This is a genomic window from Bacteroidota bacterium, from assembly GCA_005882315.1.
Taxonomy (GTDB): Bacteria; Bacteroidota; Bacteroidia; order Chitinophagales; family Chitinophagaceae; genus VBAR01.
The window spans coordinates 2,306,857-2,364,527 of record VBAR01000001.1 but is presented as its reverse complement, the minus strand read 5'-3'; the positions used below and the strand labels follow the sequence as shown (position 1 = coordinate 2,364,527).

Sequence of the window (57,671 nt, the reverse complement as noted above, 5' to 3'; positions counted from 1 at the left end):
TATCTTTTTCTGTACAACGTCCCAAAGTATACGAAACAATGTATTGCTGTGTTGTAACAGGATTAGCAACCGGATTAGCAGAATTTGGATTACTTAATCCAATTGCAGGACTCCAACTATAATTAGTTGCGTTTGAAGTAAAATTAAGTTGCGTTGAACTTCCTTCACAGATCGTTGGATCTGTTAATGGGGTATGTGTAAGATTGGATGTAAGACCCACTATAAAACTTTGGGTATCTACACAATTCAGGTTATCTCTTACAGTGATCATATAATTTCCCGGAGCAACAAGGAACGAATCAGATGATTGATAAGTAGTGGCATCAATTGAATACTGATAGCTTGAATTACCGCCGGCAGCATTTACTACTATCAAACCATCATTACCTCCATCACAGCTTGCAGTCGCTGTATTTCCTGATAACGATAAAACAGCAGGTTCGTTTATAGGAATATTTACAGTACGAATGCAGCTGTTTGCATCCCGTATTGTAACAATATGGTTATTGGCATTAGCATTATTGAAAGTTCCTGATGACTGGTATGCGCCGCCATCTAATGAAAACTCATATGGTGCCATACCGCCGGAAGCTGTTACGTTTATTATACCATTGCTTTGCCCATTGCAAACAACAGGTGTTGATGTAAATGAGGAAACAAGTGTCGTTGGCTCGGCGATAGTAGCAGTTGTAGTGTTACCGCATCCACTGCCTTCTTCAAAATAAATTGTATAGGTACCTGCAGGTAAATTAGGAAACACATTTGATGTTTGCCAGTTTATGCCATCCAAAGAATAACGAAATGGTGGATTGCCAGGTGTTGGGGTACTGACAGTGATAGTGCCTGTTGAACTACCATTACAAACAGCATCAGTTGTAGTAGCTGTTGCGGATACGGTTGCCGGTGCCCTGTTTATCCTGATAGTATCTGTACCAAATATCTCAACTGTCGGATCATCTATTTTTTCATAAACAGATCTTACAATATAAGTTGTAGTTGGTCCGGGCGGAGGACAAATATTTGGAAAGCTTGCTATTAATGTACCTGTAGCACCAGGAGAAGTAGTGCCTGTTGCTACTAACACTCCTGTAACAGTATAAAGTTCGACTCTCTTAAATAATGAAGGGCCTCCATCTGGCACAAACCGCCAGCTTTCATTCATACCCATGCTTCCCCATGAGGGATCACTCATTCTTCTGCCGGGTGCCATTAAAGCTTGTGTCCGGGTAAAATCCTGGATGCCCACCATTGCTTTACCCTGAATCCATCCCGGACATATCTGCATGTCAAAAATTTTTACTTCAATTATTCCTGTTGATTCATATAAAATGATCTGGTGAGTATTTTCAATCAAACTCGTACAACTAAACAATGGCACTTTGAAAAAACTCAACACCCATTTACGTGTTGGCGCTGAACCGATCGTTTGGTATTGTACTCTTTGAAATGGAGAAGTAGCCTGTCCGGGAAAAAGATCATGATATGGCCCCATTATCAAAGCCCTGTCATATAAAGCATTCGGAAGGTCACCGTTATTTTGCCAATGTGCAAAAAGACCTGCTCTTGTAATATCAAAACTTATATACCCGTTTGTACTTGCCACTAATGAACTATAAGTTGTGCCATAAAAAGGAAAATTAAATCCCATATTAATTACAGAACTGTATGTGTCATCAACAGCAAGATTAGTAGGTGCACCACCTGGATCATTAGCAGGAACATAAGTAGGAGAACATGCCGGCACACCTAATATAGGTAGAGGATTTAGAGTATATGTATTTGTTTGACGATGAATATCCGGGATCAAAGCTTGTATATTCAAACAACCTGTAGGGCCGCAACCAACCATGGTTATATCCCTTGAACAGTTAAATGTAAACCCCTGCCCGTTGCTGAAAAAAGAAAATAAAATGAATAGCAGTAAAAGTACGATTAGTCTTAAACCTCTCATGAGCGATTGCAGTTGGTAGTGATAAAATGGAAAGGTTACAAGTTAATAAAATCCTTCTCAAAATTCAGAGAAAATTTGCCTAGTTTTTAACATCAGAATGTGGATTTACGATGGCAGATTATTTAAATCTTCAGTATCAAATCGTTCTACTTTTTCAATGCCACCAAGATCAATTAAGCGTTGAACAAGATTATCCAGTTCTTCCTTATCATGCACAAATAATTTGATATTTCCTTCAAACAATCCTTCTTTGGCTTCTACAGTGAGTGCGGCAATATTTATTTTCAACTCACCCGATATCAGGTTTGTAAGTTTATGAATGACACCAACATCATCCAATCCCACTATGCGAACACCGGTGAGGAAGGATATCTCTTTATTCTTGGCCCATTTTGTTTTTACTACGCGATGGCCATAGTTGGCTAATAGTTTAGCCGCATTGGGGCAATTGGTTCGGTGAATTGTTAATCCCTTTCCTGTTGTTACAAACCCAAATACGTCATCACCCGGAATAGGCTTGCAGCAATTAGCAAGATTATAAACGATCCTATCACTGCTTTCACCAAAAATGATCAGCTCGGTTTCTTTTGCATTCTTGTTGGGAACATAAGATTCATGTTTCAACTCTGGTTGTTTAACCGGTTTCGGTGCTTCCAGTTTATCGCCATAAACTTTGAACTCTTTTAGTTCTTTCAAATCAATATTCTTAATAGAAATATTGTAATAGAGATCAAGTGCCGAACTGAATTTATAAAAATGAACTACTTCATCAATGTTATGTTGATTAAACGCAGCTCCCATTCCTTCTACCTTTCGCTGCATAGTGTACTTGCCATCATCAGCTATTTTTCTTTTCTCTTCTTTAAGGGCATCTCTTATTCTTCCTTTTGCTTTTGATGTTACAACAAAACCCAGCCAGTCTTCATTTGGTTTTTGTTTATTACTCGTAATTATTTCCACCTGGTCGCCACTTCGTAGTTTATGGCTAATCGGAACGAGTTTGTGATTTACTTTGGCACCAATTGTTTTTATACCAATAGCACTGTGAATTGAAAATGCAAAATCAAGTGCAGTAGAACCGACGGGTAACATCTTTACATCACCCTTTGGTGTGTACACATAAATTTCTTCTGTAAGAAAACTTGTTTTGAAATCCTGTAAAAAGTCAACACTGTCTGTATCCTGGTTGGCCAGCACTTCACGTATCTGGTGAAACCATTTATCAAAACGGCTTTCATCACCACTATCTTCTTTATACTTCCAATGTGCGGCAAGTCCTTTTTCCGCAATTTCATTCATACGTCGTGTACGTATCTGCACTTCTACCCAGCGGCCTTGCGGCCCCATCACTGTTGTGTGCAATGCTTCATAGCCGTTACTTTTTGGATTACTCAACCAGTCACGCAATCGTTCCGGTGATGGTGTATACTCATCTGTAATGATCGAATACACTTTCCAGCATTCTTCTTTTTCTTTTTCTGGTGATGAATCGAGAATGATGCGGATAGCAAAAAGATCATACACTTCTTCAAAGGCCACTCCTTTCTTTTTCATTTTATTCCAGATAGAGTGTATGCTTTTGGGGCGGCCTTGTATTTCAAATTTAAAATCTGATTTTTCCAGTTGCTCTACCAATGGTTTTACAAACTCATTGATATAACGGGTACGTTCACGTTTTGTTTCTGCCAGTTTCTGTGCAATGTCTTTGTAAATATCCGGCTCCATGTATTTCATGGCCAGGTCTTCCATCTCCGTTTTGATAGTATACAAACCCATCCTGTGTGCAAGTGGCGCATAGATATAAACTGTCTCGGAAGAGATCTTCAATTGCTTTTCCCGCTTCATACTATCCAGCGTACGCATATTATGTAAGCGATCGGATAGTTTGATCAAAATCACACGGGGATCATCTGTAAGCGTAAGTAATATCTTTTTAAAATTCTCAGCCTGCTGCGATGCATTTACATCCACAATGTTTGCGATCTTGGTAAGACCATCAACAATTTTTGCGATCTCACTGCCAAACTCACGTTGAACATCTTCCATCGTCACATCGGTATCTTCAACTGTATCGTGTAACAAAGAACAAATAGTTGAACGTACACCCAAGCCAATTTCTTCAACACAAATTTTTGCAACTGCTAAAGGATGCAGAATATAGGGTTCACCACTTTTGCGGCGCATGGTCTTATGGGCCTCCGCAGCCATTTCAAATGCAATGCGGATCAGGTCACGGTCTCCCGGCTTCAGTTTTGTTTTTAATGAACGTAAAAGGGAACGGTATTCCCGCAGGATCAATTTCTTTTCCTGCTCCTGAGTGAGGTTATATTTTGAGGGCCGTTCAAGCGTTTCCATTAGTCTACGAATTTACTGAAAATAGCTAAGAGTGTAAAAGAGTAAAAAGAGTTTAAGGAGTTAAGATTTCGGGAATAAAAAAGGAGGAAAAGAGCAAACTACTTTACTCTTTTCCTCCTTTTCTCTTTAATCTCTTAGTCCTACTTCAAAAAATCATATCGCAGCATCACTTCATGTGCATTGCCACCTTTATCATAAGTACTAAGTGGTGTAGTGAAAATATCGAATGAATAACCAACTGTAAATTTCTTTTTGATATGTACTCCTGCGGAAAGCATCCAGCTCTGATGTGCCCGGAATCCTACTCCCCAAAAGAATTGCTCTTTATGTTCAACTCTTACACCACCCTGGAATTCCAATGGCGAATTGGGTAAATAGATAAAAAGAAAATTGGGGATGACCTCAGTGTTTGCATCGGTTCTCCATTTGTAATTAGCATGTAAATAATAATGCCTGTACAACTTTCCTTCTTCAGTTCGATTATAGCTGCCACTGTAAAAATCGAGCTTTGACTGAACAAGCTGACTTACCGATGCACCAACCTGAAGTTTTTTTGCAGTGTAGTTAATACCAAATCCTGCATCTGCTTTAAATTGGGTATCTGTGCTTCCCAATACCGGGTCATTTGAACCCAAAGCCTGTTGCAATTTTGCCTGGTCAAAAGAAAACTGCTGTAGTCTTGCTTCGATCCCCAATGAAAATGATGCTTCATTCTTCAATTGAATTTGATAAGCATAGGCCAGTTGGGCGCCTATACGTTTTGTAGGACCCGTTACATCATTGTATAAGTAAGCCCCCAAACCGGAATTTATGTTTGGCAAATAAAATGAACCAAATAAAAACTGTGTTTCAGGTCCACCGGGTACTCCGCTCCACATGCTCCGAAAAGAGCCGCCGACCATTCCATGTTTGTTTACACCGGCCATAGAAGGATTGTGCAAAGAGCCTTGCATATCATAAAAAGAAGATGATGTTAATTGCTGACCAGAAACATTCGCTGAAATCAGTAATATCAAACCAATGTTTACAATGTGTTTCATAATAATTTTTTTGCAGGTTAACGGAGAATTGTCACATTGCCCTTTTCAAAAACTGTTTTGCCATTTACCAGTTTATAACTGATAACATAATAATAGGTGCCATCGGCTAAAGGCTTACCATCCCATGTTCCGTTCCAATTATTCTTATAATCTTTCGATTCAAACACTTTAGCTCCATAGCGATTAAAGACCTGTGCTACTGCACTGATCAAACAGTTACCATTTGTGATCAGCCACAAATCATTTATACCATCTCCATTGGGTGTAAAGGCAATCATTGGTTTTACACAATACGGAACAACGGTAATGCGCATATCATCACTAGCCGTACATCCTTGTGGGGAAGTAACCGTTAATGTATACGTTGTCGACACAGTAGGAGCTGCGTTCGTAATAAGTGTATTTGCAGAACTCAATCCTGTTGTTGGTGACCAATTGTAAGTGCCTGTTGTTGCAGTACCCGAAATAGTATATACATCACCTGCAATAATTGATGCATCCGGGCCTGCATTGGCAGATGCACCGGGTACAACTGTTACGACAAGATTATCCGTTGCAGTACAATTACCCAATGTTGCAGTCACTGTATAGGTAATAGAATTTTGCGGAGACAGAACAGGATTAGCAATAGCAGGATTACTTACACCAGTCTGCGACGTCCATACAAAAGATGTTCCTGCACTTACTGTATTAGGAGTGAATGATGCACCGCGACAAATTGTAGTATCATTATTTGTTCTTACAGTAAGCGTATTTAAGAGTCCAACTGTTACAGGCTGATTCACGATACAGTTTGCCGCATCTTTTACGTAAATAGTATAGTTACCGGATGCAACGTTTGTAAAGCTTCCTGAAGGTTGATAAGTAGTACCATTGGTGCTGTATTGTAATGGCGCAATGCCCCCGGAAGCAGTTACTGTTATAGTTCCGCCTGCAGAACAGGTAGCATCAGTTTTATTAAATGCGAAAGCTGGTGTAACTTTTTTTACAAACACAGTGTCTTCAAAAAAAACATCCTGTGCCGGGTCGTTACAGGTACTATAAGTAACACGAACTACATAAGCAGTACTGTCTGCTGTCGGGCAAACATTATTAAAATTAAGATTCAACATTCCCGAACTGCCAGAAGTAGTGTCGCCTGTAGCAACAACACTTCCATTTACACGAAGCTGTGCACTTTTAAATCTTGAAACACCACCGCTGGGTGTAAAACGAAAACAGGAGTCCATTGCATTGGCACCCCAAACTGTAGCATTCTTACCGGATGCTGCAACGGCACGGGTCATTGTTTCATCCTGCACGCCGAGAATAGTTCGTCCACCATTCCAGTCGGTACAAAAAGGTTTGTCTTTAATATATACTTCGATAATTCCGGTACTTTCATACAACACCATCTGGTGAGTGGCTCTTGGTAGTGAACATGATCCACTGAAATAAGGAATATCATTATAGCTTGCAACAAATCTTCTTTTTGGCGCAACACCTTCTACACGATATTCAATTTTTTTGTTGGTTGATGCCAGGCCCGGATGAATATCATGATAAGGTCCGAATATCATTTTAGGGGCATAATCTGTACTGGGGATTGCACCAGTCGCGGAAATAACATAGCCACTTCCTGTACCTGCCCTCACCGTATCAAATGTTATTGCGGAATTAGATCCCATTATTAATGTTGGGTAAGTGATGTTGTAAAAACAGAATGGGAAACTGATCGGGATCTTCGGACTCCAGGTGTCATCAATATAAACAGATGTAACTACCGTACCGCCGGGTGTTGTGTACGCAAAAGGTGAATAAGCCGGGTTAGTAATTACATAATCTGATGATTGTTTAATGTGCGGAACTGAAACAGAAAAGTTGGTACAACTTGTTCCGCAGGAAAGATTGATGTTTCGGTTTGGAATTGTAAAGGTGGTAGCGGGATTTTGGGACTGTATTGAAATGGAAAATAATACAGCACCGATAAGTAAAAGTTTTCTCATCGACGGTTAGTTTTAGTTGCCAAAGGCAGTGTTGGTAAAAGCAGTCTAAGTTCTATGGTTAATAGCCTGAATCAGTCTGTCGCAGGAAATTGGGGATTTTAATCAGGCAAGCGGGTTAGGGTTCCAAACGTACAATTTTATCAGGAAAATTGGAAATCGGTTTTCATTCTTTTCGGAAAGAGAAAATGCCCTACATTTGCAGCCCCAAAACAAAAATTCAGGAAATCAAATAACAAAGCTGAAAGAAGCTAAATTGGAGTTTGATCATTGAGTCTAGTAACCGGATGTGGTGAAATTGGTAGACACGTCAGACTTAGGATCTGATGCCGTAAGGTATGGGGGTTCGAGTCCCTCCATCCGGACTTTTTAAGGTTTAAGGTTGAATGGTTTAATGTTTAAGGTTTCCCATTCAACCTTCTCTTTTTTAAAATTGTAAACTGTTTACAACATTAAACCTTAAACATTAAACTTGAGACGCATATGGCAACAATAACAAGAGAGAGTATAGGCTTGCTGAATGACAAGCTGACTTTGAAATTGGAGAAAAAAGATTACCTCCCTGCTTTTGAAAAAGCTCTAAAAGAATACAGCAAGAAAGCAAACATCCCCGGTTTCAGAAAAGGAATGGTACCTGCAGGATTGATCAAAAAAATGTATGGTGCATCTGTTTATACAGATGAAGTATTGCGTACCGTTGACAAGGAGTTGATTAATTTCCTTGAAACAGAGAAGCTGGACATTTTTGCACAACCACTGCCGATGGAATCAGATTTTCGTCAGTTGGATATGAATAACCCCATCGATTACAGTTTCGATTTCGAAGTTGGTTTGAAACCTGAATTCAACCTTGCTGATCTGAAAAAAATTAAAGCAACACGATACAAAGTTTCTATCACCGAAGAAATGATAGATAATGAAGTGACTCGCTTGCAGAACCGTTACGGGAATATGAAGGATTGCGAAACAGCAACTACAGAAGAAAATGTGCTGAATGTGAATTTTGTTGAAACAGATGCAGCCGGAAATGAAATTGAAGGCGGCGCTAAAAAAGATAATTCGCTTTTGCTGAAATATTTTTCAGAAAGCTTCCGCAAAAATTTATTAGATAAAAAAGCAGGTGATACAGTAACCCTGCAATTGAAATCAGCATTTGATGAAAAAGAAAGGGAATGGGTAATGGATGATCTAGGTTTGGATAAAACAAATGCTGCTGACGCTGAAAAATATTTCAAACTTACTATTACCAAAGTTGGATTGCTTGAGAAAAGAGAGATGAATGAAGAATTCTTTAATCAACTTCACCCCGGTGCTGAAATAAAAACAGAAGCTGAATTCAGAAATAAGATCAAAGAAGAAATCCAGGCTTACTGGGATGGCCAGGCAAGAAATCAATTGCAGCATCAAACCTATCATGAGTTACTCGATCATACGACGATTGAGTTTCCTCAATCTTTCCTGAAAAAATGGGTAAAAACACAAGGCGAAAAACCAAAAACTGAAGAAGAAGTGGAAACAGAATTTCCTACTTTCCTCAACCAGTTGAAATGGACTTTGATCACTGATAAAATTGTATCGGAAAATGGAATCCAGGTTCAGCCGGACGAAATAAAAGGTTTTGCCAAACAACAACTGATGGGATATATGGGCGGCACTATCAATGATGAAGAGCAGCCCTGGATAAAAGATTATGTTGAAAAAATGATGAAGGATCGCAAATTTGTTGAAGATTCTTATAACAGGATACAAACTCAGAAAGTATTTGAATGGGCCGAAGGACAGGTAAACGCTACTGAGAAACCTATCGCTATGGATGAGTTTAGCAAAATGGTGGAAGAACATCAACATCAACACCATTAATAGAAAAGTATAAAAAGTATATAATGTAAAAGGTTGGCAGTCGCTAACCTTTTTACTTTTTATACCCTATATACCTAGAAATGTCAATTCGTCTTAATTCTGGTAATTCATGACACCAATTTTGCAGTTTTACCATTTGGACGGATATTTGATGAATCCTTACAAACCCCGGATTAAAAAATTAACTATGAGCTTTAATTCTGAATTTGAAAAATATGCCGTGAAGCATCGCGGTATTTCCAGTAATACATTGAACAGTTATGCAAGCCATTTGGTAACTGGTCTTACACCTAACATTATTGAAGAACGCCCCATGAATGTGGCAGTGATGGACGTTTACAGCCGTTTGATGATGGACCGCATCATCTTTCTAGGCTATCCCATCAATGATGAGGTGGCGAATATTGTAACCGCACAGTTATTGTTCCTTGACTCTACAGACAGGACCCGTGACATCAATATGTACATCAACAGCCCCGGTGGCAGTGTGTACAGCGGGCTTGGTGTGTATGACACTATTCAATATGTAACACCTGATGTGGCAACGATCTGTATCGGTGTAGCTGCATCTATGGCATGTGTACTGTTGGGTGCAGGCACAAAAGGAAAAAGGGCGGCGCTAAAACATTCACGCATCATGATGCACCAGCCGAGCGGCGCTATCGGCGGACAGGCAAGTGATATTGAAATAACAGTAACAGAGATCAAAAAACTAAAGAAAGAGTTGTACGATGTGATCAGTCAGCACAGCGGACAGTCAGTTGAAAAAATTGAAGCCGACTTTGATCGTGACCACTGGATGACAGCGATTGAAGCAAAAGAGTATGGATTGGTAGATGAAGTGCTGGCAACAAATCCGAAAAAGGAGAAGAAATGATTTGATGAGTAGCGATCAGAACGTACAAGAGTCCCGCTTAGCGGGAACAAAGTTTAATAGTAGTAATAAAGTTGATTTCAAAAAAAATAAACCATGAACACAAAACATTTTTTATTTAACGATTGGAGAAGTGATGATGATGAAAAAGAAAGTACCGACAAACGGGATGAGCTGAATATGCTTAATAAAAAGCTGGAAAGATATTTTTTTGAAAAACGTTCTGTTTATCTCTGGGGCGTGGTGGATGATAAGAGTGCAAGAGAAGTTGTTTCAAAATTTCTGTTGCTAGAAGCAGATAAACCCGGTGAAGAAATAAAATTTTATATCAATAGCCCAGGCGGTGTGGTAACAAGCGGTATGGTAATGTATGATACTATGAATATGATGAAGAGCCCGGTAAGTACGATCTGTATGGGTCTTGCAGCTTCTATGGGAAGTATTTTGCTGAGTGGTGGTGTAAAAGGCAAACGTTTTATTTATCCTAATGGACAGGTAATGATTCACCAACCATCATTGGGTGGTTATATACAGGGTGTGAGCAAGGATCTTGAAATTCAGGCAGAGCAAACACGCAGAGTAAAAGAAATCGGCGCTAAAATACTCGCTGAAAACTGCGGTAAAACGGTTGAACAAATTATGAAAGACTTTGACCGCGACTACTGGATGGATGCTAAGGAAGCAATAAAATATGGTATCGTTGACAAGCTCATTGACAAGCTCTAAAACCCTATTTCTAAGCTTTTTATACCGTCTGCTAAATTTCCCTGAACCTTTCGGGAGCTATTGTCTACTTTTACAGTTACAAACTCGTTTTTAAATCGTTATACAACTATAAATGGCTAAGCAACAACTACATTGTTCATTTTGCGGCCGCAACCGTGATGAGGTGAAAATTCTCATTGCAGGACAGGAAGGACATATCTGTGAAAACTGCGTTGAACATGCCCGTGAAATTATAGAACAGGAGCTGGTGATATCCAATGATAAGCCTTCCTCTTCATTCAAACTCACCGTTAAGAAACCTATTGAAATAAAAAAATTCCTGGATGAATATGTAATTGGCCAGGATGAAGCAAAGAAAGTTCTTTCTGTTGCTGTTTATAATCATTTTAAAAGATTACAACAAAAGCTCGGCGAGAATGATGTTGAAATTGAAAAGAGCAATATTGTAATGGTAGGTGAAACCGGTACCGGTAAAACCTTGCTTGCAAAAACAATTGCAAGATTACTGAACGTTCCATTTGCAATAGTTGATGCGACTGTATTCACTGAAGCTGGTTATGTAGGTGAAGATGTTGAAAGCATATTAACAAGACTGCTTCAGGTATGCAACTATGATGTAGGCGCTGCCGAACGTGGTATTGTTTATATTGATGAAATAGATAAGATAGCCCGTAAAGGAGATAATCCTTCTATAACTCGTGATGTAAGTGGCGAAGGTGTGCAGCAGGGTTTATTAAAATTACTGGAAGGAACGGATGTACTCGTACCACCACAGGGCGGAAGAAAACATCCGGAACAAAAGCTGATAAAATTGAACACGCAAAATATTCTATTTATCTGCGGAGGCGCATTTGATGGAATTGATAAAGTGATTGCCCGCAGAGTAAAAACTAATATGATCGGCTTTAACGTAGACAAAGAGCAGCAGGAAAGTATGAGGAAAAACCTGTTGGGCTATGTGAATGCAACCGACTTGAAATCTTTTGGTTTGATTCCGGAGTTATTGGGCCGTTTGCCTGTTGTTACCCATCTTGAACCGCTGGATGCAACAACACTACGTTCAATATTGACAGAACCGAAGAATGCATTGATACGCCAGTATAAAAAATTATTTGAACTGGAAGGCATCAAACTTAATATCGAAGATCCTGTGCTTGATTTTATGGTACAAAAAGCAATGGAGTATAAATTAGGTGCAAGAGGTTTGAGAAGTATTTGCGAAAATATTCTTACCGATGCCATGTTTGAACTGCCATCGCTGAATGAAAAAGAATTCAATCTTGACCTGGAATATGCTACTCGTAAGTTTGATAAGAGTAAACTGAGTCTGTTGAAAGTAGCGTAAAAAAAAGTCAATAAGCAAAATATTTAAAACCGGTTAGTGCCGGTTTTTTTTATTTCCCTAACTTCAAATATTAAACAAACAATATGCAGGATCTAATAGATAAACTGAAAGCCGAAGCTGGTATTACTGATGAACAGGCAGTAAAAGTGGTCGCAACACTTAAAGCTTATATCATAGAAAAATATCCCATGCTGGAGGGAATGGTAGGTACTTTTTTTGGTGGAGACTCTAATGATTAATTAACGAATAGCCCTGCACTTTCGGCTCTTGCCGGGATTATTGGCTGCCTGGTAAGGTGTCATTGCACTCCGGCATGATGACTCAATGATCATGATTGCAATCAGCAGGATTAGTAGCAAACGTGTTTTCATAAGGTTGACTTTTGTACTGTAAAATTAAATGCAGTCTATCAATAAAGCCATAGGTATTCACCAATGAAATATGCCTGTTTTTTTTCTACTTTCCGCAAATATGACTTAGAAGATATACTCATTGAAACTACGACCGGACAAGGATAACCCGCTTATTTGTTGATTTATCGATCTGCAGAATGAAAGTCTCCTTCCGGTAAGCATTTACTGGGCGGCCGCATTGATTGGCAGGATTCCAATGCGGTGATTTTTTATACACTTCGATGCAGGATTGCTGGAAAGCTGAATTTGTTTTACTGAGAATTTTTATTTCATTGATGATCCCATTTTTATCTACGATAAACTGAGCTTTTGCAGTATCAGTAAAAGTTGTTACAGAATCCGGTAAACTGTTTTCAATTCTGATGAAGTTGAAATTCTTTTTTACAAACTCATTCCATTTAACAATACCACCTTTAAAGCCTGCTTCAATTTCTATCTTTTCAAAAACCTTATTCTCATCATCCTTTGAAGACTGGGCAACCTGTGCGCATAAGATAACGGGTAAACTCACAAGTAACACCAGCAGCAATTTTTTCATAAAAATTGTTTTGATTCAAAACTTAAAGATCCAGCTAAACTATAATTCCATAAAATCATCCATATCCCTTCTTTGTTTTTTTGTAGGTCTGCCAACTTTACTCTGCCTTTTGCCCGTATGAAAACTGGCAGCCTGGAACTGCAGCCTTTCTATTTCTTCTGCCGGGGTAATGTCTATATAATACTTAATCGCTTCGCTGTATGCAACACGTTTAAACAGTAACTCAGTCACCTTTACCCGCCAACGTTTGGCCTCTGTTTTTACTTCGTACTCCTCTCCTATATGTACCTGCTTTGCAGCTTTTGCCTGCACATCGTTATGCTTTACTTTTCCCTTATCGCAGGCGGTAGTTGCTTCAGTCCTTGTTTTAAAAAGTCGGATGGACCAGAGGTATTTATCGAGCCTGAGTTTCTCTTTTTCTGCCATTGATATAATTAAATAACCGGGATTAAGAATTTTCAATACTTTCCTGTTTCAAAATAACTAAATAATGAAGACAGCCTTTGTAAAAATTATTGTAATTGTAATTATTTATTGTTTGCCGCTGATCGTTCTGGCACAAGGTGGTGTAAACTGGAGCACTGATGGTAACTCTTATTTCAGGAATGAAGGTGGCGATATAACAAAGTATACATTGCCACAAAACACAAAGACCGTGTTTGTGAGCAAAGACAAACTGAAACCGGTCGGCGCTGAAAAGCCATTGGCACTAAGAGGCTTTAAATTCTCTAATGATTACAATAAAGTCCTGATCTATACTAATACAAAAAAAGTGTGGCGGCTTGATACAAGAGGTGATTACTGGTTGTATGAAATCAGTTCAAATAAATTAAAACAATTAGGTAAAGGCAGACCTGCCTCTTCGCTCATGTTTGCAAAATTTTCTCCTGATGGAAAAAAAGTGGCTTATGTAAGTGAGTATAATTTATATGTTGAGGACCTGGCAACCGGTATAGTGAAGCCTTTAACCAAAAATGGCAACCGTAAACTCATCAATGGCACATTCGATTGGGCTTATGAAGAAGAATTTTTCTGTCGTGATGGTTTTCGCTGGAGTCCGGATAGCAAACAGATCGCTTTTTGGCAGATAGATGCACAAGGAACTAAAGATTATTTAATGATCAATAATACCGACTCCATTTATCCCGTTGCTGTACCGGTAGAGTACCCCATTGCTGGCGAACCGCCATCGAAATATAAAATAGGTTCGGTTGATATAGCCACTGGCAAAACAGCATGGATGAAAATACCTGATGATGAAAAATGGAGAACCTATGTTCCCAGAATGGAATGGGCCGCTAACAGCAATGAACTCATCATTCAGCACCTGAACAGAAAGCAGAATGAAAGCAACCTGATGCTCTGTGATGTGAAAACAGGCAATACAAAAACGATTTATAATGAGAAAGATGAAGCATGGATCGATATACTTCCGCTGTGGGATACGGATTATGGTAATGGTGGCTGGGATTGGCTGAATAATGGTCAGGAATTTCTCTGGGCAAGTGAAAAAGATGGTTGGCGTCATTTATACCGCATCAGCAGGGATGGAAAAAAAGAAACATTGGTCACCAACGGTAAGTATGATGTGATGGACATCAGCACCATTGATCAGAAAGAAGGCTATGTGTATTTTCATGCATCACCTGAGAATGCAACCCAGAAATATTTATGCCGCACCAAACTCGATGGCAGTGGCCAACTCGAAATGGTTTCACCGGCTAATCAAAAAGGAACACATAACTATCGTGTTTCTCTTAATGCAAAATTTGCCCAGCATAATTTTTCAAACTACTACACCAGCCCCGTTAGTGAATGGATAACGCTACCCGATCATAAAGGCATTAATGGTGAAAACAAAGTGAATGATGCTGTTGCTAAAGCCGATAAATCAAAATCGAATATAGAATTCTTCAAAGTAAAAACAGAAGAAGGCGTAGAGATGGATGCATGGATGGTAAAGCCTGCCAATTTTGATGCAACAAAAAAATACCCGGTTATTTTTTATGTGTACACTGAACCATGGGGACAAAATGTAACTGATGCCTATGGTTCCACCAATAATTTTTTATACAAAGGTGATATGAGCAAGGATGGTTATATCTATATTTCAATAGATAACCGCGGCACTCCTGTCCCTAAAGGAAGGGAATGGAGAAAATGTGTGTATCGTAAAATTGGTTTGGTAAATATTAGAGACCAGGCAATGGCAGCTAAAGAAATTATGAAATGGCCTTATGTGGATACAAGTCGTATTGGAGTTTGGGGCTGGAGCGGCGGCGGTTCTGCTACATTGAATTTAATGTTCCAGTATCCTGAAATTTATAAAACAGGTATTGCTGTTGCTCCAGTAGCTAACCAACTCACTTATGATAATATTTACCAGGAAAGATATATGGGATTGCCGCAGGAGAACAAGCAGGATTTTGTAAACGGCTCACCAATGACCTATGCAAAAAACCTGAAAGGAAATTTATTATATGTGCATGGTACAGGTGATGATAATGTGCATTACAATAATGCCGATATGTTGTTCAATGAATTAATTAAATATGGTAAACAGTTCCAGATGATGAGTTACCCTAACAGGACACATGGAATTTTTGAAGGTGAGGGAACATCTGAGCATTTATCAAACCTGTATACAAAATTTATGAGGGAACATTTACCACCAGGCCCTGTATCTGGTGATTCAAAAGCTTTGGGAGTTCCGGCAAAGCCGTTTTAAAATAGTTTGTTACTCAGAAGTAGCAATAAAAGTAATCAGCTGGGTATGAAAAGATTTCACATTCTTACCCTCATGTACTGCGGGTACCCATTTGCCTGACCGGGATATTACTCTCCTTGCCTCATCCTGAACAGGTTTGAAACCTTCATTTTTATTTGCGACCTCCACATTGCACACAGTACCATCTTCGCATACAATAAACCTGACTTGTACTGTTTGTTTATAATTTTTGATGGATGCAGGTAATGAGTTTGTTAATATATCTGCCTTTAAGTTTTGCTCCAAAAATTTTCTCCATGCAAGATATCCTCCCGGAAATGCAGCTTCTATTTCGACATTAGTCATTGCACCAATTGTATCCCTTGTATTGCCATATGTTGGGTTATAAGAAGGAAATAATTTTCTGTTATTAAGTATGATATCAACGTTCCCTGATTCGCTTACAGCAAACGTTTCGGTATTATTAATTTTTTTAAAACTCATGAAAGTTGCAGCAACTTTTGGTTTATCATAATCTCTGTAAAACTCTTCTCCGGAAGAAGATTCTCCCCGTTTAAACTTTCCTTCATTATATACTTCTTTGTGTTTTATTTGGGTATTATTTTCATTAACTAAACCGGTATACTCCCATGCTCCTTCTCTTTCTCCATTAATAATTTCCCCTTTAAGTAAATAGTTCACATCACCATACAAATCGGTAACCGGTATTAAAAATTTCCCAGTTCCATCCTTGACCAAATAATTTCCTTCTTCATCAATATATTCTACAATCGTAAATGCAATAGCATCTCCGGAATAATATACCCTAGCTTTTCTTTTTCCCTCAGGGTAGTAAAACTGCCAGTTACCATAAAACCTGTCCTTTACAAACCTTCCTTGTGCTTCAAGATTTCCGTCAGGATAATAAAAACTAAATAGTCCATCCCTAAATCCATCCTTAGAATAAAAGCCTTCCATCTGGATACGGTTGCTTATATAATAATCTCGTACGCTATCTGTAAAGTGCCATTCCTTTCCAACTGCAACAGAGCCTATTCTGTAAAATGATGCAATCCCTTTTCCACATATCTGCCATTGGGAGTTGTAATAAATAGTATCCTGTTGTGAAAAAGCTAGTTCATTTATAACTATAAAGAAAATAAAAAATGAAACAGACTTCATAGCAATTGTTTTATCTTTTTCAAAAGCATTTAAAATAAACGCCCATTTAAAGATATTCAAAAAAATAAAAAAAACCTCACCGGTTAAAGTGAGGTTGACAAAAAAATAGTACACCTTTTTTACATCCCTGCAAAATGCTTGTGAAAATGTGGAATTGTTTCTATCCCCTTATAATAGTTTTCAAGATTGAACTTTTCATTGGGACTATGCAGGTTGTCACTATCCAACCCGAAACCCATGAACACAATTTTAATTCCCAGTTCTTTTTCAAATAATGCACAGATAGGAATACTACCTCCACCTCGAACCGGGATCGGATCTTTGCCAAAAGTATCTTTCATTGCGGCTGATGCAGCTTTATATGCTTTGCTGTCAAGCGGGGTCATGTACGGTTCACCACCATGATGTGGCTTTGCATTAACTATAACATTCGCAGGGGCTATTTTCTTTAAATGATTGATCAGTACTTCCGTCATCTTTTCACTATTCTGGTTGGGAACAAGCCGTGCAGAAATTTTTGCAAATGCTTTGGATGGCAAAACAGTTTTAGACCCTTCTCCAATATAACCGCCCCAGATACCATTTAACTCGATGGTTGGGCGAATACCTGTTCTTTCATTTGTTGTAAATCCCTTTTCTCCCCACAATTCTTTTACACCCAGGTCTTCTTTGTATTCTTTTTCATCAAACGGAGCGGCCGCCATTTTCTTTCTTTCTTCCGGTGTAGCGTTTACCACATCATCATAAAATCCGGGAATGGTAATATGATTATTTTCATCATGCAGCGATGCGATCATCTTTGCAAGAATAGTAATAGGGTTTGCTACAGCGCCTCCGTATACGCCACTGTGCAAATCACGATTAGGCCCTGTTACTTCCACTTCAATATAGCTGAGACCACGAACACCAATATCAATAGAAGGATTTTCCATGCTTAGCATCGCTGTGTCGCTAATCAGTATCACATCGGCTTTTAATAACTCTTTATGGCTTTTTACAAAATCTCCAAGATTGGATGAACCTACTTCTTCTTCACCTTCAATACAGAATTTAATATTTGTAGGTAGCGTGTTTGTCTTTACCATTATCTCCAGCGCCTTTACATGCATATAGAACTGGCCCTTGTCATCGGCAGAACCGCGGGCAAAGATCTTTCCGTCTTTTATCACCGGATCAAAAGGTCCGCTATGCCAAAGTTCCAATGGCTCAACAGGCTGTACATCGTAGTGACCATATACCAGTACTGTAGGTTTTGAAGGGTCAATTATTTTTTCTCCATACACGATCGGGTGACCGGGTGTAGTAAAAATTTCTGCTTTATCAGCGCCAGCTTCCAGCATCCGCTGTTTAACCATCTCCCCACATTTTACCATATCAGCTTTATGCTCACTTCTTGCACTGATGGATGGGATACGAAGCATTTCCAGTAATTCATTAAGGAAACGATCTTTATTTTTTTCCTGGTAGTCTTTCCAAACTTGTGACATGAGTAATTAATTTGTTGATTGGATATCCCGATAGCTATCGGGAGGGATTAAGGAAGGCGAAGATAGGGTTTCAGAACAGAATTTGAATTTACAATTCGCTCAATGCTTCGAGGCATTTTCACATTTTTTAGTTTGTCGATTTCCCTTTTTTACGTTTTTCTATAAAAGGGTTAGGGGTTTCATCAGATTCTGTATTGACCGCTTTCTTTACAATCTTACTTCCAAATCTGTCTTTAATATCATCCACTGCTTTGTAGAGTTGAAGTTTCTCAATTTTATTATCAAACAAACTCATCTGCATTGTAAAAGATATCAACTGGCTAAAACGAACCCCTATTAATCTTACCGGTCTTCCTTTCTGGTATGATTTATTGAAAATATCTTTTGCTTTTGCGATCAGTTCATCATCCAATGCGGTGTAATCGATGACTTCCTGTTTGCTGAAGGTCTCAAAATCATTGTAGCGGATCTTAACCGTAACACACCCGGTAAGTTTTTCATCTTCACGTAAACCATAACAGGTTTTTTCTGTAAGTCTCACAAGTTCTTTATGTAAAAAATCGACATCGGTATAATCTTTATCAAAAGTATTTTCATGACTCATACTTTTCTGTTCCCAATCCGTAACAATTTCTGCACTACCAATGCCCTGGGATTTATTCCAAAGACTCAAACCCCATTTTCCCAAATGTTTTTCTAAATATTCTGGAGTTGATTTGGCGAGATCTTCAATTTTATAAAAGCCGAGGTTCTTGAGTTTTATTTCAGTCTCCTTCCCTACCCCATTTATTTTCTCCACTGCCATCGGCCAGAGAAAATCTTTTTCTTTTCCATGTGGTATTTCTAAAAAGCCGTTGGGTTTAGCCTCATTGGTTGCCATCTTGCTGATGAACCGGGCTGATGATAATCCACAGGAGATGGGCAAACCCGTTCTGTCAATAATTTCCTTTCGGAGTTCCTGTGCATATTTGCTGGAACCAAAAAATTTATCCATCCCGCTAAGGTCAATATAGAATTCATCAATACTTGCTTTTTCAAACAGAGGTGCTTTTTCAGCAATAATATCTGTTACCCATCTTGAATATTTACTGTACTGGTCCCTACTGGCACTGGTGATGATTGCCTGCGGGCATAACTGCATTGCCTTTTTCATCGGCATAGCGGAATGGATACCGAATTTCCTTGCTTCGTAGCTACAGGCTGCCACTACTCCCCTTTCATAGCCACCAACCAGTACTGGTTTGCCTTTCAGTGAGGGGTCATTAAGAATCTCTACTGAAACAAAAAATGAATCAAGATCGAAATGGGCGATATAAGGAATTTTGTTTTCCAAGATTTAGTCTCCAAATTTACAGTTATGGAATGGGAATGGCTAAAAACGGCAATGGGTCCTTTAAAGGATATTCTTGTTTTCCTGAACAAGGAAGGCAAAACTAATGATGTGCTTAAAAAGCAGATTATCCGGGAACTTAGGAATAACCTGAATATTTTCAGTAATGCTTTTCGCAATGAGGTATCAGCAGATGTGATCATTGATTTGCTTTCCAACGATTCTTACAAAGAAGCTATTAAAAGCAATTTTAGTTTTAAAAAACTAAAAGCAGGAAATATCGAACCTTATCACATATTCGATGAACGTAACCGCCGCTACCAGGGATGGAATGCAGAAAAGCTCGCCGATAAAATTGATGAGAAAATAGAAGAGTTGAAAAACATCAAAAAGATGAATGGAGGCAGTGTTGAAAAAGCAAAAAATGATGTATCTAAAATGCTCAGCAATCTTTTTTACAGGATGAAACTACTGGCGGATTTTATTAAAGGACCGAAATAGTATCAAAGATAAATATCCAGCAAGCCTTCAGGCAATTCAACGATCACTTCCTTTTTTCTATGATCAATTTTTTTAAGAAAGCTTTCATTAAGAGGTATCAATACTTCTTTTTCATTTAATTCCATGCGGCAGAGTAATTGATGAGGTTGTTCGATCACTTCCAGTATTTCACTTAATCTTTCCTTGTTATTAATAATTGTATAGCCCAGCAGGTTAGCTGGAGCTGATTTTGCGGATAGCCGCTTGAAATCATCCTCGATAAGCCATACTTCTTTAGGGGTAAGTTTTGAAGCGGTCTCTCTTGTCTCTAATCCTTCAAGTTTAATATATATCTCGTTCTCCGATTTTATTTTAGTGCTCTCCACGAACCATGGAAGAAACGAATCTTTCCTGTCCTCAATAAAAACAGCCTTCACATCTTTTAATGAAGATTTTTTTCCCAGTTCATGTTTCAGAACGAGTTCTCCTTTGAGACCATGAACAGCTACTAATTTTCCTGCTTTAAAATACTGCATAATGATTGATGCGAATGTACGGCATTGCTGAATAGAATTGATTCAGTACAAGAGTGCGACGCAAGGGACGATGAATAAAGCCATCAATGCCGGTAACATAAAATCCCTTCCTCTATCTTTGCTACTATGCGGATAGATATTATCAGTGTTTTACCCGAATTGCTTGACAGCCCTCTACAACACAGCATCATGAAAAGGGCGCAGGAAAAAGGGTTTCTTGAGGTGCATGTGCATGCTCTAAGAAAATGGGCGGTGAATGAATATGGCCAGGTAGACGACTATCAATATGGTGGTGGCGCCGGTATGGTAATGATGTGTGAACCGCTGACAAAAGCAATCGAGGAATTATCAGCTGAAAGAAAATATGATGATATTATTTACCTGACACCCGATGGAATTACATTAAATCAAAAAATCGCCAACCAATTTTCATTAAAAGAAAACCTGCTGATGATCTGCGGGCACTACAAAGGCATTGATGAAAGAATAAGAGAACATTTTGTTACGAAAGAAATTTCCATCGGTGATTATGTATTAAGCGGCGGTGAACTGGCTGCTGCAGTTTTAGTAGACTCAATCGGAAGATTGATCCCCGGCGTACTGAATGATGAAACATCTGCACTCACCGATTCATTCCAGGATAATTTATTAGCTCCGCCTGTTTATACAAGACCTGAATATTTCCGCGGTTGGAAAGTGCCGGATGTGCTCATGAGCGGCAATCATAAGTTAATTGAAGAATGGCGACATGAACAATCGCTAAAAAGAACAGGCGATAAGAGACCTGATCTCTTGTAATATCAGTGTTATTGGTGTTCTGTTGGAAATGAGCCGCTCTTTTCAAAAAATCAATAAGAACAATACATAATACAACAGGAGCATGAGCATGTTATATGCAATTGTCTTTTTCATAGGATAAGAATTTAATACCTTATGTAATCAAATCTACTGCCAAAGCAGGATTCTGCATATAGGATTTACTCCTGCGATTTCTTTTTATTGACTGATAAAAATACTGTCAAGAAGTACAAAAAGTCACAAAAAATGGCCCTTTATATGTAGAAGTTAATGGCTCTTTAAAAAAGCTGTTTTTTACTATTTTATGAATTTCTGAATTATAGAATAATTCAAAAGGATTTCGTTTGTTCCTCGATTGATGTACTCAATTTTTACCTCCATCATTTGTTTACATCTTCTTATATCAATTAACAACAAAGGATTCATTCTTTAAGGAGTTATTATATACAATGGCTTTGGAAAATAACAGGCAGAAATACGGGTTTGTTTTTATCATTTTCAACTGAATTCTCTCACTTATCTTTGCCCGCATGGGTTTATTACAGGTAAAAATCATCAATCAATCCGGTAACCCGTTGCCACATTATGCAACTATAGGATCATCCGGCATGGATATCCGGGCTCACTTACCTGCACCATTGATGGTGAAACCGATGGAAAGAGTATTGGTTCCAACTGGTTTGTTTATTGAATTACCTGAGGCCCATGAAGCGCAAATAAGGCCTCGTAGTGGTTTGGCAATTAAACAAGGTATTACTTGTTTGAACACTCCCGGCACCATTGATGCAGATTACCGCGGAGAAATTAAGATTATCTTAATCAACCTTTCTGTTGAAGAACAAATCATTCAACCAGGAGACCGCATAGCACAAATGATAATTCAGAAAGTGGAAAAGATAGAATGGAAAGAATCAGGTGAATTGCAGGAAACAATAAGAGGGGAAGGCGGATTTGGTTCAACCGGTAAATAAAATCATAAACAATACTTAATGATCAATGTTCAGTTTTTAATAAAGAAAGCATCCGGCCAATTCCATTTTTTATTGATCGTTGTTTTAACGGCTTTGATCGTATCCTCTTGTCGCGGCCCTAAAAAAATCCAGACGGCTATCACAAAAAAGGATTCTACTGAAGTGGTGACGATTATTAATTCAAATACAGGTCACGATGATTCAATGCGATTTATCCAGGGTATCCGGGATACAATTATCCGGCAAAAAATAAATTATACCACCTTTAATGCAAAAGTAGATGTGGGATATACCGGCGGTGATGGAAAAAAATATGATGTGAATGCGAATATCCGGATGTATAAGGACAGCATGATCTGGGTTTCCGTAAATGCCATACTTGGAATTGAAGCAATGCGTTTACTCATAACCAAAGATTCGGTAAAGCTTATTAATAAATTGGATAAGTTTTATTCTGTTCGCAGTATTACCTATCTGCAGGAAGTAACGGCTCTGCCGCTTGATCTCTCCACTTTACAGGACCTGATAATTGGAAACCCTGTTTATCTTGACAGTAATATTGTTTCCTATTCCAAAAATGGTGCAGAGGTCTCATTACTGAGCCTTGGTTCCGTGTTCCGTCATTTTATTACCATACATGCAAATGACAAATTAGTACAGCATAGCAAAATGGATGATGTAGATGTATTGCGTAACCGCACCTGTGACCTCATCTATGAAAAATATGAAGATAAAAAAGGTCCCCTATTTTCCACCCGTCGCCAGATCACGGTCTCTGAAAAATCGAAACTTGACGTAAAGCTGGATTTCAAGAATTATGATTTTAATGAAACGTTAAGTTTTCCCTTTAACATACCTAAAAACTATGAAAGAAAGTAAGCAATAAAATTTATCTTGCATGTTGTCGTTATTTATTTCGATACCCTGTGTATTAATTAACCCCCAATTCCTGAAATGATGAGAAAACTTATTGTAACAGCCACAATTTTATTTTCAGCTTTCTGCCTGCAGGCCCAGCCCCCGCAGGATAAAACCCAAATGGAAAAAGAAAGGGCCGATCTGCAAAAAGAAATACAGGAGATAGAAAAAGATTATAAACAGGTAAAAGGAAAAACAAAAGCTTCTATTGGTGAACTGAGTGTAATAAACCGTAAAATAAATGCACAGGAACGTTATATCAATAATATCAATAAAGAACTCCGGTATATAGATGATGATCTTTACCGGAGCAATCTTGAAATTTACCGGCTCAAAAACCAGCTGGATACACTGAAAGTACAATATGCAAAAAGTGTGGTGTATGCTTATAAAAACAGGAGCAATTACGACTACCTGAATTTTCTTTTTTCCTCAAGCAGTTTCAATGATGCCATGAAACGCATTTCATACCTGAAACAGTACAGGAGCTACCGTGAACGCCAGGTACAAACGATAACCGAAACGCAAACATTGATTGCACAACGGCAAAAACAACAACTGACAAAAAAAGAAACTAAAAACACAGCACTGGTAAACCAGAAAAGCCAGTATGGTGAATTGGCAAAGCAGAAGAATGAAAAGGCCGCCGTTGTTACCCAATTAAAATCTCAGGAAAAAGAATTAAGTAAACAGCTCACTGCAAAAAAGAAAAGAGCTGATGATCTGAGAAAAGCAATTGCATCGGCTGTGAGAAGAGAAATTGAAGCCGCAAAAAAGGAAGCAAAAAAAGAAGCTGATCGGTTGGCAGAAATCGAGAAAAAGAATAATGCCGCAAACCCTGTGGCTACAAAACCGGTAACAAGTAATCCGACTACAAGTACTCCTAAACCATCAAATACTAATGCAGCTCCGGCTAAAGAAAAAAACTATCTGACCTTTAATGCAAACGAAGCGGCTTTAGCTGAAAAATTCGAACTCAATAAAGGAAAGTTGCCCTGGCCTGTTGATAACGGTGTTGTAAGCATCCATTTTGGAAGATACACAGTGGAGGATACAAAAATTGTAGGTGACAATCCTGGTATCACCATTTCAACACCTTCTGCAGGGCAATCTGTAAAATCAGTGTTTGATGGAGATGTAGTAGCCGTGCATAATCTTGGTGATGTGCAGGCTGTCATTATCCGGCATGGTAAATTTTTTACATCCTACAGCACATTGTCTTCAGCTTCTGTTTCAAAAGGAACACATGTAACAAAAGGGCAGGTAATTGGTAAAACAGGAAATGCGGATGATGGTAATGGCGGTCAGCTTGATTTTATGTTACTGATTGAAAACCATGAGCAAAATCCGGAGACCTGGCTCAAACGCGGCGGATAAAAATTTTAAACACAATAAAAAATCCCTCAATATGTTGAGGGATTTTTTATTTATAAGAATTTCTCGTAGAGCTTCTCGTACTCCGGAATAATATTACTGATATCATATTTTTTTGCGTGGGCAGCCGCTCTATTTTTAAATTGTTTCAATACATCATTATCACGTAATATTTTTATTGCCTGCTGTCCCATTGTTTTTACATCACCCACATCACCCATATAGCCAGTTACACCAGGAATATTTATTTCAGTTAAACCGCCAGCATTAGTAGTAACAACTGGCACACCGGCTGCCATTGCTTCTAAAGCCGCCAAACCAAAACTTTCATATTCAGATGGCAATAAAAATAAATCCGCAATAGCGAGAATATCTTCCATCTGTTCCTGCTTGCCTACAAAACGTATTTCATCACATAAGTTCAGCTCACGGCAAAGATCTTCAGCAGCAGGCCTTTCAGGACCATCCCCTACCAGCATAAGGCGACTGGGAATCTTATCATTTACTTCTTTAAAAATTTTTATAACATCCGGTATGCGTTTCAATTTTCTGAAATTGGAAGCATGCATCAGTACTCTTTCGCCGTTGGGCGCAATCATTTTTTTAAATGCATCAATTGGTTTGCGGTTAAAGCGGCTTACATCTACAAAGTTTACAATTACCTCAATTTCCTTTTCAATTTTGAAATGCTTATACGTTTCATCCCGCAGGTTATTAGATACTGCTGTAATTGCATCGCTTTCATTGATGGAGAAAGTAACAACCGGGGCATATGTTTTATCGCGACCAACAAGAGTAATATCAGTACCGTGTAATGTTGTAATGACTGGAATATTTTTTCCTTCTTTCTTTAATATCTGTTTTGCCATAAAAGCGGCCGAAGCATGTGGAATAGCATAATGCACATGCAACAGGTCAAGATTATTATTTTTTATTACATCCACCATTGAGCTTGCAAGCGCAGTTTCATAAGGCGGGTAATCAAATAAAGGATATGTGGGTACCTGTACTTCGTGGTAAAAAATATTGGGTGTAAATGCACCTAGCCTTACGGGCTGCTGGTAAGTAATAAAATGTACCATATGGCCTTTTTGTGCAAGAGCCTTGCCTAATTCTGTTGCCAAAACGCCGGAGCCTCCGAAAGTTGGATAGCAAACAATTCCTATCCTCATGGTTCTGTTGATCGTCATAGTCCCCGAAGGTAAATAACTTTATATGAACCGCATTTGCCGTTCGTGTTAAATCCGTATTTTCATTTTTTCAATTCTACATAAACTGCTCACACATGAAAAGACTTATTTTTTCTTTTGGTTTATTACTCGCTGGCTTATCAGCCATCAGCCAGGATAATGATTCATTGATCATCCGCAACATTGCTGATGATATTTTAAAAAATGGCAAGGCCTATGAAGACCTTCGTTATTTATGTAAAAAGATCGGCGCAAGACTTAGCGGCTCCGCAAATGCTGCAAAATCGGTAGAAGCTACAGCAAGAATGTTGAGAGAAGCCGGAGCCGATACAGTGTACCTGCAACCGTGCATGGTGCCACATTGGGTACGTGGGGCAAAGGAACAAGGGGTTATTCAATGGGGAACGAATAAGAAATCATTAAATGTTTGTGCCCTCGGTATGAGTGTAGGAACGCCTTCTGCAGGACTGAAAGCCGAAGTAATCGAAGTAGCAAATTTTGATGAACTCAAAAGTCTAGGCGCTGAAAAAGTAAAAGGTAAAATAGTTTTCTTTAATTATCCGATGCGACCTGAACTGATATTCGGTGGTTATGGTGATGCTGTTCGTTATCGTGGCAGTGGCCCGGTAGAAGCTGCAAAATTGGGAGCTGTAGGTGTAATGATCCGTTCTGTAACACATGCTTTGGATAATAATCCGCATACAGGTGCCACCCGTTATGATAGTGCGGTAAATAAAATTCCCGCCATGGCCTGCAGCACCCTAGATGCTGAGTGGTTGCATGAATTATTTAAAAAACAAAAGAAGGTGGAATTGTTTATGAAGATGAGTTGTGAAAAACTGCCTGATGTTTTAAGTTATAATGTAGTCGGTGAAATAAAAGGAACAGAAAAGCCTGAAGAAATTATTTCTGCGGGTGGACACCTTGATAGTTGGGACCTGGCAGAAGGTGCACATGATGATGGTGCAGGTGTTGTACAAAGTATTCAAATCATCAGAACAATAAAAACATTAGGTATAAAACCCAAACGTACTATTCGCTGCGTTTTATTTATGAATGAAGAAAACGGATTAGCTGGTGGTAATAAATATGCTGAGCTGGCTGGATTAAATAAAGAGAATCATCTTTTCGCTATTGAAAGTGATGCTGGTGGTTTCGGCGTAGAGACTTTAGGACTCACAGGTAAACCCGAGCAGGTTGCTAAAGTAAGAAGCTGGCTTCCTTTGTTCCGTCCATATGGTATTTATGATATGCCTGATGGCGGTGGCGGTGCAGATATTGGTCCATTGAGAAAATATGGAACGTTTATGTGTGGCGTTAATCCAGGTACGCAACGCTATTTCGATTTTCATCATGCACCAAATGATAAGTTTGAAGGAGTGCATAAAAGAGAACTGGAAATGGGTGCCATTGGAATGACAGCAATCGTATATATGGTTGCACAGTATGGCTTGTAAGACTTAATACTATTTAAGAAGATTGGCTATCGCAATATTTACAGATGCGAAAGGAAATGAATCAATAACCTTTTGCATCTGTTTTTTTATTTCTGCTGTGCAAAGATTGCCGATAGAGCCTTCATGTGTATGTTGAACACCAGTATCATATTTAAAATTACCGGCCTCAATATCTAATCCTATTTTTTTGTAAGCATCACGGAAAGGCATGCCGGCGTTGACAAGCTTGTTTACTTCTTCAACACTAAACAGGTATTTATACTTTTCATCCGCTAGGATATCTTTTTTGATTTCAATATTACTCAACATTAGCCCCGTCATTTCAATACAATCTTTCAATATTTTGAAGGTTGGAAATAAATGCTCCTTCAACAATTGCAGATCCCGGTGGTAACCTGAAGGCAGGTTCGTGGTCATCATCATGATCTCATTCGGCAATGCTTTGATACGGTTACAATGACTGCGTATCAATTCAAACACATCTGGATTTTTTTTATGTGGCATGATGCTGCTTCCCGTAGTTAGTTCAGCAGGAAAAAATATAAATCCGAAATTCTGATTCAGATACAAACATGCATCCATACAGAGTTTACTAAGTGTGTCGGCAACATTTGCTAATGATTGTGCAACTACCCTTTCAGCTTTTCCTCTACCCATTTGTGCATACACCACATTATAATTCAAATCATCAAAGCCAAGCAATTTCGTTGTCAATGTTCTGTTGATAGGAAATGATGAACCATAACCTGCAGCGGAGCCCAGAGGGTTTTTGTTTACCACATCATAAGCTCCTCTCAATGTTATCATATCATCAACTAAGCTTTCTGCATAAGCACCAAACCATAAACCGAATGAAGAAGGCATGGCCAATTGCAGATGCGTATAACCGGGAAGAAGATGGTCTTTGTATTTTTCACTCTGCGTTTGTAATAATTCAAAAATTTGTTGGATTGATTCTACGAGTTCCTCCAACTCATTTCTTAAAAACAGTTTTACATCTACCAATACCTGGTCATTGCGGCTACGGGCTGAATGAATCTTTTTTCCAATATCTCCGAGTTCCTGTGTGAGCAATAATTCAATCTGTGAATGGATATCTTCAACATCATCCTGCAGTTTGAATTCGCCTTTCTGTATTTGTTTGTAAATCTTTTTTAACTCCACCTGGAGTTGGGATAATTCATTTTTAGTAAGTAACCCAACTGATTCAAGCATCTGTGTATGAGCCAGTGAACCCAATACATCAAAAGAGGCGAGATAGATATCCATCTCACGGTCCTTGCCGACTGTGAATGTTTCTACTTCCTTTAATGATGCCTTATCTTTTTGCCAGAGCTTCATACCAGTTGATTTAATAGTTGAATGTACAACTCAATTCCGTTCTTTATTTCATCCAGGTAAATAAACTCATCAGCTGTATGGCTTCTTGCACTATCACCGGGCCCAATTTTCAACGTAGGAAAAGTCATTAATGCTTTGTCAGAAGTAGTGGGAGAACCATAATAGCTTCTCTTCAAATTCAAACCAGCTTTTATCAATGGATGATCCAATGCGATTGAACTGGAACGCAACCTTGTACTTCTGGGTTTTACTTCGCAGCGAACATTTGGTTGAATAGTTTCCAGCATTTCCTCAAAAGTATATAGCTCATTTACCCGGCAATCCACAACAAATTTGCATTGAGCAGGTACTACATTATGGGCTTTGTTATCTGTTTCAATAACCGTTACACTCATTTTTACAGGACCTAATAAATCAGAAACTTTTTCAAACTTATAATTACGGAACCATTCTATATCATTCAACGCTTTGTAAAGTGCATTCTCCCCTTCTTCTCTTGCTGCATGACCTGCACGTCCGGCTGAAGTACAATCAAGCACCATCAACCCTTTTTCTGCGACTGCCATATTCATAAGTGTTGGCTCACCAACAATACCGAAATCAATATTACCGAGATGCGGAAGCAGTGCCTCAATACCATTATGGCCCGAAATTTCCTCTTCAGCAGTCCCTGCAAAAATAAAATTGTGCTTCAGGTTTTCTTTTTCGTAAAAATAGAGAAACACTGCAATCAACGAAACCAAACATCCCCCTGCATCATTACTCCCAAGACCAAAAAGTTTTCCATCCTTTTCAATGGGCGAAAAAGGGTCGAGTGTATATCCTTTATTCGGCTTCACTGTGTCATGATGAGAGTTTAGTAAAATGGTTGGTTTATTCTCATCATAAAATTTATTCTTCGTCCAGATATTATTCAGGTAAACAAACGGTTTAACTCCGTTCCTGGTGAAAAACTGTTCGAGTATATCAGCGGTGATCTGCTCCTCCTTGCTGAATGAAGGCGTTGCGATCAGTTGTTTTAAAAGATTGACCGCATTCTCCTGTAATATGTTCAGCTTATCACTCATTCGCTATTGTTGTTCCTGATCTCCCAGTAATCAGTTCATTTAAATTTTCCGCTTTGCCGATGATCACTTTTTTCACCCCACTATTCAATGCAGTAAAAGCATTATCCAGTTTAGGAATCATGCCTGCAAATATTTTACCCCCATCCCCTAAAGGGGAGTCAGAAGGTGCTTTTAACTTCTGGTATTCTTCCCAGTTTAATCTGTTGATCACTGATGATTCATCATTAACATCAAGCAGCACACCGCTTTTTTCAAATGAATAGATCAACGAAACTTCATACGATCTACCCAATGCCTTTGCTACTTCCTGTGCTATCGTATCTGCATTAGTATTTAAGATTTGTCCTCGGCTATCATGCGTTAGGGGAGCAACAACCGGTACAAGATTATTATCCAGAAAAACTTTCCAGCTTTCAGCATTCAATTGCGAACTGATAACATCGCCAACAAAACCGTAATCAATATCTTTTACCGGTCGTTTACTGGCAGGTATAAGATTTCCATCAGCACCGGTGACGCCAATTGCATTGCAGTTTAGAGATTGAAGCTGTGCAATTATTTTCTTATTGATCAAGCCTGCATAAACCATCGTAACCAAATCAATAGTATCAGCATCAGTTATTCTTCTTCCATCCACATATTTTGACTCAATGCCGAGTTTATCGCCAATCTTTGTTGCTACTTTACCGCCGCCGTGAACCAGTATTTTCTTTCCATTGATTGCTGCAAATGATCTTAAGAATGATGAAAGTTTTGCTTCATCGTCGACAATATTGCCGCCAATTTTTATAACGATCAACTTATCCATTCAGAATTTCACTTAATACAGCCTGAGCAGCCCAAACTCTGTTGCTGGCCTGTTCCGTAACAATGCTCATTTTACCATCAAGAATCTCATCACTTAACTCAACATTTCTTCTTACGGGCAAACAGTGCATGACCTTTGCTTTATTGGTTAGTGACCAGCGCTTTTTCTTCAATTGCCATTTAGGATCGTTGGTATAGATCTTACCGTAATCATTATATGTGCTCCAATTCTTCACATACACAAAGTCAGCGTCTTTCAATGCTTCTTCCTGGTCATGAATGATCGTTGCTCCTTTTGTAAATTCCTCACTCAATTCATAATCCTCGGGGTGAGTAATCACAAAATCAGATTTATCCCAGGCGTTTATCCATTGTGCAAAGCTGTTAGCTACACATTGGGGCAATGGCTTAACATGTGGTGCCCAGGTGAGAACAATTTTTGGTTTTTGTTTTTTGCTTTTGGTTTTTTTTAGCTCTTCAGTTATTGTAATTATATCAGTTAAGGATTGTAGTGGATGCAGTGTTGCACTTTCTAAACTCACAACCGGGATGCCTGCATATTTTATAAATTGCTTAATGTATAGCTCACTATAATCATCTTCGCGGTTTTTTAATGAAGGGAAAGTGCGGATAGCAAGGATATCAAAATATTTTCCCATAATGGGGGCAGCATCTTTCACATGCTCCACTGTGTTTCCGCTCATGATAGCCTCGTCTTCAAATTCCAGTGCCCAACCTTCCTGTCCCACATTGAATACAATACATTCCATGCCGAGATTCTGTGCAGCAATCTGCGTACTCAAACGGGTACGCATACTCGGGTTCAGAAACAAGCAGCCAATACGTTTATTGGTTCCGAGAGATTTGTCTGCAAAAGGACTGGCTTTATATGCTAAAGCCTTTTTTACTAACGAATCGATGTTGCTTACATCATGAACGGAAATAAAATTTTTCATTCTTAACCGACGGGATTTGGCGATGAAACTAAATTTTGTATTTCTTCTTTTATTGAATCAATGAATTGTTCGGCATCTCTTTTTTTCAGGGCTAGACTAGGTAAGAGACGAATCACATTGGGTTTGGATTCTCCGGTAAACACTTTCTGATTCCAGAGAAGATTCTTTTTTAAATCTTTAAAATCCTCAGGCACATCAAAACCAATCATCAGGCCACGGCCTCTTACATTTTTTAATTGACGAATTCCATCCAATTCATCTCTCAAATATTTTCCAACCATTGTGGCATTGCCCATTAGTTTTTCTTCTTCTATTATTTCCAGCACCGCTAATGCAGCAGCGCAGGCAAGATGATTGCCACCAAATGTTGTTCCTAGCTGGAAATGTTTTGGTTTAATATGTGGCGCTATAATTACACCAGCTACAGGAAAACCATTCCCCATTCCTTTTGCCATTGTGTACATATCTGCATTTACTCCTGCAAAATCATGGCTGAAGAATTTACCACTTCTTCCATAACCACACTGCACACTGTCGGCTATATATACTGCACCATGCTCATCGCAGAGGCTGCGGATCTTTTTCAGGAAAGAATTTTCAGCTACATTAATTCCGCCAACTCCCTGTATTCCTTCAATGATTACAGACGAAATCTCTTTACCATTTTTCTCAAAACATGCTGAGAGTGCCTCCTCATCGTTTAAAGGAAGAAAAATGACATTATCTGTCTGGTTAATAGGAGCTATATAATTTTTGTTATCGGTAACTGAAACAGCCAGTGAAGTTCTTCCGTGAAAAGATTTACTGAAAGCAATTACCTTTTTTCTTCCATTATGAAAAGAAGCCATCTTAAGTGCATTCTCATTTGCTTCGGCACCGCTGTTGCAAAGAAAGAGTTGATAGTCTTCTTTGCCTGAAACTTTTCCAAGCTTAGTTGCCAGTTCCTGCTGTAAAGGAATACGGATAGAGTTTGAATAAAAAGCAATTTTCTCCAGTTGCTCTTCAATTCGTTTCACCCAATGAGGATGGGTATGGCCAATACTGATTACAGCATGACCGCCATAGAGGTCAAGATACTGTTCGCCTTTGTCATCCCACACATAGGAGCCTTTGGCTTTTACAATTGTGATCTCGTTGATCGGGTAAACGTCAAATAAATTCATTTTAAAAAGTTTTGCCTCGGAGGCACGGAACACACGGAAAAATCCTTGATTCCTGGTTATTAAAAATAATTTGCTTTCAAATTCAATCCTGATGTTTCATTCAGACCACACATAAGGTTCATATTTTGTACAGCCTGGCCACTTGCTCCTTTCAATAAATTATCCGCAACAGAGTGAACTACGAGTTGCGAACCCACCTGTTCTAATTGAATGATACATTTATTAGTGTTCACAACCTGTTTTAAAAAGACAGGGTCTTTTGTTACATGAGTAAAAGGGTGACCAGAATAAAAATCTTCGTAAAGTTTATTAAGTTCAATCAAGCTTAAGTCACATGGTAATTGCGAGCTGATAAAAATTCCTCTTGTAAAATCTCCTCTCCACGGTACAAAATTCACAGCAATATTACCCGATGATTGTAATTGTTTTAGTGATTCCCCGATCTCTCCAAGATGCTGATGAGTTAAAGTTTTATAAGCCTGAATATTATTTTCTCTCCAGCTGAAATGCGAGGTAGCAGATAAACTCTGACCTGCACCGGTACTTCCGGTAATGCCAGTTGTATAAACATCTTTTAATAATCCGGCTTTTGCAAGTGGAAGCAATCCTAATTGAATAGTTGTAGCAAAACAACCTGGGTTGGCAATACTGTTTGCTGATTTGATCTTATCTCTGTTCAGTTCAGGTAAACCATAGATAAAGCTTCGAACTCCGAGCTGTGAGCTTTGAGCTAACCGGAAGTCATTGGCCAAATCAATAATCTTGATCTTGTCGGCAATTTTGTTTTCGCTTAAAAACTTTTTCGATTCACTATGACCGAGGCATAAAAACAAAACATCAATGTCATCGCTTAGTTCACCAGAAAATTTTAAGTCGGTATCACCAATTAAATCCTGGTGAACCGAATGCACAGGCTTGCCAGCATTGCTGCGGCTATGAATAAAAGAAACAGCAACATCCGGATGGTGAATCAATAAACGTATGAGTTCGCCACCAGTATAACCTGCCCCGCCAATTATGCCTACTTTAATTGCCATTATTATCTTTTTGCACCGCCTGGTGAATTGAAGTTTGGTTTCCGAAAATTTTTGAAAAGCCTCTTACATCATCACCGGTAAAGCCGGTATTCATTTCGCCATATTTGCCAAACTTGCTGCTCATGAGATCGAATTTACTTTCAATACCGATAACCTGGAAGCGATAAGGCATTAACTGAACAAATACATCGCCTGTTACATTCTGCTGACTGTTTTCCAGAAATGCTTCGATATCTCTCATCACCGGGTCAAGTATCTGTCCTTCATGCATCCAGTTACCATAGAATTGTGCCAAAGTATCTTTCCATTGCAATTGCCATTTAGTAAGCACATGCTTTTCTAATGCATGATGTGATTTTAAAATCACCATCGGTGCAGCTGCTTCAAAGCCAACACGACCTTTGATGCCGATAATGGTATCGCCAACATGTATATCCCTGCCAATGCCATATGGCCCGGCAATAGTTTGCAAGTATTGAATAGCTTCTGAAGGATGAGAAAATTTTTTCTCATTTACAGCATTCAGTTCTCCTTTTTCAAAATGAAGTTTTACTTCTTCGCTTGCTGTTTTGGTTACCTGCGTCGGCCATGCTTCTTCAGGCAGCATGCCTTTGCTGTTCAATGTTTCTTTTCCGCCGACACTTGTTCCCCACAAACCTTTATTGATGGAGTACATCGCTTTTTCAAAGTTTATCTCAACACCTTTGCTTTTCAGGTAAGCAATTTCTGCTTCACGGCTAAGTTTCAGATCACGGATTGGCGTGATGATCTCAACACCTGGAATCATGATATGGAATATCATATCAAACCTCACCTGGTCGTTACCGGCACCTGTACTGCCATGTGCAACGGCTTTTGCATCCAGTTTTTTTACATGTTCGGCAATATGCAATGCCTGGCTAAGTCTTTCTGCAGAAACAGAAAGCGGATAAGTATTATTTTTTAAACAGTTCCCATAAATGAGATATTTAATGATGCGGTCATAATAACCCTTGACAGCATTAACTGAAGTATGAGTTTTTACACCGAGCTTATAAGCATGTGCCTCTATTTTTTTCAATTCATCATCACTGAAGCCGCCGGTATTTACGATGATGCTATGCACCTCGTAGCCTTTTTCTTCGGTAAGATATTTTACACAGTAAGTGGTATCAAGGCCACCGCTAAATCCTAAAACTATTTTCTTGTCTGACATCTTTTATTGTTTAACCTGCCTGCCGGCAGGCAGGTAGAATCGTTATAGTACAAGAGTGCGACGCAATGAAAGCTTAATAGCAGCAATGCCGCCAGGCACCTATTTATATATTGAAAAAATATTGAAGGAACGTTTTAGGCTTTGAACCATTTTTGTCCCCGTCTTCTTCTTTGTCTTTTTTCAAAAATGGCTTAAGCAATTTCCATTGCCTGAATTTCAGCAAGCGTTCAAATCCCGATTTGTTTTCTTCGAAGAATTGTTTTGTTTCTTCAGGCTTATAATGGTCTTTAGGATCGTAGAGCATCGCCGTACACATACAGATATTTCTTTCCTTGCTCATCAATATTTCATAGTTCACACAGCTTTTGCAACCAGCCCAGAAAGCTTCGTCCTGGGTAAGCTCGGAATAGGTAACAGGCTCGTAACCGAGTTCGCTGTTAATTTTCATTACTGCAAGACCAGTGGTAAGACCAAACAATTTTGCTTCAGGATATTTTTCTCTTGAAAGTTCAAATATTCTTTTCTTGATCGCTTTTGCAACACCGCTTTTTCTATAGGCTGGCGAAACAATCAAACCACTGTTGGCAACATACTCGCCATGACTCCATGTTTCGATATAACAAAAGCCCACCCATACACCATCTGGTGTATGTGCGATTACAGCTTTGCCCTCTTTCATCTTTTCAGCCACATATTCCGGGCTACGTTTGGCAATTCCTGTACCCCTCGCCTTGGCGCTTTCAGCCATTTCATCGGTAATAGTTCCTGCGTAATGCTCATCATCTGCAGTAGCTACACGTATAATTATTTGTTGATTGTCCACGTTTGAAAAGTTAATTGAAAATTGCGGATGACCATTCCGGGGTTAGTTTGCGGAGGATGTCCACTGACAGGGGCCGTGGTGAGTGACTCGTCCTGTCAGAATACAGGTCGGCGTCGGGGAGTAACAGCACACAATACAACACTACCGGCCACGGGAGTATTAAGTAATTTGTATGTCATTATTTTTTTCAACTTCTTTTAGTTTTAATTCGGTGTCAAAAGTATAATAATAATACAATAACGGCCGTTTTTTTTTCTTAAAGTTTTTAACTCACTTCTAAGACGTTACAAGAATGTGACAGATTAATTGTTTTAGTTATTATTTAGTTAATGGCTGTACAAAAGAAAGATAGCTGGTCGCTTGTGAATGTCTGGTATGTTGTTCTTCCACTCAGCAATTGTTTTTGTTTTTATCCATTCAGTTGGGCCGGTGATGTCGGCTGCAATACAAAACTGAGTTGATGGTTTTGCAGTTTTAAAAATCGTTTCTATTAACTGGTTGTTGCGATAAGGTGTCTCAATAAAGATCTGTGTGCAGTTTTTCCTGGTGGATTCAGCTTCCAGTTCTTTTATAGCTTTACTTCGCTCAGGTTCCTTTACGGGTAAATAACCGGCAAACTGAAATTGCTGACCATTCATTCCACTTGCCATTAGTGCAAGTAAAATGGAATTGGGGCCAACTAATGGTTTTACTTCAACATTCATTTGCTGGGCAATAGAAATTAATTGCTGACCGGGGTCAGCAACTCCCGGGCAACCGGCTTCGCTAACGATACCTATTGTTTTACTTTCCCTGATCTTTTGCCTGAATGTATCAACCGGAGTTTCTTTTTCATTTACTACATACCATTCATAATTATCAATCACCATTTCTCTCCATAGTTGTTTAAAATAACGTCTCGCTGTTCTTTCGTTCTCCACAAAAAACACATCACATTTTTTTACTGCATCGGTTATATAGGGCGGGATAGATTGGAGGCCTTCTTCATGAAGCAGACTTGGAATAAGATAAACGGTGGCTGTTTCTGCCATGCTAATCGTTTTTAACTTTTATGACACTGAGATTGGCTGCAATGATGGCAAATGCTGGCGCAAAAACAACTACTATATGCATCAGGTAAAATACAATGCCATTGCCAATAGAAAGACCTTTATGTTTACCAGAATAAAATATTGATTTGGGAACTGAAAAATCGTTTTTCGCCAAACCATAATCGAGCATGGCAAAACCATAATAATAACATTCAATGATAACTGCAATCACCGGTGCTATCCAACCTGCTACAGGAAAAAGGCAAAGGAGGATCAACGCGACCATATAAACAGTTTGCCAGCCTGCATTGCGTAATGCCAGTTTTGTTCCGCGGATCGCATCAGGCAGTAGTTGTTTCCAGTTAAAGCTATGCTCCCGGTTTTCGATGATCGCTTCCGTTTTTTCACTCAGGTAAGCAAAAACCGGTGAACCGATGATCAGAATTAAATATTTGAACAGAGAAAAGTAAAAGAGAAATAAAACCAGGCGAAGCATAATGCCCGTCATCACAAATATGAAACTAAGGAAGGGGCTGCGTTCTTTCTCCAACCAGGGTTCAATGCGTAGTTGCTGACTAAGCCAGGTAACGGCTCCATTGGCAGAATCGGCAAAAAGAATCATTGCTGCAATAAACAATAATGTATAAATGATGCCGGGAATGATTATCCATTTATACATTTTGTGCTCCCGGATAAAACGGTTGGCCTCTTCAAAGGATTGAAACGCTATGACAATTTCTTTAAGCAATGTCTTAACTTGTTGCGTAAATATAGCGAAAAGAGTGAATGGTGAAATAGCCAATGGTGAGTGAAGAAAAGAGAATTTTGTTTTTGAACAATATTTTTGATGAATGAAAAAATTGCCAATAGAGTTTTACAGGAGAGACAATGTATTTGTTGTAGCAAAAGAACTATTAGGAAAAATACTGGTGACAAAATTTGATGGCATCGAAACTTCGGGCCGGATTGTAGAAGTGGAAGCATACAACGGTGAAATTGATAAAGCCAGTCATGCGTATGGAGGAAGAAGAACTAACCGCACAGAAGTAATGTATGCACATGGTGGTGTTTGTTATGTTTATCTATGTTATGGCATTCATCATTTATTTAATGTGGTGTCAAATGATAAAGATATTCCTCATGCAATATTGATACGGGCACTGGAGCCACTGAAAGGAATTGAAAAAATGCTTCAAAGAACAGGAAAAGAAAAAGCTGATTATTCACTGACAAAAGGCCCGGGCAATGTCTCAAAAGCTTTGGGCATACAAACAAAGCATACAGGCATCTCTTTATTGAGCAAAGAACTGTACATAGCTGATGATGGAACTGTTTACCCGGAGAAAAAAATCGGAATATCTCCAAGGATCGGAGTTGATTATGCGGGTAAAGACGCTTTGCTGAAATACCGTTTTTATATAAAAGGAAATCTTTTTGTTAGCGGGAAATCTAAATAGGTTGTATTTTCCCAGATAAAAACCAACCACTTGCCAACACTATCAAAATTTCAGCTTAAATCTATTTTTCTTATAGGGGGAGTTGCAGTTGCCCTGTTCTTCTATATCATCAATCCTTTTGACGTAAATGAAAAGGCCAGTATTGTTCTTGCAGTTGCAGCATTAATGATAAGCTGGTGGGTGTCTGAGGCATTACCAATGCCGGTAGTAGCATTAATTCCATTGATTGTTTTTCCATTACTCGATATTGCTGAGTTGAAAACAGTGGCTTTAAGTTATGGCGACCAGATCATTTTTTTATTTATGGGGGGGTTTATGTTGGGACTGGCTATTGAGAAATGGAACCTGCACCGGCGGATTGCATTGGGCATTGTAAAAATTACCGGCACCAGCGGCAATAGGATCGTGTTGGGGTTTATCCTGGCCACAGGTTTCATCAGTATGTGGATCAGTAATACAGCAACTACCATGATGATGTTCCCGATTGCATTATCAGTAATTCATGTAATGAAGGATACGGGTAGCGGAACCGGTAACTTTAAAAATTTCAGCCTGGCAATGATGCTTTCAATAGCTTATGCCTCCAATTTCGGGGGCATTGCAACTATTGTAGGTACACCACCCAATGTTGCATTTGTTGGCTACTATGAAAAACATTTTTCCAATATCAGCTTTGTTAACTGGATGCTGTTATGTATGCCTATTGCGATCGTGCTGCTGATCGCATTATATTTTGTTCTTACAAGGATCTTATTCCCTAATCATATCCGCTCCAGCGAAGTGGCACGGAATTATATAAATCAAGAATATAAAACACTTGGTCCATTGTCGTATGCAGAAAAAAGAGTGATGACTGTTTTTGTTTTTACAGCCATGCTCTGGATTTTTAAAGACCTGATCAATGCAAACCAGGATTATGTAAAACTGGATGATACCATTATTGCTTTGCTTTGCGCAATGGCATTATTTATCTGGCCTTCGGGCAAACTCAAATACCCCGATCCTGAAAAACTTAACGACTCCGATCAACATGAATTTCATGGCGGACTACTCGAATGGTCGGATACAAAGAAAATGGCATGGGGAATCTTGTTATTGTTTGGTGGAGGATTGGCATTAGCAGCACAAATGGAAAAAGCAGGATTGATAAAACAATTGGGCGAATGGCTCTCTGTTTTTGCAGGTGGAGGTTTCATGTTATTATTAATGGTTACAGTACTCACCATCTTTATCAGTGAAGTAATGAGCAATATTGCACAGGTCATTGTATTTGCTCCTGTCGTTTGTAGCCTGGCCGTAGCGGTCGGTATGAACCCATTACAATTGGGTTTGGCAATGACGCTTGCCTCAAGCTGTGCCAGCATGATGCCGATGGGTACACCACCTAATGCAATCGCATTTGCCAGTGGTCACATTAAAATAAAAGAAATGATACGGGCCGGATTTGTAATGAATATTGTCTCCATCATACTCATCACTTTATTCTGTTGGTTTGTGTTGCCCTTGATAATGTAAACTTCTATCAAGACTATAAATAAAAGAGCCCCGACTGAAGTGCCGGGGCTCTTTTATTTATTTTAAAATTCTTAGAAACTCATCGGTATAGAAACCTTTGTCTGATCCCATTCTATAGTTAATGCAGATTTATCCGCATTAATAGTAAGCTGCTCTACTACTGATGCAAGTTTGGTAGCCGGCACTTTTATTTTCAGTACATCTTTATCCTTTACTTTTTCGTAACCGAATGCACCCCATTGACCTAATTGTGAATTAAGAATAATGGTCCACTCATTAGCTTCAGGGATTGCAAATAAAGTGTAAGTACCTTTCTTCACACCTTCGCCACCGAATTTTGTATCCTGGTTAAAAGTGATCTGGGTTGCTTCATCAGCACCAACACGCCATACTTTACCATATTTTTCCAACTCACCAAATATTACCCTTCCCTTTTTATAAGGCCGGCCATAAGTAACTGTTACACCTTTGGTCGTTAGTGTATCATGAGGACTTTTCTTTGCCGGTGCCCCACCCTGTGCACAGGAGGTAGATGTAATAAATGTTATTGCTGCTAAAAGCGATAAGAAGATTTTCATAAATTATTTTTTTAGGAGGTTAAATATACAATCTTCCCGTGTTTGTGAATCCATTTTTTTTGACAAGTGGTAACATCAGTCCGGGAAACTTAGCTTCCCCATTGTGACGGAAGGAATCCCTGCTTTTTCACTATTAAAGTTATAACTGCCGCCGCTTACACATTCATTTGCAAGAATTGCGAACAGTACTGCCTCTTTTGCATCAGGATTAATTTCCAGGTCAGCTGTTGTCTTTATTATTATTCCGGGTAATTGCCGGCTGATATTCTGCATCAGTAAAGCATTGTGCATACCACCACCACTTGCATAAATGACAAAGTTGTGACTACCCGAAAAAGATCTCTTAATTCCATCTACAATTGTATCGGCGGAAAAACAATTCAGCGTAGCCATACAATCGGCCTGCGAAATATCTTCTGTTCCGGATCTTTGTTGCGCATTTTCGAGATAAGCAAGATTGAATAATTCAGGTCCCGTAGTTTTTGGAAAAGGTTTTTCAAAAAAATCATTTTGCATTAAGGCTTTCAATAAATTTTCATTAATAGTACCGCCAGATGCCACTGCAGCATTTTCGTCAAAGTATTTTCCGGGAAAATGTTTTTGTATATAAACATCCATAATTGTATTTCCGGGACCTGTGTCGGTACTAAAAACTTTTGATGCATCCATGTCACCACTTAGAAAAGTAAAGTTTGCAATGCCTCCCATATTCAGCATAATTCGATCTTCATCCTTTTTACTGAACACAAAATAATCGCCGTACACTGCCAATGGCGCACCTTCTCCCCCGGCTGCAATATGCTTTTGTCTGAAATCACTTAATGTAATGATGCCGGTTGCCACTGCAAAATGATCCCCATCTCCTATCTGCAGTGTTGCATTCCCAAATTTTTGTTGTTTATGTAAGATCTTTGGTGCATGGTAAACAGTTTGCCCATGACTTGCTATTAGATCAACCTCATTATTTTTAATCCTCCATTTCGCAAGGCAATCATTGATCATCTTCGCTTGTTGTAATGCGATCCAGGGATTGAGCAGGCAAAGCTTTTCAAAATCAACTTGTTTTTTTGAAAAAATACTTTTCACCTCGCTTTTAAAATCATCAGTGTAATTAACTGTTTCAAATTGGAGCACTTTAATTTTTGTGTCCGCCCCGCTGCCGGTGAAACTACATAATGCAATATCAAGACCGTCAACAGAAGTACCGCTCATCAAACCGATGATCTTTCGTTCTGGCTTACCGGCTATTTCATACAATCGTTGAATGTGCGGATGCATATGCTGAAATTAATAAAAAATAATTTTAATTGGCTTATTGAATAACCGGCTTTGAATGACTGGTATTATTTACGAGATAATTATTTTGAAACTATAGAAGCCAGGTTGTTTAATCCCCTTTCCATATGTTGTCCATAAGCCCTGTCATAAAGCAGGCTTCCAAATTTTTCCCAGGGGTACCAACGTAGTTTAAAATGCATATACCATTGAACAGTTATCGAGTCAGTATTTGCATAGGGAATGATCTGCCAGGTTGAAATAATGGGCCTTGAATCACCTTTCCTGAACTCAACATTTACCTTATTATTTTCGGAAGGTTGAAACGAGATGGCAGTACCCTGCGATTGTAATGTATCAAAACCAGGATACCATTGGATCCACTTAGTTGTATCTTTTATTAGTGGCAGTACACTATCAGGTTTCACTGCGAGATTAATTGCCCTTGAAATATTTACATTCGATGGTATAAATAAAGACATCCCCGTAAACAACAGGAATATTATTACGATACTTATCAAACCTAATTTTATGAACCTCATTGATCCTGTTTGAATTATTTGACTTTTGATTTGCTTATTCCCACCTGAAAACTTTTATGGCTATAATATATACCACCACTCCCCAGATACCGAGTATTCCCAACTGCTTCCAGCAATCTGAAAGATGCAATCCTTCAAAAGAAATTTTTCTTAAAGCATCATTTAAATGAGTTAGCGGCAGCGCTTTCGCAATAGGATGTAAAAACTTTGGCAAACTTTCGTAAGGGAAAAAAGTGCCTGACAACATAAACTGCGGGAAACCGATCGCATTGGTAATTGCAGGAACAGCATTAATGTTTTTAGAAACGCCGCTGATAACAAAACCAAATCCCATAAAAACAAACAGGCCGATAAAAGAGATAAACATCATCTCAAGAAAAGTAGTAAACCCATGGATCAGGGTAAATCCAAATGCGAATTTTCCGATCAGGATGATGATTGAAAGTATTACAAACTGAAATATCACCCTCGCTAAAGCCTCGCCGATAATTATAAAAGGGCGGTTAAGCGGTGTAGCGTTGAATCGTTTTAACACGAGTGTTTCCCGTAGACTAAAAAACAAAAAAGAAATCCCAAACAGCCCGGCACTTAATAATGAAAAGCCTAACTGTCCCGGTAAAATAAAATCGATACGTTTATAAACACGGTCGCCGATTGGAGGAGTTGTATTAATTTTTGCAACCGTTGTGCTATTTTTATTTGTGAATTGATCTATTCGTGAAATAACGCCGTTTAGCATCACCTGTAGTAGCCCTACTCTTTCTTGGGATGCTTTTGAAGAATTAATTTCTATCTCATATTTCGTTGATGAATCGCTTTTTGCCGGCTGAATATTCAGTATTGCTGTGATCCTTCCTTTGAGCAGATCATCCAGTTTCTTTGCATTGCCCTCCTCTGTATTATCATATTGACGAATATTAATATTCGGAACCTGTTTGATACCATAATAAACTTTATTAGCGGTATCCGAATTTTTATCCAATGCAATTGTAACTCCGGGTATACCACCGCCCCCGATGCCAAAAATCAATATAAAAAATAAAGGGAACAGGAAGCCGAAGACCAATGCACTCGGGCTGCGGAACTGGGCTATCAGGCTGGCTTTGGTAATAGCCAGCATTGCTTTAAGCTGGCTGTATTGACGATCTGGCATTTAATAAAAATATGCCGCAAGATAGAGCCGGAAAAGAAGGAGGAAAAAAATATTTACTCCTGCACTTAGCTTACAAGGGCTAAAACAGTTTAATTAATAGAGAAATTAAAAGGCAACTTAGCCTGTGCCTTGCCACTTATTTGCTGCACTTTTCTCATTTCATTAAAAATTCTGAAGTTCTCCTCTCCCAGTTCTTCTTTTAGTTTGTTATTATAGTTCATCGGAGATGATGTTTTACCTAACAACTGATCCAGGAAATCAACCGACTCAGGATATTCACGCAGGTAATATTCAGGAAGCTTTGCCATTCTTGCTGCCGCCGCTACTGCATCGTTGATACCACCGAATTTATCGATCAAACCGATTTGAATGGCTCTTTGCCCTGTCCATACACGGCCCTGCGCAATACTATCGATATAAACAACATCTTTCTTTCTTGCATCAGCAACACGTTTTTTAAACACTGCATAAATATTTTCAATTTCTGCCTGTACGATCTTCTTTTCATTTTCATTCATTGGCCTTGTCATCGTGCCTGCATCCCCATAAGGCCCTGTCTTTACACCATCGAACGTAACACCAAGTTTGTTTTTAAAAAACCCTTCCATATTTGGAATGATACCAAACACACCGATGGAGCCGGTTATTGTTGTTGGATTAGCAAAGATGCTATCAGCAGCGCAGGCAATATAATAACCACCACTTGCAGCTACATCGCCAAAGCTTATAACAACTGGCTTATCCTTTTTTGCCAATTCTAATTCCCGCCAGATCGTTTCACTAGCCAGTGAACTGCCGCCACCGGAATTGATACGAAATACAATTGCCTTAATTGATTTATCTAACCTTATCCTCCGGATCAATTTGCGATAATCATCGGCCGCAATGGTACCTTGCTGACTACTTTTTCCATCAATGATATCACCTTCGGCATAAATTATAGCGATCTTTTCCCCTGCTGTTTTCCTGAATCCACCTGCGGCTGCATACGTATTTATGGAAACAAAATTTATTTTCTGGTATTTATCCAAACCGAGTTTGCTTTTTATCTCATCTTTTACTTCATCATCATATTTAAGTGCATCAACGAGTTTTGCATCTACAGCATCCTGGGCTGTTACAATTCTTCCATCATTAGCTATTTTGCGAAGCTCTGCTGTATCAATTTTTCTTGCTTCAGATGCTTTCAACAAAAAATGATCATATAGATCCCCTAACCATACTGATGTTTGCAATTCATTTTCCGGGGTCATTTCAGTTGTTCGCAATGGCTCAGTAGCACTTTTAAATTTACCAGCATAGAATATTTGCGGTTGAATATTGAGTTTATCCAGTGTGCCTTTCAAAAATGTAAGTGTGACAGCAAAACCATTCCACTCCATATAGCCTTGCGGACTGAGATAGATCTTATCAGCCGTATTTGCAATATGATAAGCTTTTTGTGTGATCACATCACCGAAGGCATATAAAAATTTCTTACTTTTTTTATATTCAAGCAATGCAGTTCTTATCTCATCGCTTGCAGAAAAGCCATTGGGACTGGGATTACATTGAATATAGATGCCGGCAATTTTTTCATCCGATGCAGCTTTATCTATTAAGCGAACAACATCATACAAAGAAGGAATATTTTTTTCCTCATCACCTGTCAATGCGCCAAAAAGATTTTCCTGTACCTGCTCCTCGTAATGCTGTCCAACATCGATCACCAGCACGGATTTCTCTTCTATTTTCGGTTTACCAGATGAAGCAAGATTGCCTACCCATGCTACCAGGAAGAACAGAAGAATTACAGTAAATACGACCATCGCCAGTAATGCTGCAAAAAATGTTTTAAAGAAATTCCACATAAATCAAATCTTTTAAGAAGACCAAAAATAAAGATATTTGAGCCCTATCCGACAGGCTGTTTATGAATAGAGCTTATTTACTTACAGGAGGCAATATAGGCAACCGCAAAGCAATGCTGCAAAAGGCCATACAATTGCTAAATGAATACTGTGGCAATGTAACAGCCGAATCGTCCTTATACGAAACAGCAGCATGGGGCAATACAGATCAATCCGCTTTTCTCAACCAGGCACTTGAATTAGAAACCGGGCTAAATGCCCGGCAGCTTATCCGTAAAATATTAAAAGTGGAAAAACTGATGGGGCGAGAAAGAAAAGAAAAATTCGGGCCCCGCATCATTGATATCGATATCCTTTTATTTAATGATGAAACACATGATATTCCATTTTTAAACCTTCCGCATCCTGAAATGCAGAACCGCCGGTTTGCATTAACTCCTTTAGCTGAAATTGCCCCGGATATTATTCACCCGGTTCTAAAAAAAACCATCAAACAATTACTGGCAGATTGCCCGGATAAACTAGAAGTAAAAAAAATCATCTGACTTATCCACAAGTTTCGCTATTTCATTTTATAAAATCTCATTTCATTTATTTTGCACAATCTGAGATTTTTTGGGCCACAGAGTGCCACAGAGAAACCGAGGGCCACGGAGTATGGAATTAAACAAAATAACAGAAATAATAATAGGATGTGCCATAGAAGTACATAAACGTTTAAGACCTGGTCTGTTGGAATCAACATATGAAGCATGCTTGTTTTATGAAATACAAAAAGTTGGCTTAAAAATTATCAGGCAGTTGGGACTTCCGTGGTATATAAAGAAATCAGGCTTGAAGAAGGATATAGGCTTGACTTTTTGGTTGAAGATTGTGTAGTAGTTGAAATAAAATCGGTTGAAGCCTTTAATGATATTCATACGGCGCAAGTGCTTACCTATTTAAAACTATCTGGAGCAAAAGTTGGATTATTAATAAATTTTAATGTGCTAAAGTTAACTGACGGAATAAAAAGATTAATTGCCCGTGATTAGCTCTGTGGTTCTCTGAAACCTCAGTGGCTCTCTGTGGCCTTAAAACATGAATTATCATTTCATCACCATAGAAGGAAATATTGGAGCTGGCAAAACAACGCTAGCCCAGTTACTCAGCAAGCATTACAATGCCCGCCTGGTGTTAGAAGCATTTGCTGACAATCCTTTTCTCGCCAAATTTTATGAAAATCCGGCCCAGTATGCATTCCCGGTCGAATTGTTTTTTATGGCTGAACGGTATAAACAGCTCAAAGACCTGATCCAGCAAAAAGATATGTTCAATAACCTCACTATCTCCGATTATCTTTTTACCAAATGCCTGTTATTTGCAAAAGTTACATTGCCCGATGATGAATTCAGGCTTTACCAGAGATTATTTGAGATCATTCATCAGCAACTTATACAACCAGATATTCTCATTTACCTGCATGCTTCTGTAAGTAAGTTGCAACAAAACATAAAAAAACGTAACCGCAGTTACGAGCAATCTATCCCTGATGAGTACCTTTTCAATCTCCAGGAAACCTATACGCATTATATCAAACAGCATAATATAAAAACTTTGTTTGTTGATACCAGCAATGCTGATTTTCTGCATAATGAAAAACATTTACAGACGATCATTGATGCGTTGGATAAAGAATACGAACCGGGTCAGCATTTTATTTCACTCCCATGACAGATGAAACGGACATAAGAAAAAAATTCTTCCCGGTAATCAATACTGAGTTTACCTGGTTTATCATTGCCCGTATTTTATTTATTGCCGGACTTCGTATGACCCCTGTTTTATTGGGATGGAGACTCTATGAAATAACTGGTAGCAAACTCTCCCTGGGTATATTAGGTTTATCAGAAGTAATTCCGGCTTTGAGTCTTGCTTTGCCTGCCGGCGTAAAAGTTGACAGAAGCAATAAGCATCGGTTATTAACAGTATGCATCGGGTTATATTTTTTATTGATGCTTGGTCTCTTGTTTATTACTTCATCATGGATGCTGGAGCAAACCTCTTCCAGATTTATTGAGTGGGGAATTTATGCATTGATCTTCGGTACCGGTGTTGTAAGAGCTTACAGTGCATCCGCATTCAATTCTTTCCTTGCGCAATTAATACCCACCACTTCATTAGTAAAAGCTGTTTCTGTTAACAGTATGGTCTGGCTGGTAGCTGCCGTAGCGGGGCCAGCTATTGCCGGGGTGTTGATGGGCTATACCAATATCACCGTTTCATTTATAGTTGTTTGTTCCCTGATATTGTTATCATTTTTTGCATTTCAAAATATAAAACCAAAACCGGTAAGCTGGAACCCCGGCAATAGCAAAACATGGGATAGTGTAAAAGAAGGGCTTCGGTTCGTGTACAATCAAAAAGCATTATTGGGCGCCATGAGTCTTGATATGTTTGCAGTATTATTCGGCGGAGCAACGGCATTGTTACCCGTTTTTGCCATTGATATTTTACATGTCGGCCCGCAGGGATTAGGATGGTTGGTAGCTGCTACTTATCTGGGAAATTTCGTTGCCATTGCATGGCTTACAACTCATCCGTTGAAAAATAAACAAGGCAAGTCATTATTATATGTAGTTGCCGGGTTTGGTATTTGTATTTTGATCTTTGCTATTTCAAAAAATTTCTGGCTGAGTTTTGCAGCTTTATTTATCAGCGGGTTGTTTGATGGTGTCAGCGTTATCATTCGCGGAACGATCGTACAATTATTTGTTCCTGATGAAATGCGGGGTCGTGTATCTTCTGTCAATTCAATGTTCATCAATTCATCCAATGAACTGGGCCAGTTTGAAAGCGGCGTGGCTGCATCTTTACTCGGCACTGTTCCCTCAGTCATCTTTGGTGGATGTATGACTTTACTTGTCTCTGTCGTCACATGGTTTAAAGCACCGGGGCTGAGGAAATTTGAATATTAACCCCCTGTCTCCGCCGCGGCGGAGAACTTAGATTTTATCTGTCTTTATTTTTTCATAATTTCAGCATTGCATAAAGTTCTTTATTATGTAACCAACAACATTGCTACTATTTAACTTTTGTTGCAAGTTTATCCTGAGCTTGTCGAAGGGCACACTTGTACAAATACAACTCTACTCAACAACAATCATACAACACATGAAACGTCGAACATTCTTACAAAACACAGCACTCACATTTGGGGCTTTGACATTGGGCCAACAAAAAATATTTTCATCTTTCTTCCAGCAGGCATGGAAAATAACAATGCTTACTGACGACATTGGAATATTTACCGAACGGGGTGGCACTATCGCATTCCTGTTAAGCAAAAAAGGAATTGTTGTAGTTGACTCACAGTTCGCTGATACAAGCAAACACCTGATCGATGAACTGAAAAAGAAAAGTGAGAAGCCATTTACACTTTTGATCAATACCCATCATCATGGCGATCACACAGCAGGTAATATTTCTTTTAAAGGAATGGTTGAGCATGTGCTGGCACATGAAAATTCAAAAAAGAACCAGGAAACAACAGCTAAAGCACAGAAATCAGAAGACAAACAATTATACCCTGACCAGACTTTTGGAACAACCTGGTGCCAGAAATTTGGTAAAGAAAAGATCTGCCTGCATTATTTTGGTGCAGGGCATACTAATGGTGATAGTGTAATACATTTTGAACATGCCAATATTATACATATGGGTGATCTTTTATTTAACCGCCGCCACCCTTTTGTTGATCGTGGTGCAGGAGCCAATATTAAAAGCTGGATCGAAGTGCTGAATAAAACAATGAACAAGTTTGACAGCAAAACAAAATATGTTTACGGACATGCCGCAGATGGTTATGAAGTAACCGGCACATCCGATGATCTGAAAAAATTTGCTGATTACTTAGATGCTGTTTTAAAATTTACTGAAGGCGAGATCAAAGCCGGCAAAACAAAAGAAGAGTTTTTAAAAACTACAACCTTTCCCGGCATCGGTGAATGGAAAGGCGATGGGATAACACGACCGCTGGGTGCTGCGTGGGATGAATTGGGAGGCAAGTGATTTGTGCAGTTTTACTTTGATAATGAATTAAATTTGGAACAAAATATTACGTCAAGCGACGAGTTGGTGGCAATTAAAAAAACAGCTCATGAAGCAATTCATAATTTTATTACTCATAGGTTTCAATATAAATGTAGCCTATGGACAGTTAGCTAGCATAAAAGAACTAATGCTGGTGATGGACGCCAATGATAATACTGCTGAAAAATTACTAAATGCAAAAGGTTTTGCAATTTACAAGTTTAAAGACACAAATGGTTACACACAAACTTCATTCGCTCTGAATAAAAATATCTATGACGATAATGCAGATGGTTTTATTGCAATAGCTAAGTTTTCGAGTGGAAAAAAAATTGTTTCTATGGATTTTGGTAATCTCGTCCATTTTTCAAAAAGTAAAATAGAAGCAGAATCACTGGGATTTATTTTTGTTAGGACTGAAATGTCATCCGAAAAGAGTCGCTATCACGAATATAAAAAAGGTAACCTGGTGCTAACCTTTTGGACTAATACTTACACTCCAACAACTCAATATGAAATTGCTTTGGAACGGGAATAATTAAATTATCAGTTTATGAATATTCTTTTTACACTACCCTCTTATTTAATAGAAGTAATAGGAAAAGACCTTGAGGGTGTAAAATCTGATATAGAAAGTATCAGGTTACCAGAAAATGCTAAAGTGATTTTGAGGACAGTTAAGGGACAAATTATAAAACGTTTCAAAATATTTGAGGAAGAAATAAATATAGAAGAAACAAATTCTGATAACTCGGCTTACATACTTATGGATTTTTCAATTGACCCTTTAGTGATAAGATATGTTAACTATTCTGTTTCACTTGAAAACAAAATGAAAAGTTCATTGACAAATGACGATTTCGTTTTTTTAGAAAAATTTATGCTTCATTCCTAAAGAACAGCATTTCGATAACGGCCACTAACATCAGGTTTTGTGCAATTGGGGCATTACGTTGAAGCAATCATCGGCAGTGCATATCCAGGCTTTGGTTTCGGCGGACGTAATTCTGCTGGGCTGTAATTCCTAACTTCGGCTTTTAGTTATAAATTTAGCTTCAGTTCCGGGCGGACAGTTGGTCAATTCCCCAACTGCACAAAGCCTCGAACGTTATAGAAACCCTTGATAAGTCACTTCAAAATAACCATGAACGACAGAAGACCAATAGATATAAAAAGATATTCAGGCGGCTCAGCTGACATAGGTACTGCACAAGATGGAGCGATTCTTGAAATGTATAATTTGGAAGGAAAGCTAATTGTAATAAAAGAATATGCCCTCTATGAATTCATGACAGCGGACACAGTTGACCCAGACCGCACAAACATATCTTTACCAACCAATATTCAACGACTACTTATCAATCAAGGTGCTGACTCGGAATTAGTTGGAAGGACATTTTTGACTACAAAAACCTTATTAAAGAAAGAGCTGTTTAAAGACATTGACACTAGTAAAGTCATTAAATTATCTTTAGACGCATTAGTTGAATTAACTGTTCTTGAGAAAGAAATTGGAGACTATTTATCAAAAGAAAAGGAAGTTAGCAATGAATATGAGGAACGTCGAAAGAAGCCATCTTCCTATGCTATTCCATCAATCAGCGACGTTGAGACCAGATGCAAAACGATTTTTCAAAAGGCTGACCATATTGAGCAAATCTTAATGGAAATAATTACTATTTTTTACCCAACCGAAGGACTAACAAAGCAATCACATTTTCCGAAATTCCAAGACATACTTAAAACAAAATACGGAGAAGCTGACCCCTTTTATCTTTTTATTGATAAATCGGTTTACTTTATCAAAGTAGTTCGTGAACTAAGAAACTCATTAGACCATAGATTAAAATTTGTAAAAGTTAAAGATTTTGAACTTCAAGTAAACACAAACATAATTTCACCGACTATTGAACTTGAGTTTAAGGAAATAAAACTTGAAAGAGTTTCTTTATCAGAATTCCTACCATTAGTTTTTAAAAACAGCATTTACATTTTCGAGCATACAATTGGACACTTGTGTTCGACAAATGCCAAATCTGGCTTTATGACTTATATAATTAAAGAAATTCCTGAAAATGTCAGAAGATACAAACACGTTAAATATTCGTTTTGGTCACCCCTTGGAGATACGGGTTACTTTCATCAATAGACAGAAAGGCTGCCTATAACATTGGTATTGCCAATAATAATGACAGATTACATAAAAAAATACATAAAGACTATTCGACTTAACTCTTTTCATCCATTATGTGAAACAGATATTGGACAAAATGCTGTAAACAAATTTGGCTATCCCCCTTTCATTGACGCTTCATGCAGACGAGAACCGGATTTTGAAAACCCATTTCCGTCAATCACCGCATTATGTCGGCAAGAAAAATTTGCCCCACAGCTTTATCCAAATGACATAGTAGTTTATATGACGGTAAAAGGAAAATGGTTGACCCACTTTGACCATTATCGGATAATTGCGATTTTGGAAGTCATTGAAAGGAAAGACACACATTTGCAAGCAAAATCATGGTACACAAACAAGGGCTTGACAATTCCATCAAAGTGTATGATCCACGATAATCCACCACATTCTTTTAACGAAACAGGTGGGAGATATGAAAAACAAAAAGACATTTCAAATTTCTTAACCTATCCACCTGACAAACAAAAAATAATTGGTGACAGAATTGTTTCTCATTGGGACAACGAGTATTTAGCAAAATCAAAAAAGTGGAGTTGTTTCGTCATAAGCAAACCCATTTTCATGAACTTGACAGACCCACCAATTTTAACGGATCAAGACATTCTAAACATCTTCAAGAAAAAAATCAATACAAGAACTCCCAAAAAATTGACGGTACATGAATTTACCCAAATTGCAAAATTTGCAGATGTTAATTTTATTCGACCAAACTGACTTTAATTCCTCAGGAATCTTACCGACAAAAAGATAAACCCTAAATAACTGAACAAGGCTGAGATTAAAAATTATTTGGTTTGTTCTATCAACTTTTCCAGCACATAATAAGTGATCGGGCAAAAACTTGAATTCTTTAATGCCATTGGCTGTCGTTTCAGCATAAAGTCATCATCCATATAAGGAAACCTGGCACAATCAGTTGGTCTCACTTCATAAATACTGCAATAGTTATCGGCACCCAGAAAAGAACAGGGTATTTTCTGCAAGACATTATCACCTTCTTCATCCACCCGTAAATATTTATCCCTGAAGTCCCCATCTTTCATGCCCAGGTATTTGCTGATACGTTTTATATCGGGCGGGGTAAACCGGGGTGAAAAACTCTTACAGCAATTGCCACATTGCAGGCAATCAATTTTCGCAAAAGCCTCCTCGTTCAGATCCGGCAACTGTTTCAGAACCCGGTTCTTATTGGCCCGGTTCAAAAACTTCTTATACTCTTTCTGTCTTTCCCCGGATTTCTTCTCCCAGTTTTTTAATAGATCTTCTTTCATTTATACAAAGAAACAACCTCTTTTCCACAGTTAAACAATAAGGTTTTTAGAACCACTCACAACCTTAACTTTGCGGCCTGAATTAATTATTAATTACCGGTTAATAATTGCTACTAAACAACTAAAGCTCATGAACCTATTCGAACAACAACAAAATGAATTCGTACCCCGTCATATCGGAACGATTGGCCAGGAAAAGCAAATGCTCAAAACGATCGGCTCATCAAGCCTTGATGAGTTAATTGACAAAACGATACCCATTTCTATCCGCAGTAAAAAACACCTTGATTTACCTGCCGCGATGAGTGAAGCTGACCTGCTGAAATACCTGAAAGATGTTTCGCTGAAAAATAAAGTTTATAAGACTTATATCGGGCAAGGATATTATGATACCCACACTCCTTCTGTTATTCTCCGGAATGTTTTTGAGAATCCAGGTTGGTACACACAGTACACGCCTTACCAGGCAGAGATATCACAGGGTCGTTTAGAAAGTCTATTGAATTTTCAAACGATGGTGAGTGATCTAACGGCGTTGCCAATTTCCAATGCAAGTTTATTAGATGAAGCAACTGCAGCTGCTGAAGCAATGAATATGTTCTTTCACCAGGTTAACCGGACCGATGTAATTAAATCAGCCAAATTTTTTGTAGACAATAAAGTATTTGCACAAACAATAGATGTAGTAATTACAAGAGCTCAGCCGTTGGGTATTGAAGTTGTAATTGGTGACTATACAAATGCAGCAATCGATGAAACTTATTTTGGTGCATTGATCCAATATCCGAACAATACTGGCTCTGTTGTAGACTATCGTGAGTTTATTGAAAACGTACATAGCAAAGGTGGTTATGTTGCAATGGCAACTGATCTGCTTGCATTGACATTATTAACTCCTCCCGGTGAACTCGGCGCTGATGTTGCATTCGGTTCTGCTCAGCGTTTTGGTGTACCTCTTGGTTTCGGCGGACCTCATGCTGCATTCTTTTCAACCAAGGATGATTTTAAAAGAGCTATTCCAGGCCGCATCATTGGTGTAAGTATTGATGCGCAGGGTAACCGTGCATTGCGCATGGCTTTGCAGACAAGAGAACAACATATCAAACGTGAAAAAGCAACTTCGAATATTTGTACCGCACAGGCATTACTTGCAAATATCGCAGCGATGTATGCAGTTTATCACGGACCAAAAGGATTAAAAGCAATTGCAGAAAGAACACATTTGATTGCGCAAAAAACAGAACAGGAACTACAGGAACTCGGATTAAATCAGATCAATGAACATTATTTTGATACCATAAAAATTACCGGTGCTGATGCTGCAAAAGTGAAAGCTGCTGCCGATGCTGCTGAGGTTAATTTTTATTATACTGCAGATGGCATACAAATCAACCTGGATGAAACTACTACACTTGCCGATGTACATGTAATTAAAAAAGTTTTTGCAAAAGCAATTGGTAAAGAATATGGAGCACAGGCAGGTCATCGTCCGGGTGTATATAAAATTCAAAAGGACTTACAACGTACATCTGCTTATTTACTCCATCCGAATTTCAACAGTCATCATAGCGAAAGCCAGATGATGCGTTACATCAAACAACTGGAGAATAAAGATCTTTCACTGAATACTTCGATGATCACATTGGGAAGTTGTACAATGAAATTAAACGCAGCAAGTGAAATGATGCCGTTAAGCTGGCCTCATTGGAGCAAGATGCATCCTTTTGCACCAAAAGATCAGACAGCAGGTTACCAGCAAATATGTGATGAACTCTCTGCTTATCTTTCTGAGATCACAGGCTTTGATGCATGCAGCCTTCAACCAAACAGTGGTGCACAAGGCGAGTTTGCCGGATTGCTGACAATAAGAAATTATCATCTTGCAAATGGAGATAAACAAAGAAATATTGTTCTCATTCCAATTTCTGCACACGGAACTAACCCTGCAAGTGCTGTAATGGTGGGAATGAAAGTAGTTGTGGTAAAAGCATTAGAGAACGGATATATTGATGTAAATGATTTCCGTGCAAAAGCAGAACAACACAGCGCTAATCTCGCCGGTACAATGATCACTTACCCGAGTACATATGGAATTTTTGAAGAAGATGTTAAAGAGATTTGCGATATCGTTCATCAACACGGCGGACAGGTATATATGGATGGGGCCAATATGAATGCACAGGTTGGATTAACATCGCCGGGTTTGATCGGTGCGGATGTTTGTCATTTGAATTTGCATAAAACATTTTCTATACCTCATGGTGGCGGCGGGCCGGGCATGGGGCCGATCTGTGTGAAGAAACATTTAGCTAAGCATTTACCCGGACATATGGCAATTGTGAATGGTGAATCGGCAATGGCAAACATTCACAATTCACCACTCACCATTCACGGCGCAGTAAGTGCCGCTCAATACGGTTCAGCTTCAATTTTATTGATCAGTTATGCATATATAAGAATGCTCGGCGCAAAAGGTGTTAAGAATGCAACCGAGTATGCCATACTGAATGCAAACTATATGAAGGCAAGATTGGAAAATGATTTTGATATTTTATATGTAGGTCATAATGGTACCTGTGCACATGAATTCATAGTTGACCTGCGTCCATTTAAAACTTCAGCTGGAATAGAAGCAGAAGATGTTGCAAAACGTTTGATTGATTATGGTTTTCATGCGCCAACAATGAGCTTTCCTGTTCCAGGCACTATTATGATCGAGCCAACAGAAAGCGAAGACAAAGCTGAATTGGATCGTTTCTGCGATGCATTGCTTGCAATAAGAAAAGAAATTGCGGCAATAGAAAATGGAGAGACTGACAAAACAAATAATGCGCTGAAGAATGCACCGCATACACAGTTTGTAGTTATGGCTAGTGATTGGTCAAAACCTTACACGAGAGAACAGGCCGCATTTCCATTAGAGTATGTTAAGCAAAATAAATTCTGGCCCTCTGTTGCAAGAGTAAACAATACACATGGTGACAGGAATTTGATCTGCACATGTGAACCAATCGAGAGTTATATGGAAGCTGAAGCTTAATAACATAATAGATAATAATTGATAGATTGTAGTGAAGTCCTGCTCAAACGGGACTTTTTTATTAACTTCAAACAGCAAGAGAAATTTATGTCATCTATTCGCCAACTTGCGGCTATCATGTTCACCGATATTGTCGGTTATACAGCCCTTATGGGCAAGGATGAACAAAAAGCATTTCAAATGCTTAATAAGAACAGGCAAATTCAAAAACCAATTATTGAAGAATACAATGGAAGATGGATAAAAGAATTGGGAGATGGTGTGATGGCAAGCTTTAATACAGTTTCTGATGCAGTAACAGCAGCGATCAAGATCCAACAAGCCTGCAATGCTGCAAAAGATTTTCAATTACGCATCGGCATTCATCTCAGTGAAGTAGTTTTTGAAAATAATGATGTATTTGGAGATGGTGTAAATATTGCTTCACGTATACAAACCATCGCCAATCCCGGAAGTATTTTTATTTCAGAGCCAGTGCACAATAGCATTGCCAATAAAAAAGAATTTCAGGCAAAATTTGTAAAAGAACAACATCTTAAGAATGTAAAGGAACCTGTGCGGATCTACCAGTTAATCGCCGACGGTATTGTTACGGCTCATACAACAACCATAAGAGCAAAAATAAAAAAGAACCGGGTTATAGCCGTTATATCGGTGATGGCAATACTACTTTTAACTGCTTTTTATTTTTATACAAACAGTAAAAAAGTGATTGTAGTGAATGAAAAATCGATTGCCATTCTTCCTTTTGATGATATGAGTCCTCAAAAAGACCATGAATATCTCAGTGATGGGTTGGCGGAAGAGATCATTAATTCGATAACAATCATTAAAGACCTGAAAGTGATCGGCCGCACTTCCTCTTTTCAATTTAAAGGAAAAGGACTAGATGCAAATAGCATCGGTGAAAAACTAAAAGTAAGCAATGTTCTTTCGGGAAGCATACAATTAGCAGGCAACGTTCTTCGTATCACCACCACATTGGTTCGTGTAAAAGACAATAAAGTTATTTGGTCACAGCGGTTTGATAAAGAACCCAAAGATATTTTTGCGATTCAGGACAGTATTGCTAATAACATTGTTGAAAAGCTCAGGGTCACATTGTCGGAATCAGAAAAACCAAGATTAGTTAAAAAGGAAACCGATCCTGCAGTTTATTCTGAATATCTGAAAGGCTTTCTGTTATATAAAAAAGAGGAGTTTGAAAAAAGCATTGAGTACTTTCTGCGAGCAATCAGTGGGGATTCCCTTTTTGCGCCTGCTCATGCTTATATGGCTCTTGCTAAAATATGGACCATCTACAGGGCCGGCGCATTTGCCGACTATAATGCCATCAGGGAAGCTAAATCATATGCATACAATGCAATTCGTCTTGATCCTGATCTTGCGGAAGGTTATTCTGCGTTAGCTCTTTCAGCATGGGCAATCGAACTTGATTTCGCAACGGCTAAATTGAATTTTGAAAAATCCATACAGTTGAGTCCTTCCGCATCTCTTATAAAAAACAGGTATGCTTATTTCCTGCTATGGATGGGTGATTTTGATAAGGCCGAAAGACTCGGATTAGATGCTATCGCTTCTGACCCGGCAGACTTCAACGGTTATATAATTGTTTCTAATGCCAATATTTACAAAAAGAACTTCCATGAAGCTGAAAAGTATATTGCAGAGGGACGAAAGCTATTTCCCGAGCATCTTGGATTGAAAAATCAGTATTTCTTCTCCCGATTTTATGCAGGAGATTATGACCAGGTCATCCAATTAATAAAACCAATTCTTTTAAATGAA

50 protein-coding genes, 1 tRNA gene and 1 pseudogene (2 of these 52 only partly in view) are annotated in these 57,671 nt (G+C 38.6%); 25 read left to right on the top strand and 27 right to left on the bottom strand.

Annotated elements, in window-relative coordinates; translation table 11 throughout:
- The 4 genes from E6H07_09770 to E6H07_09755 form a co-directional block, all read right to left on the bottom strand.
- On the bottom strand, window positions 1–1,951 hold the 5' portion of the coding sequence (locus E6H07_09770; GenBank protein TMI66168.1) for a T9SS type B sorting domain-containing protein. Its footprint begins 773 nt before the window's first position; 1,951 of the gene's 2,724 nt are visible here — the first part of the coding sequence; its start codon is at window positions 1,949–1,951; its stop codon lies beyond the left edge, outside the window.
- Between the two features lie 105 nt (window positions 1,952–2,056).
- Window positions 2,057–4,306 carry a bifunctional (p)ppGpp synthetase/guanosine-3',5'-bis(diphosphate) 3'-pyrophosphohydrolase gene (locus E6H07_09765; protein TMI66167.1) on the bottom strand — a complete coding sequence of 750 codons (2,250 nt, stop codon included), beginning with the start codon at window positions 4,304–4,306 and terminating at the stop codon, window positions 2,057–2,059.
- 140 nt (window positions 4,307–4,446) lie between these two features.
- Entirely contained in the window at window positions 4,447–5,346 is a 900-nt protein-coding gene (locus E6H07_09760) for a type IX secretion system membrane protein PorP/SprF (protein TMI66166.1), read from the bottom strand.
- A 17-nt stretch (window positions 5,347–5,363) separates the two neighbouring features.
- Complete coding sequence (locus E6H07_09755) at window positions 5,364–7,331, bottom strand: gliding motility-associated C-terminal domain-containing protein (GenBank protein TMI66165.1); 1,968 nt, start codon at window positions 7,329–7,331, stop codon at window positions 5,364–5,366.
- 280 nt (window positions 7,332–7,611) lie between these two features.
- Here E6H07_09755 and E6H07_09750 point away from each other — a divergent pair.
- From E6H07_09750 to clpX, 5 genes are all read left to right on the top strand, one after another.
- Window positions 7,612–7,693 (top strand) — tRNA-Leu (locus tag E6H07_09750).
- A gap of 118 nt (window positions 7,694–7,811) precedes the next feature.
- The gene (tig, locus tag E6H07_09745) at window positions 7,812–9,188 is read left to right on the top strand and encodes a trigger factor (protein TMI66164.1); all 1,377 of its coding nucleotides are present in this window, start codon (window positions 7,812–7,814) and stop codon (window positions 9,186–9,188) included.
- A gap of 187 nt (window positions 9,189–9,375) precedes the next feature.
- Window positions 9,376–10,065 (top strand): ATP-dependent Clp protease proteolytic subunit, encoded by a 690-nt coding sequence (locus tag E6H07_09740; GenBank protein TMI66163.1) that lies wholly within the window; start codon window positions 9,376–9,378, stop codon window positions 10,063–10,065.
- Window positions 10,066–10,158: 93 nt separating this feature from the next.
- Window positions 10,159–10,788, top strand: coding sequence for an ATP-dependent Clp protease proteolytic subunit (locus E6H07_09735; protein ID TMI66162.1), 630 nt, complete (start codon window positions 10,159–10,161; stop codon window positions 10,786–10,788).
- Between the two features lie 112 nt (window positions 10,789–10,900).
- A complete protein-coding gene (clpX, locus tag E6H07_09730; protein ID TMI66161.1) occupies window positions 10,901–12,133 on the top strand; it encodes an ATP-dependent Clp protease ATP-binding subunit ClpX in 1,233 nt (410 codons plus the stop codon).
- 498 nt (window positions 12,134–12,631) lie between these two features.
- On the opposite strand, the gene E6H07_09725 is transcribed toward clpX, so the two are convergent.
- Together E6H07_09725 and E6H07_09720 are read right to left on the bottom strand one after the other, a co-directional pair.
- Window positions 12,632–13,084: a hypothetical protein gene (locus E6H07_09725; protein TMI66160.1), complete on the bottom strand. Its 453-nt coding sequence runs from the start codon at window positions 13,082–13,084 to the stop codon at window positions 12,632–12,634.
- A gap of 39 nt (window positions 13,085–13,123) precedes the next feature.
- Window positions 13,124–13,510, bottom strand: coding sequence for an RNA-binding S4 domain-containing protein (locus E6H07_09720; protein TMI66159.1), 387 nt, complete (start codon window positions 13,508–13,510; stop codon window positions 13,124–13,126).
- 64 nt (window positions 13,511–13,574) lie between these two features.
- Between E6H07_09720 and E6H07_09715 the strand changes: the two genes are divergently transcribed.
- Window positions 13,575–15,812 carry a S9 family peptidase gene (locus E6H07_09715; protein ID TMI66158.1) on the top strand — a complete coding sequence of 746 codons (2,238 nt, stop codon included), beginning with the start codon at window positions 13,575–13,577 and terminating at the stop codon, window positions 15,810–15,812.
- Between the two features lie 9 nt (window positions 15,813–15,821).
- Here the strand turns inward: E6H07_09715 and E6H07_09710 are convergent, their stop codons facing one another.
- The 3 genes from E6H07_09710 to dinB form a co-directional block, all read right to left on the bottom strand.
- Complete coding sequence (locus E6H07_09710; protein ID TMI66157.1) at window positions 15,822–16,973, bottom strand: hypothetical protein; 1,152 nt, start codon at window positions 16,971–16,973, stop codon at window positions 15,822–15,824.
- Window positions 16,974–17,092: 119 nt separating this feature from the next.
- On the bottom strand, window positions 17,093–18,460 hold the full coding sequence (locus E6H07_09705; GenBank protein ID TMI66156.1) for a dipeptidase: 1,368 nt from the start codon (window positions 18,458–18,460) through the stop codon (window positions 17,093–17,095).
- A gap of 127 nt (window positions 18,461–18,587) precedes the next feature.
- Complete coding sequence (gene dinB / locus E6H07_09700; protein TMI66155.1) at window positions 18,588–19,793, bottom strand: DNA polymerase IV; 1,206 nt, start codon at window positions 19,791–19,793, stop codon at window positions 18,588–18,590.
- Window positions 19,794–19,817: 24 nt separating this feature from the next.
- Here dinB and E6H07_09695 point away from each other — a divergent pair, with 24 nt between their 5' ends.
- Window positions 19,818–20,291, top strand: coding sequence for a hypothetical protein (locus E6H07_09695; GenBank protein TMI66154.1), 474 nt, complete (start codon window positions 19,818–19,820; stop codon window positions 20,289–20,291).
- A 2-nt stretch (window positions 20,292–20,293) separates the two neighbouring features.
- Here the strand turns inward: E6H07_09695 and rimM are convergent, their stop codons facing one another.
- Window positions 20,294–20,806: a 16S rRNA processing protein RimM gene (gene rimM / locus E6H07_09690; GenBank protein ID TMI66153.1), complete on the bottom strand. Its 513-nt coding sequence runs from the start codon at window positions 20,804–20,806 to the stop codon at window positions 20,294–20,296.
- A gap of 126 nt (window positions 20,807–20,932) precedes the next feature.
- On the opposite strand from rimM, the gene trmD reads away from it, so the two are divergent.
- The 4 genes from trmD to E6H07_09670 all read left to right on the top strand — a co-directional run bounded on the left by trmD (window position 20,933) and on the right by E6H07_09670 (window position 24,870).
- Window positions 20,933–21,604, top strand: a complete 672-nt coding sequence (gene trmD / locus E6H07_09685; GenBank protein TMI66152.1) for a tRNA (guanosine(37)-N1)-methyltransferase TrmD — start codon at window positions 20,933–20,935, stop codon at window positions 21,602–21,604.
- A gap of 530 nt (window positions 21,605–22,134) precedes the next feature.
- Complete coding sequence (locus E6H07_09680; protein TMI66151.1) at window positions 22,135–22,575, top strand: dUTP diphosphatase; 441 nt, start codon at window positions 22,135–22,137, stop codon at window positions 22,573–22,575.
- A gap of 18 nt (window positions 22,576–22,593) precedes the next feature.
- On the top strand, window positions 22,594–23,454 hold the full coding sequence (locus tag E6H07_09675) for a DUF4292 domain-containing protein (GenBank protein TMI66150.1): 861 nt from the start codon (window positions 22,594–22,596) through the stop codon (window positions 23,452–23,454).
- A gap of 75 nt (window positions 23,455–23,529) precedes the next feature.
- Window positions 23,530–24,870 carry a hypothetical protein gene (locus E6H07_09670; GenBank protein TMI66149.1) on the top strand — a complete coding sequence of 447 codons (1,341 nt, stop codon included), beginning with the start codon at window positions 23,530–23,532 and terminating at the stop codon, window positions 24,868–24,870.
- Between the two features lie 50 nt (window positions 24,871–24,920).
- Here the strand turns inward: E6H07_09670 and bshA are convergent, their stop codons facing one another.
- Window positions 24,921–26,039, bottom strand: a complete 1,119-nt coding sequence (bshA, locus tag E6H07_09665; GenBank protein TMI66515.1) for an N-acetyl-alpha-D-glucosaminyl L-malate synthase BshA — start codon at window positions 26,037–26,039, stop codon at window positions 24,921–24,923.
- A gap of 113 nt (window positions 26,040–26,152) precedes the next feature.
- On the opposite strand from bshA, the gene E6H07_09660 reads away from it, so the two are divergent.
- Window positions 26,153–27,514 carry a M20/M25/M40 family metallo-hydrolase gene (locus tag E6H07_09660; protein TMI66148.1) on the top strand — a complete coding sequence of 454 codons (1,362 nt, stop codon included), beginning with the start codon at window positions 26,153–26,155 and terminating at the stop codon, window positions 27,512–27,514.
- A 9-nt stretch (window positions 27,515–27,523) separates the two neighbouring features.
- On the opposite strand, the gene argH is transcribed toward E6H07_09660, so the two are convergent.
- The 10 genes from argH to E6H07_09610 form a co-directional block, all read right to left on the bottom strand.
- Window positions 27,524–28,855: an argininosuccinate lyase gene (gene argH, locus E6H07_09655; GenBank protein TMI66147.1), complete on the bottom strand. Its 1,332-nt coding sequence runs from the start codon at window positions 28,853–28,855 to the stop codon at window positions 27,524–27,526.
- Complete coding sequence (locus E6H07_09650; GenBank protein TMI66146.1) at window positions 28,852–29,922, bottom strand: M20/M25/M40 family metallo-hydrolase; 1,071 nt, start codon at window positions 29,920–29,922, stop codon at window positions 28,852–28,854. The genes argH and E6H07_09650 overlap by 4 nt, the downstream gene beginning before the upstream one ends.
- Entirely contained in the window at window positions 29,915–30,730 is an 816-nt protein-coding gene (gene argB, locus E6H07_09645) for an acetylglutamate kinase (protein ID TMI66145.1), read from the bottom strand. The genes E6H07_09650 and argB overlap by 8 nt, the downstream gene beginning before the upstream one ends.
- Window positions 30,723–31,685 (bottom strand): acetylornithine carbamoyltransferase, encoded by a 963-nt coding sequence (locus tag E6H07_09640; protein TMI66144.1) that lies wholly within the window; start codon window positions 31,683–31,685, stop codon window positions 30,723–30,725. Before E6H07_09640 ends, argB begins: the two co-directional genes overlap by 8 nt.
- Before the next feature lie 2 nt (window positions 31,686–31,687).
- Window positions 31,688–32,848 carry an aspartate aminotransferase family protein gene (locus E6H07_09635; protein TMI66143.1) on the bottom strand — a complete coding sequence of 387 codons (1,161 nt, stop codon included), beginning with the start codon at window positions 32,846–32,848 and terminating at the stop codon, window positions 31,688–31,690.
- Between the two features lie 59 nt (window positions 32,849–32,907).
- A complete protein-coding gene (locus E6H07_09630; protein TMI66142.1) occupies window positions 32,908–33,885 on the bottom strand; it encodes an N-acetyl-gamma-glutamyl-phosphate reductase in 978 nt (325 codons plus the stop codon).
- Window positions 33,875–35,080, bottom strand: coding sequence for an argininosuccinate synthase (gene argG / locus E6H07_09625; protein ID TMI66141.1), 1,206 nt, complete (start codon window positions 35,078–35,080; stop codon window positions 33,875–33,877). The genes E6H07_09630 and argG overlap by 11 nt, the downstream gene beginning before the upstream one ends.
- 103 nt (window positions 35,081–35,183) lie before the next feature.
- A complete protein-coding gene (locus E6H07_09620) occupies window positions 35,184–35,903 on the bottom strand; it encodes a GNAT family N-acetyltransferase (GenBank protein ID TMI66140.1) in 720 nt (239 codons plus the stop codon).
- 326 nt (window positions 35,904–36,229) lie between these two features.
- Entirely contained in the window at window positions 36,230–36,934 is a 705-nt protein-coding gene (locus E6H07_09615) for an SAM-dependent methyltransferase (GenBank protein ID TMI66139.1), read from the bottom strand.
- Window position 36,935: 1 nt separating this feature from the next.
- Window positions 36,936–37,682 (bottom strand): EI24 domain-containing protein, encoded by a 747-nt coding sequence (locus E6H07_09610; protein ID TMI66138.1) that lies wholly within the window; start codon window positions 37,680–37,682, stop codon window positions 36,936–36,938.
- Between the two features lie 103 nt (window positions 37,683–37,785).
- On the opposite strand from E6H07_09610, the gene E6H07_09605 reads away from it, so the two are divergent.
- Window positions 37,786–38,391: a DNA-3-methyladenine glycosylase gene (locus E6H07_09605; protein TMI66137.1), complete on the top strand. Its 606-nt coding sequence runs from the start codon at window positions 37,786–37,788 to the stop codon at window positions 38,389–38,391.
- Window positions 38,392–38,406: 15 nt separating this feature from the next.
- Window positions 38,407–39,906 carry a TRAP transporter large permease subunit gene (locus E6H07_09600; GenBank protein ID TMI66136.1) on the top strand — a complete coding sequence of 500 codons (1,500 nt, stop codon included), beginning with the start codon at window positions 38,407–38,409 and terminating at the stop codon, window positions 39,904–39,906.
- Between the two features lie 71 nt (window positions 39,907–39,977).
- Here E6H07_09600 and E6H07_09595 read toward each other — a convergent pair whose 3' ends face one another.
- From E6H07_09595 to sppA, 5 genes are all read right to left on the bottom strand, one after another.
- Complete coding sequence (locus tag E6H07_09595; GenBank protein ID TMI66135.1) at window positions 39,978–40,484, bottom strand: DUF2911 domain-containing protein; 507 nt, start codon at window positions 40,482–40,484, stop codon at window positions 39,978–39,980.
- 75 nt (window positions 40,485–40,559) lie between these two features.
- Window positions 40,560–41,762 (bottom strand): anhydro-N-acetylmuramic acid kinase, encoded by a 1,203-nt coding sequence (locus E6H07_09590; GenBank protein ID TMI66134.1) that lies wholly within the window; start codon window positions 41,760–41,762, stop codon window positions 40,560–40,562.
- Between the two features lie 80 nt (window positions 41,763–41,842).
- Entirely contained in the window at window positions 41,843–42,301 is a 459-nt protein-coding gene (locus E6H07_09585; GenBank protein ID TMI66133.1) for a hypothetical protein, read from the bottom strand.
- A 34-nt stretch (window positions 42,302–42,335) separates the two neighbouring features.
- The gene (locus tag E6H07_09580) at window positions 42,336–43,454 is read right to left on the bottom strand and encodes an ABC transporter permease (GenBank protein TMI66132.1); all 1,119 of its coding nucleotides are present in this window, start codon (window positions 43,452–43,454) and stop codon (window positions 42,336–42,338) included.
- Window positions 43,455–43,543: 89 nt separating this feature from the next.
- A complete protein-coding gene (gene sppA / locus E6H07_09575; protein ID TMI66131.1) occupies window positions 43,544–45,304 on the bottom strand; it encodes a signal peptide peptidase SppA in 1,761 nt (586 codons plus the stop codon).
- Between the two features lie 62 nt (window positions 45,305–45,366).
- On the opposite strand from sppA, the gene folK reads away from it, so the two are divergent.
- The 9 genes and pseudogenes from folK to E6H07_09530 all read left to right on the top strand — a co-directional run bounded on the left by folK (window position 45,367) and on the right by E6H07_09530 (window position 52,286).
- On the top strand, window positions 45,367–45,849 hold the full coding sequence (gene folK / locus E6H07_09570) for a 2-amino-4-hydroxy-6-hydroxymethyldihydropteridine diphosphokinase (protein ID TMI66130.1): 483 nt from the start codon (window positions 45,367–45,369) through the stop codon (window positions 45,847–45,849).
- Window positions 45,850–45,961: 112 nt separating this feature from the next.
- Window positions 45,962–46,338: pseudogene (locus E6H07_09565) on the top strand (GxxExxY protein).
- 46 nt (window positions 46,339–46,384) lie between these two features.
- Window positions 46,385–47,017: a deoxynucleoside kinase gene (locus tag E6H07_09560; GenBank protein TMI66129.1), complete on the top strand. Its 633-nt coding sequence runs from the start codon at window positions 46,385–46,387 to the stop codon at window positions 47,015–47,017.
- A complete protein-coding gene (locus E6H07_09555; GenBank protein TMI66128.1) occupies window positions 47,014–48,261 on the top strand; it encodes an MFS transporter in 1,248 nt (415 codons plus the stop codon). The genes E6H07_09560 and E6H07_09555 overlap by 4 nt, the downstream gene beginning before the upstream one ends.
- Before the next feature lie 196 nt (window positions 48,262–48,457).
- Window positions 48,458–49,354: an MBL fold metallo-hydrolase gene (locus E6H07_09550; GenBank protein TMI66127.1), complete on the top strand. Its 897-nt coding sequence runs from the start codon at window positions 48,458–48,460 to the stop codon at window positions 49,352–49,354.
- 88 nt (window positions 49,355–49,442) lie between these two features.
- Window positions 49,443–49,913 (top strand): hypothetical protein, encoded by a 471-nt coding sequence (locus tag E6H07_09545; protein ID TMI66126.1) that lies wholly within the window; start codon window positions 49,443–49,445, stop codon window positions 49,911–49,913.
- A gap of 15 nt (window positions 49,914–49,928) precedes the next feature.
- Window positions 49,929–50,270: a hypothetical protein gene (locus E6H07_09540; protein ID TMI66125.1), complete on the top strand. Its 342-nt coding sequence runs from the start codon at window positions 49,929–49,931 to the stop codon at window positions 50,268–50,270.
- A 249-nt stretch (window positions 50,271–50,519) separates the two neighbouring features.
- The gene (locus tag E6H07_09535; GenBank protein TMI66124.1) at window positions 50,520–51,524 is read left to right on the top strand and encodes a hypothetical protein; all 1,005 of its coding nucleotides are present in this window, start codon (window positions 50,520–50,522) and stop codon (window positions 51,522–51,524) included.
- 39 nt (window positions 51,525–51,563) lie between these two features.
- Complete coding sequence (locus tag E6H07_09530; protein TMI66123.1) at window positions 51,564–52,286, top strand: hypothetical protein; 723 nt, start codon at window positions 51,564–51,566, stop codon at window positions 52,284–52,286.
- Window positions 52,287–52,357: 71 nt separating this feature from the next.
- On the opposite strand, the gene E6H07_09525 is transcribed toward E6H07_09530, so the two are convergent.
- On the bottom strand, window positions 52,358–52,843 hold the full coding sequence (locus E6H07_09525; protein TMI66122.1) for a YkgJ family cysteine cluster protein: 486 nt from the start codon (window positions 52,841–52,843) through the stop codon (window positions 52,358–52,360).
- A gap of 130 nt (window positions 52,844–52,973) precedes the next feature.
- Here E6H07_09525 and gcvP point away from each other — a divergent pair, with 130 nt between their 5' ends.
- Both gcvP and E6H07_09515 read left to right on the top strand, forming a co-directional pair.
- Window positions 52,974–55,883 carry an aminomethyl-transferring glycine dehydrogenase gene (gene gcvP, locus E6H07_09520; GenBank protein ID TMI66121.1) on the top strand — a complete coding sequence of 970 codons (2,910 nt, stop codon included), beginning with the start codon at window positions 52,974–52,976 and terminating at the stop codon, window positions 55,881–55,883.
- Between the two features lie 87 nt (window positions 55,884–55,970).
- Window positions 55,971–57,671 carry the 5' portion of a hypothetical protein gene (locus E6H07_09515; GenBank protein ID TMI66120.1) on the top strand. It continues 321 nt past the right edge of the window, so the window shows 1,701 of its 2,022 coding nt (coding positions 1–1,701); its start codon is at window positions 55,971–55,973; its stop codon lies off the right edge, out of view.

Coding starts and splice junctions, on each gene's coding strand:
- E6H07_09765 (TMI66167.1), bottom strand. CDS start 4,306: ATGGAAACGCTTGAACGGCCCTCAAAATATAACCTCACTCAGGAGCAG.
- E6H07_09760 (TMI66166.1), bottom strand. CDS start 5,346: ATGAAACACATTGTAAACATTGGTTTGATATTACTGATTTCAGCGAAT.
- E6H07_09755 (TMI66165.1), bottom strand. CDS start 7,331: ATGAGAAAACTTTTACTTATCGGTGCTGTATTATTTTCCATTTCAATA.
- tig (TMI66164.1), top strand. CDS start 7,812: ATGGCAACAATAACAAGAGAGAGTATAGGCTTGCTGAATGACAAGCTG.
- E6H07_09740 (TMI66163.1), top strand. CDS start 9,376: ATGAGCTTTAATTCTGAATTTGAAAAATATGCCGTGAAGCATCGCGGT.
- E6H07_09735 (TMI66162.1), top strand. CDS start 10,159: ATGAACACAAAACATTTTTTATTTAACGATTGGAGAAGTGATGATGAT.
- clpX (TMI66161.1), top strand. CDS start 10,901: ATGGCTAAGCAACAACTACATTGTTCATTTTGCGGCCGCAACCGTGAT.
- E6H07_09725 (TMI66160.1), bottom strand. CDS start 13,084: ATGAAAAAATTGCTGCTGGTGTTACTTGTGAGTTTACCCGTTATCTTA.
- E6H07_09720 (TMI66159.1), bottom strand. CDS start 13,510: ATGGCAGAAAAAGAGAAACTCAGGCTCGATAAATACCTCTGGTCCATC.
- E6H07_09715 (TMI66158.1), top strand. CDS start 13,575: ATGAAGACAGCCTTTGTAAAAATTATTGTAATTGTAATTATTTATTGT.
- E6H07_09710 (TMI66157.1), bottom strand. CDS start 16,973: ATGAAGTCTGTTTCATTTTTTATTTTCTTTATAGTTATAAATGAACTA.
- E6H07_09705 (TMI66156.1), bottom strand. CDS start 18,460: ATGTCACAAGTTTGGAAAGACTACCAGGAAAAAAATAAAGATCGTTTC.
- E6H07_09695 (TMI66154.1), top strand. CDS start 19,818: ATGGAATGGGAATGGCTAAAAACGGCAATGGGTCCTTTAAAGGATATT.
- rimM (TMI66153.1), bottom strand. CDS start 20,806: ATGCAGTATTTTAAAGCAGGAAAATTAGTAGCTGTTCATGGTCTCAAA.
- trmD (TMI66152.1), top strand. CDS start 20,933: ATGCGGATAGATATTATCAGTGTTTTACCCGAATTGCTTGACAGCCCT.
- E6H07_09680 (TMI66151.1), top strand. CDS start 22,135: ATGGGTTTATTACAGGTAAAAATCATCAATCAATCCGGTAACCCGTTG.
- E6H07_09675 (TMI66150.1), top strand. CDS start 22,594: ATGATCAATGTTCAGTTTTTAATAAAGAAAGCATCCGGCCAATTCCAT.
- E6H07_09670 (TMI66149.1), top strand. CDS start 23,530: ATGATGAGAAAACTTATTGTAACAGCCACAATTTTATTTTCAGCTTTC.
- bshA (TMI66515.1), bottom strand. CDS start 26,039: ATGAGGATAGGAATTGTTTGCTATCCAACTTTCGGAGGCTCCGGCGTT.
- E6H07_09660 (TMI66148.1), top strand. CDS start 26,153: ATGAAAAGACTTATTTTTTCTTTTGGTTTATTACTCGCTGGCTTATCA.
- argH (TMI66147.1), bottom strand. CDS start 28,855: ATGAAGCTCTGGCAAAAAGATAAGGCATCATTAAAGGAAGTAGAAACA.
- E6H07_09650 (TMI66146.1), bottom strand. CDS start 29,922: ATGAGTGATAAGCTGAACATATTACAGGAGAATGCGGTCAATCTTTTA.
- argB (TMI66145.1), bottom strand. CDS start 30,730: ATGGATAAGTTGATCGTTATAAAAATTGGCGGCAATATTGTCGACGAT.
- E6H07_09640 (TMI66144.1), bottom strand. CDS start 31,685: ATGAAAAATTTTATTTCCGTTCATGATGTAAGCAACATCGATTCGTTA.
- E6H07_09635 (TMI66143.1), bottom strand. CDS start 32,848: ATGAATTTATTTGACGTTTACCCGATCAACGAGATCACAATTGTAAAA.
- E6H07_09630 (TMI66142.1), bottom strand. CDS start 33,885: ATGGCAATTAAAGTAGGCATAATTGGCGGGGCAGGTTATACTGGTGGC.
- argG (TMI66141.1), bottom strand. CDS start 35,080: ATGTCAGACAAGAAAATAGTTTTAGGATTTAGCGGTGGCCTTGATACC.
- E6H07_09615 (TMI66139.1), bottom strand. CDS start 36,934: ATGGCAGAAACAGCCACCGTTTATCTTATTCCAAGTCTGCTTCATGAA.
- E6H07_09605 (TMI66137.1), top strand. CDS start 37,786: ATGAAAAAATTGCCAATAGAGTTTTACAGGAGAGACAATGTATTTGTT.
- E6H07_09595 (TMI66135.1), bottom strand. CDS start 40,484: ATGAAAATCTTCTTATCGCTTTTAGCAGCAATAACATTTATTACATCT.
- E6H07_09590 (TMI66134.1), bottom strand. CDS start 41,762: ATGCATCCGCACATTCAACGATTGTATGAAATAGCCGGTAAGCCAGAA.
- E6H07_09585 (TMI66133.1), bottom strand. CDS start 42,301: ATGAGGTTCATAAAATTAGGTTTGATAAGTATCGTAATAATATTCCTG.
- E6H07_09580 (TMI66132.1), bottom strand. CDS start 43,454: ATGCCAGATCGTCAATACAGCCAGCTTAAAGCAATGCTGGCTATTACC.
- sppA (TMI66131.1), bottom strand. CDS start 45,304: ATGTGGAATTTCTTTAAAACATTTTTTGCAGCATTACTGGCGATGGTC.
- folK (TMI66130.1), top strand. CDS start 45,367: ATGAATAGAGCTTATTTACTTACAGGAGGCAATATAGGCAACCGCAAA.
- E6H07_09560 (TMI66129.1), top strand. CDS start 46,385: ATGAATTATCATTTCATCACCATAGAAGGAAATATTGGAGCTGGCAAA.
- E6H07_09555 (TMI66128.1), top strand. CDS start 47,014: ATGACAGATGAAACGGACATAAGAAAAAAATTCTTCCCGGTAATCAAT.
- E6H07_09550 (TMI66127.1), top strand. CDS start 48,458: ATGAAACGTCGAACATTCTTACAAAACACAGCACTCACATTTGGGGCT.
- E6H07_09545 (TMI66126.1), top strand. CDS start 49,443: ATGAAGCAATTCATAATTTTATTACTCATAGGTTTCAATATAAATGTA.
- E6H07_09540 (TMI66125.1), top strand. CDS start 49,929: ATGAATATTCTTTTTACACTACCCTCTTATTTAATAGAAGTAATAGGA.
- E6H07_09535 (TMI66124.1), top strand. CDS start 50,520: ATGAACGACAGAAGACCAATAGATATAAAAAGATATTCAGGCGGCTCA.
- E6H07_09530 (TMI66123.1), top strand. CDS start 51,564: ATGACAGATTACATAAAAAAATACATAAAGACTATTCGACTTAACTCT.
- E6H07_09525 (TMI66122.1), bottom strand. CDS start 52,843: ATGAAAGAAGATCTATTAAAAAACTGGGAGAAGAAATCCGGGGAAAGA.
- gcvP (TMI66121.1), top strand. CDS start 52,974: ATGAACCTATTCGAACAACAACAAAATGAATTCGTACCCCGTCATATC.